The following is a 55,523-nucleotide window of genomic DNA, read 5'->3' as shown; positions in this document are numbered from 1 at the left end:
TCGATCCTCAACGCCTCGCCGGAAGCTGCGGCGATGGGGGGCCTTGCCTTGCTGCGCACCGGCGACCAGGTGCGGATCGATCTGCGCAAGGGAGAGGCGAACGTGCTGATCTCCGACGCCGAGCTCGCCTCTCGGCGTGCCGCGCTCGAGGCGCAGGGCGGCTACGCCTATCCCGCCAACCAGACGCCCTGGCAGGAGCTTTCGCGCCAGACGGTCGGCCAGATGTCGACCGGCGCGGTGATCGAGCCGGCCGTCAAATATCAGCGGATCGGCCAGGTCTTCGGCGTGCCCCGGCACAACCACTGAGGCGGGACCAGGGGGGCGGGGGGCCGAGGCTGTACCGCTGGGCGCCTTGCCTGGGCAGGTCCGTACAAACCTGCCCTCGGGCCGGTGCTGGGCGGGGCGCCTGGCGCGGTGGTCGGCAGGTACGGCGAGCGCCGCATTGGCGGGCGCGGGCGTTCAGGCCGCGCGGTCCGGCGGCGCGCCGAGTATCCGCAACTCGTAGACGGGGGCGTCGCTGCCCTTGGTCTCGAAGCGGAGCACCACCCGGTCTTTGCCGCGGGTCAACGCCTCGGGGATGGAATAGTCGACGGAAACGAAGGCCTTGACCGGCTCCGACTTGCGCCGCTCGTTCGCTATCCGGGTGCCATCGACCGCGATGTCGAAATTCTTGTCGACCTCCTCGCCCCAATAGAGTGCACGCAGCGTCATCGGCCCGGGGCGAACCGCCATCGTCACCTCGAGATAATTGCCGACTCCCCACCAGACCTGCCGGCCGCTGCGGCCTTCGAACGAGATCAAATCGCTTTGGTTGGCGCGGAAGGCGTGATCGCGCTCGGGCTGCATCTCGCCCAGATAGACGACGTCGACGGTGCGCGCCTCGAGCGCCCGTTTCTCGGCCTGGACAGCGGCGAACGCGGTCTCCTGCCGGCGCCATTGCTCCGCGCCGAAGCGCGGGAAGTAGACGGCAGTGCGGCGGTCATATTGGCGGTAGAAGGGGCGGAGCGTCACCGGCGCCGGCACCGCGGCCGCGGCGTGGAAGACGTGCGCATCTCCCGCCGGCGTGATCCGCGCGAGAGCGTCGGCGGCGACGAGGGCCGGCGGCATGCGATCGAACGGCGCCTCGGCGGGGCCGAGATCGGCGGCGAGCACGACCGGCCCGTTGACGAAGGCGACGAGGTTGGGATCGTCCGGCATCGCCTCGGTCCGAAGCGTCATGGGCAGGGCCAGCTCGAGCCGGTCGCCGGTCTTCCAGCGGCGCCGGATCAGCGCATAACCGTTGTCGCGATCGGTGATCGCGCGGCCGTTGAGGGTCACGTGCGGCGCGGCGCACCAGCCGGGAAGGCGCAGCGCGATCCCCAGCGCAGCCTCCGGCGCCCGGGTGACACGCAGGCCGACGCGCTCGGAATCGGGGTATGTGGTGTCGAGCTCGACGGCGAGGCCGCGTTCCGCCCAGGTCGCCATCGAGGGAATGAACAGGTTGACGAACAGGGTGTCGGCGTTCGTCCAGTAGATCGAGTCGCCATGTTTGGCGTGACTTTCCATCCCCGAGCCGACGCAGCACCAGAAACTGTCGTCGACGGTCGACCAGGTTCGCCGCCCGCCGGAGGCGAGCGGCATGAAATAGGCGAACATGCCGGTCTTCGGGTGCTGATGCGCCAGGATGTGGTTGAGGTGGGTGCGCTCGTAATAGTCGAACAGGCCGGCGTCCGGCTGCCAGCCGTAGAGATGGCGGGTGAGCTTCAGCATGTTGTAGCTGTTGCAGGCTTCGCAGGTGCGATCGGTGAGAAAAGGCGAGAGAATTCCCGGCTTGCCGAAATGCTCGCGTTCCGAATTGCCGCCGATCACGTAGCTGTGCCGACCCGTCACGGTCTCGTGAAAGAAGCGGGCCGCCGCCGCGTGGCGCGGATTGCCGCCGAGTTCGTGCAGCCGCGCGAGACCGATGAGCTTAGGGATCTGGGTATTGGCGTGGAGTCCCGGGAGGATGTTGCGTCCCTCGGTCAGCGGATCGAGGATCTTGCGGTCGCGGATCCGTTCGGCGAGGACGAGATAGCGGCGGTTGCCGGTGAGCACGAAAGTCTCGGCATAAGCTTCGTTGAGGCCGCCATATTCGGCTGCGAGAAGCTTCTGTACCTGGTCGTCCGAAAGCCCCTCGATGATCGCCGCGAGATAGTCGGCAAGTCCGGTCAGCACCGGCAGCGCCTCCGGCACCTCCGCATACCGGATCGCGTCGATCAGGCCCGCTTGCACCTTGTGCCAGGTGTAGAGCGGTACCCAGCCGCCGTTGATGTCGAAGCCGCTGGTGCGGATGTCGCCTTTGCGGATTTCCTCGAAGACGATCTTGCCGTCGACGATCTTCCCGTCCCGCTCGACGGTGGTGCCGCCGACATAGCCGTCGCCATGCGCCTGCTGGCAGCGGGCAAGTTCGGCCACGATCGTGCGGACACGGTCGCGCACCCCCTCATCGCCGGTCTGGGCATGGAGCAGCGCGCAGGCGGAGAGGTAATGGCCGAGCGAGTGACCGGCGATGCCGCGCGCTTCCCAGCCGCCATAGACGGCGCCCTGCACCGGCAGCCCGGCCCCGTTGTGGAAATTGTGGAGCAGGCGACCGGGTTCGAGCGTCAGCAGGAAGCGGCGGTTCGCCGCGACTGCATCGGCGTAGCGCGACGGCTTCAGTCGCACCGCCGACAAAGGCAGCGGCAGCGCCTTGACCACGTCGGTGTCCCGCGTGGCGGCCAGGGCGGGACCCGCGAGGGCAAAGGCGCTGGCCGAGGCGAGAAAGGTGCGGCGCGAAAGCAGCAACGCAGACGCCCGGCTCCCGGCGCCGATCATTCGAAGAAAGCTTCGACCGGCTCGCGCCTGCCGAGCATGAAGGCGTCGGCAACGAGGCGGAGCGGGGCGAGATCGACGTCGCTGTTTCTGCCACGGACGAGCTCGGCGAAGCGGGCGTAGAGGTTCGGATATTCGACCTCGATCTCGCCGCCGTCGATCACCGTCTCACCGTTGACCTGCAGCGCAGCGCCGCCCTTGGACAGCAGCACCGGGCCTTCTTTGGTGGCGACGTGGATGTCCCAGCTTTGCGGCCCGGTCTCGCGCCAGTCGAAATCGGCGTCGATCGGGGTTCCGGCGGCGTCTGAAAGGCTGAGGCGGGCCGCGATCGGCGCCACGCGATTCTCCGGAAACGACAACAGAGCGTCGGAGAGGAACAAGGCGCGCGGCAGGATCCGGGTGGCGGCGGACAGCGCGTTGATGCCCGGGTCGAACACGCCCATTCCGGCCGGTTCCCAGATCCACTCCTGCCCCGGATGCCAGCGGCGGACGTCCTCGCGCCACACGATCTTCACGCTCTCGATGTTCCGTTCGGCGAGCAGCGCGCGGGCAGGTTCGATCGCCGGCGCCGCACGGGTGTGCCAGCTTGCGAACAGGCTCACCCCGCGCGCCTTCGCCGCCTCGGCGAGATCGTGCACCTCGCTGACGCTGGCGCCGGGTGGCTTTTCGAGCATGACGTGGAGGCCGGCGTCGATCGCCGCGCGGGCGATGGCGTGGCGGCCCTGCGGCGGCGTGCACAAAGATACGGCGTCGAGCGCAATGCCCGAGCCGATCAGGTCTTCGAGCGTCGCAAAGCTCGGCACCGCATCGGCGGTGGCGCTGCGTGACGCGATCGCGACGAGTTCGAAGTCCTCGCTGCGGGCGATCGCCGGGAGATGCTGGTCGCGCGCGATCTTGCCGAGGCCGACGATCGCCACCCTGATCGTAGACACGGTCAAAGTGCGGTCACCGAGACGGGCGCACTGGCCGCAGAGGCGAGCCGGTTGCGCACCTTCAGCTGGAATGGCGCTGCCTCGATCTCGAACACGTCGCCTTCGCGCGTGGTGACTCCCTCGGAGAAAGAGAGGGTGGCGGTGCCGAAAAAGTGGACGTGGATGTCTCCGGGGCGGCGGAACAGCTCGTACTTGAAATGGTGGTGCTCCAGATTGGCGATGCTGTGCGACATGTTCGCTTCGCCGGAAAGGAACGGCTTCTCCCAGAGCGTCTCGCCGTCGCGCAGGATGCGGCTGGTGCCGCGGATATCGTCGGGGAGGGCGCCGATCAGCAATTCGGCGCCGATCGCCGCCGGGCGCAGCTTGGAATGGGCGAGCCAGAGATAATTCCCGCGTTCGGTGACGTGGTCGGAAAATTCGTTGGCGAGCACGAATCCAAGCCGGCGCGGATTGCCGGCACGATCAATCACGTAGATGCCGGCAATCTCCGGCTCTTCGCTGCCGTCCTCGGCGAAGCCGGGCGACCGCAGGTCCGCGCCCGGGCCGACCAGGCAGGAGCCGTCGCCCTTGTAGAACCATTCCGGCTGGACGCCGGTTGCGCCGGCTTCCGGTTTGCCGCCTTCAACGCCCATCTGGAACATGCGCATCGAATCGGTGACGGTGCCGCCCGCCGCCGCCTTGTGCATCTTGTCGCGTCCCTCGGCCGAGCCGAGATGGGTGAGGCCGGTGCCGGTCAGATGGATGTGGGCGGGATCGTCATGGCCGATCGCGGGCAGCAGCCGGCCCTCGACTTCCGCGGCGGCGAGATCGATCGATTCTCCGGTCAGCCGGTCGGCGACCGCTTTCTCCAGCGATTCGCCCTGGTCGATCGCGGCAAGGGCGAGCGCATAGGTGCTGGCGGCGTGAACGCGCCGGGCGCTGCCGTCGTCGGCGAGCGCCGCAACCATGTTGGTGCCGTCGCCCGCGCGCAGCTGAACCAGTCTCAATCCCATCTTCTATCCTCTCTCGACGCGGGCCCGATCCCGCTGAACCATTCGCTTGGTTTACTCAGACATATCCAGTGGCGGCCGCTCGATCAATCGCCAGCGTCGTTGCCTCTCTGCAACGATCTTCTCAATTGTACGAGTTAATACGATTGTCGCTTGCCTCTCGCGATCGAAGCGGATTATGTCTGAGTTAACGGCTCCTGAAGAGAGCTCCATGGAGAGGGGATAGACATGTCGTTCAAGGCACGGCTTTTCTGGTCCGCATCGTTTCTGATCGTCGGCGGGGCCGCAGCGCCCGCCTTGGCGCAGGACCAGTCTCAGGAAGATGTTCCGGTAGCGCCGTCGGGTGCCGTTACGGCTGCCGATGATCCGGGTACGGCCGCAGACGAGGAGATCATCGTCACCGGCGTTCGCGCCAGCATCATCGAGGGCCTGCAGAACAAGCGCGAGGCGACCCAGATCATCGAGTCGGTGGTCGCCGAGGATATCGGCAAGCTGCCCGACAACAATGTGGTGGACGCCTTGCAGCGCGTGCCCGGTATTCAGGTGACCGGCCGCACCGGCGGCGAAGCCAATGCGATCTCGATTCGCGGTCTGCCCGATATCACCACGACGTGGAACGGCCGCGCCATCTTCACGGCGTCCGGGCGGCAATTCGCACTGCAGGACATCCCCGCGAACCTCGTCAGCCGGATCGACGTCTACAAGACGCGGGCGGCGGAGCAGATCGAGACCGGCATCGCCGGCCAGATCGACGTGTTCACCCGCCGTCCGTTTGACTTCAAGGACCTCGCCTTCTCGGTTGCTGCGCGGGGGATCTGGCACGAGCAGGCGGACAAGTTCAATCCGAACGTCAGCGCATTGATCAGCAAGCGCTGGGAGACCGGGATCGGCGACATCGGCGCACTGGTCAACGTCAGCTACGCGCGCACGAAATATCGCGATCAGAGCATCACCGCAGGTGCAATGGTGCCGTTCGCCACCGCCGACAATCCCCCGCCCGGCTTCACGCCGCTGCAGCGTTTCTTCGACTTTTACGAGCCGGGACTCGACCGGGGCCTTCCCTATGCGCAGGGCTCCACGATCAACGTCAACGGCACGCCTTACCCCTATCTGCTCTCCCGCGACGCTCTGTTCGCCAGCGATTTCCGCGGCGACCGTGAGCGGCCGGCAGTCAACGTCGCCCTGCAATGGGCGCCCAACAGCAGCTCCGAATATACGTTCGAATTTTTCTGGGACGGCTTCCGCAACACGACCTTCAACAACCTTCACTTCACCTTTGCGGACTGGTGGGGAAATCTCGGGCCGAACCCCGCCTCCACCTACGAGCTGTTCGAGGGAACCAACATCATCAAGTCCCGCACGGTCGGCGCCCCATTCGGCTTCAACAGCGGCGATTTCACCAAGCAGAGCACGGACAGCTACGTCTATGCGCTCGCCGGCAAATGGGATCTCTCCGACCAGTTCAAGCTCAACGCCGACATCTCCTACCAGACGAGCCGGTTCAAATCGCAATTCCTCGCGATGCGGACGACGCGGGTGCCCGGCTCGGTGTCGGTGGATTTCAATTCTGGCGGCGGGCTGCCCGCCTGGGAGTTCAACGACAATAGCGAGTTGCTCGATCCGGCAAGCTGGACGGTCGGCGAATTCTACGACACCGCCAATCTCAACAAGGGCGATGCCTTCACGATCACCGCCGATGCCGATTATGATTTCAGCGCCGGCCCGTTCAAGCGCTTCAGCTTCGGCCTGCGCTACGACGACCGGGGCGCCAGTGAGGCGGCACGGAACCAGGACGCGCCGGCGCTCAATCAGAGCTTCTCTACCCTGGATCCCGGCCTGTACTGGACCAACAAGGGCTTCTTCGATGGCCGCTCCAACGTTCCGGACAGCTGGCTGGTCGCGAACGGCTATTATCTTATCGGCCACGCCGACGAGGTCCGACAACTCTACCGGAACAGCGTCGATCCCGGCATTCAGCTGAGCGATCAGCTCGCGCTTCGGGAGAATTTCGACGTCAACGAGCGGACCCTGGCGGCCTATGCGCAGCTCGATCTCGAACAGGAAGTGTTCGGACGCCCGCTCAAAGTCCAGGGCGGCGTCCGGTACGTCTACGTCGATACCGACATGGACTTCACCGATGCGCTGACGCTGACATCCAGCTCCGCCTCGAGCTCGCTGAGCGAAGTTCTGCCGAGCGTCACCCTGCGCTACGACATCATGGACAACCTCCGCTTCCGGTTCAATTTCGGCGAGACCCTGCGGCGGCCGAACTTTACCGATCTCAATCCCTATTTTACGCTGACTGGCGATCTCACCAATGTCGGCTACGGCACCGGCGGCGGCGGCAATCCCAATCTCGGACCGACCAAGGCGCGCAATTTCGATCTTGCGCTCGAATGGTATTTTACCCGCGACAGTGCGATTTACGCCACGTTGTTCCGCCGCGAGATCGATGGCCTGGTCGTGCCGCTGCGGCGTCAGATCACCGTCCCCAATTCCGGGCAGAATACCGATCGCTTCGTCGTCACCCAGCCGGTCAATGCGTCGGACGGCGTGCTGAAGGGCCTGGAACTCGGTTTCGTCTTCTTCCCGGAGCTTCCCGGCCTGCTTCAGGGGCTCGGCGCGCAGGGCAGCTTCACCTGGCTCAAGTCGAAGCAGAACATTCCGCAGACCAACACCGCCGGAGAAATCATCGGTCAGGAAGAATCCGATTTCTTCGGAGTCTCCGATTTCTCCTACAACATCACCGGCGCCTACGAGCGCGGCCCGGTTGGGCTTCGCCTGTCCTGGGTATGGCGCAAGAATTTCCTCAACAACAACGAGGCGCGCCTGTTCGCCAACCCGATCGGGATCTGGCGGAGGCCGGAAAAGAGCCTCGATTTCCAGTTCACCTACAGCCTCAACGATCGGCTCGCCGTGACCCTGGACGCCACCAACCTCACCGACGAACTGAGCCAGTCCTATTACCGCTTCGCCGACGCGGGCGGCCCCGAGACGCACAATTTCGGCTCGACTATCCTCAGCCGGACGGTCGCGCTCGGCGTGCGCTACTCCTTCCCGTAAGCGGGACGTGCGGAGAGGCGAAGGGCAGGGGGTGGTTTCGGCCGCTCCTTGCTCTGCCTGGCGGCGCTGCTCGGGACCGGCTGCGCCGGATCCTCGGGTCGCCCGGCGGTCGCCGTGCAAGGCGACATCGTGCCGGTTCACGATCCTGCGATCATCCGGGTCGGCCGCACCTATCATCTCTTCGCAACCGGCCAGCAGTCGCAGAAAACCGGACTGTTGCCGTGGCGAACCTCGGACGATCTGGTCCACTGGCGCTACCGCGGCCCGGCCTTCACGTCGCTGCCCGGTTGGGCTTCGGCCATGGTGTCCGGCACGCGCGGCCTTTGGGCCCCGGACGTCGAGCGTTCGCCGAGAAGATCCACACCCCTGAAACACCGTTCGGGCTGAGCTTGTCGAAGCCCTTCCTTGTTCTTGCTCGGGAAGCGAAGGGGTGGGCTTCGACAGGCTCAGCCCGAACCGTGTGAGCTAAGCTTGGGCGGACCCAATCCAATCGGATCACGCGGCGCGGGAGCGTCGTCCCGCTTTGCCCTTGGGCGCCATGGTGGTGTCGAGCAGCGCCATGTCGACGAGGTCGGCCATCGCCTTGCGGGCGGCCTCCGGATTGGCGGCGGCGATCCCTTCATAGACTCGGCGGTGGTCGGGGATCGGATCGCGCTGCAGCGGCTGCCGGCGCTGTTTGAAGATCGTCGTCCAGGCCACCGCAGCGGCGACGCTGCTGGTGAGGCTTACCAGGAACGGATTGGCTGTCGCTTCGAGCAGAGCGGAGTGGAAGTCCTGGTCGGCAAGCCGTCCCTCTTCGGAGGCGAGCGTGTGCTCCGCCATCCGCTCCAGCGCGTCGCGCATCCGCTCCACCTGATCGTCGCTGCGCCGCCTGGCGGCAAGTTCGGCGGCGGCCGGCTCGACCACCTTGCGCAGCTCGAACAGGCTTTCCAGCAGATCCTCATCGGGCTCGTATTTGAAGATCCAGGAAAGAACGTCGGGATCGAGCAGATGCCACTTGTCGCGCGGGCTGATCCGGGTACCGATCTTCGGCCGCACTTCGACGAGCCCCTTGGCGGCGAGAATGCGGACCGCTTCCCGATAGGCAGTCCGCGACACGTTGAGCCGGTCGCTGGCCTCGATCTCGCCGTCGAGCAGGTCGCCGGGCTTGTACCGGCCGGAGACGATCAGGATGCCGAGATCGCGCGCGACCATGCCATGGAGGCGCAGCGACTTGCGTCGCGCGCGGGCATCCGGCCCTTCCGATCTCCCGCTCACTGCCATGATCCTTTTCTAGCCTCCTCCGCGCGCAACACAATATTGCAGCCCTGCCGATACGCACCGCGTTGACGATGGCGTGTGGTCGATATACTCAGACAATTGGAGCCGCGCTAGAGCGGCCGAGGAGAGAGACGTACCTTATGGCGATGGCCCCGACCAGCACACCGATCGGCAATTCGAAGCCGGGCAGCGGTGAAACCTATCGCGCAGCCCTTACCCTGCTCGCCAGCCTGTTCTTCATGTGGGGCTTCATCACCGTCATCAACAACACGCTGCTGCCCCATCTGCGCAGCGTGTTCGACCTGAACTACACCCAGACGACGTTGATCGAATCGGTCTGGTTCATCGCCTATTTCGTCGCAGCAATCCCCTCGGCGAAGCTGATCGAGCGGATCGGCTACAAGAAGTCCCTCGTCATCGGACTGTCCGTGATGGCGGTCGGCGCGTTGGGCATGACGCTCGCGGCGAGTATTCCATCCTACGGCGTGACGCTGGCGATGCTGTTCGTGATCGCGGCCGGCATTACCCTGCTCCAGGTCGCCGCCAACCCCTATGTCGCCGTGGTCGGTTCGCCGGAGACCGCGTCATCGCGCCTCAATCTGGTCCAGGCGATGAACTCGGCGGGGACGATGCTGGCGCCGTCGTTCGGCGCCTATCTGATCCTGGGGCGTTCGGTCAGCGGCACTTCGCGCGAAGGCGCGGTGCTGACCGAGGCGGAGCGCCTTGCCGACGCCCAGTCGGTGATCCTCCCCTATGTTCTCGTCGCGGTGACGCTGGTCGTCCTTGCGGTCGTGATCGCGCGCTTCAAGCTGCCCGACATGGGCGCGCAGAGCCGCAGGGTCGCCGCCGAAGAGCGCAAGCATCACTCGCTCTGGCGCCACCGCAATCTCGTCTTCGGCGTGCCGGCGATCTTCATCTACCTGATCGCCGAGATCGGCGTCGCCAACCTGTTCGTCAACTTCGTCTCGCAGCGCGACATCGCCAACATCACCCACGAGCAAGCCGGCCACTACCTCACCTTCTTGTGGGGCGGGATGATGGTCGGCCGCTTCCTGGGATCCGCGATCATGCAGAAGATCCCGGCGGAAAAGGTGCTCGCGGCCTTCTCCATCGGCGCCTTCGTGGTGATGCTGATCGCAACCTTTGCCCACGGCCATGTCGCGATGTGGGCGCTGATCAGCGTCGGTCTGTTCCACTCGATCATGTTCCCAACCATTTTCACCCTCGGCATCCGCGGCCTCGGGCCGCTGACCGAGGAAGGGTCGGGGCTGCTGATCATGGCGATCGCCGGCGGCGCGCTGGTGATCGTGCAGGGCTGGCTCGCCGATCGCTACGGTCTGCAGATGTCGTTCCTGCTCACCGCCGTCTGCGAGCTCTACGTGTTGTTCTACGCTCTGTGGGGCGCGAAGCCGACCAATGCGGTCGAGGACGCTCGTCCGCAGGAGATCTGATCCCCGGCGGGAGAGCGCCGGCAACGACCACAGGAGAGGAAGACATGATCCCGAACCTGCTCAGCCGGCGCCGCTTCGTCGCCGGAGCCGCCACCCTTGCGCTTGCGTCCCGTGCCACGGCCCATCCGGACGCGAGCGGGGACAGCGGCGGCACCCAGCGGCCGATCAACCCTCTGGTCCGCCAGCGGGCCGACGCCCGCATCTTCAAGCATGGCGACGGCCTTTACTACATGACCGCTTCGGTGCCCGAATATGATCGGCTCGCGATCCGCCGGGCACCGACCCTGGCCGGCCTCGCCACCGCCGAGGAGCGGGTGGTCTGGCGACGGCCCGGATCGGGCAAGCTCGGCGGCTACATCTGGGCGCCGGAGCTGCACGATATCGACGGCCGCTGGTACATCTACTTCGCCGCCGGCGATTCCGCCGATCCGTTCCGCATCCGCACCTATGTGCTGCGCAACACCGGCCGCGACGCCTTCGCCGGTCCGTGGGAGCTGATGGGCCAGTTCCAGACTCCGTGGGACACGTTCACGCTGGACTCGACGCTCTACGTGCATCGCGGCCGGCGCTATGCCTGCTGGGCGCAGAAGGAGCCGGGGATCGACACCAACAGCAACCTCTATCTGGCGCCGCTGGCTACACCCACCACCCTCGCCGCGCCGCCGACGCGGCTCACGGTGCCGACGCTTCCCTGGGAAATACGGGGGTTCAAGGTCGCCGAAGGACCGGCGTTGATCGAGCATGGCGGCCGCTTGTTCCTCAGCTATTCGGCAAGCGCGACCGATGCGTGCTACTGCCTGGGCCTCCTCACCGCCGATGCCGATTCCGACATCATGCGGGCGGACGCATGGACCAAGTCGCCTGAACCCGTCTTCGTCACGTCCGACGTGACCAGGGTCTACGGGCCCGGACACAACAGCTTCACCGTCGACGAGCAAGGCCGCGACATACTCGTCTATCACGGCCGCGATTACGAGAAGATCGAAGGCGATCCGCTGTTCGATCCCAACCGACATACCCGTATCCAGCGCCTCTATTTCCGGGAGGACGGCACCCCGGACTTCGGCATTCCGGTCGGCAACGGCGAAGTCCCCGACCGCTTCGCGCCAGCCGACGCGCCCGGCCGCTTCGTGCGGCATGAACGGGATGTTCTCGTGGTCGGGAACGGCCCCTTGCCCAGCACCCAGTTCCGCCAGGTTCGGGGGCTTGCCGGAGCGGGCACCGTCTCGCTCGAGGCGGTCGATGCGCCGGGACGCTATGTTCGCGCCTTGCCGAACGGCGATGTCGTGCTGGCGAGCAGGGAAGGGGGCGCCGCGGCCGCGCGGGCGAGCAGTTTCGAGGGGAGGCCGGGAATGGCGGATCCCCGCGGCATCTCGTTCGCGCTCCCCGGGACCGACGGACACCATCTTCAGCATGTCGGTGGGAGTCTCCGGGCGGCCCCGGTGCGCGGCACCGGCGCGCGTTCGGCAGCGACGTTCCTGATCAGCTGAGCAGGCCCGCCAAGGTCTGAAAAGAAGCGGACAAAGTGGAGCAAAATCCCGCCGCCAGAGCGGGCCGGTCGCACTCATCCCCGCGACGCAAACCCTGAACCTTGAGGGGCCGGCACCCATTGCCGGCCCCTTCTTTTTCCCGCCGCATGCGGGACAGGAGGCCGCATGACGCCGAAACCATTGATCGAACGCGCGTTCGAACTCGCCATCGAGGGCGGATGCGGCGACATCCACGCGCTTCGCCGGCGCCTGGTCGACGAAGGCTATTCGAAGCTGTCGATCGCACAGCATCTCGGCGGCCGTCATACCCGGAGGCAAGTTGCGGACCGGATCGCCGCAGCCCGAGCGGTGCCGGCGCAACAATCGTCGTCGGATGGGATCGGGACGTCGTGAGCCGCGCCGACGGTTGAGAGCCGGACACCTGCGCCCATTCACGAACCGGTTACGGAAGTTACCGTTGCTTTAACCAATCCTCAACCTTGGCCGCCTTATGCGAGGATCGGCTTTCGGGAGTGGGTTGAGACATGGGGCATTCGGTCGACGTTGCGATCATCGGGGCCGGGCCGGCAGGGCTCACCGCCGCCTATCAGCTGACGAAGAAGGGCTATTCGGTCGTCGTGATCGAAAAGGACCCGGTCTATGTCGGCGGGATCAGTCGCACCGTCGAGCATCGGGGCTTCCGCTTCGACATTGGCGGCCATCGCTTCTTCTCCAAGTCGAAGGAAGTGGTCGACCTCTGGAACGAGATCCTGCCCGACGATTTCATCGTCCGGCCGCGGATGAGCCGCATCTATTATGAAGGCCGCTTCTATTCCTATCCGCTGCGTGCGTTCGAGGCGCTGTGGAACCTGGGCATCTGGCGCTCGACCCTGTGCATGGCCTCGTTCGCCAGGTCGAAGCTGTTTCCCAACAAGCAGGTGAACTCGTTCGAGGATTGGACGGTCAATCAGTTCGGCCGCAAATTGTTCTCGATCTTCTTCAAGACCTATACCGAGAAGGTGTGGGGGATGGCCTGCAGCGACATCTCGGCCGACTGGGCCTCGCAGCGGATCAAGGGGCTGAGCCTCGGCGGCGCCGTGCTCGACGGCCTGAAGCGCTCGCTCGGGCTCAACCGCCGGCCCAATGATGGCATGGAGACCAAGACCCTGCTCGAAAGCTTCCGCTATCCCAGGAAGGGCCCGGGCATGATGTGGGAAGCGGCGCGCGACTTCGTCGTCGCCGGCGGAAACCGGGTGCTGATGGGGCACCATCTCCAGCAGCTCTCGCAGGATGGCGCCACCGGCCGCTGGCGGGTCGCGGCGAGCGATGCGGACGGCGAGACGGTGATCCTCGATGCCGCCCACGTCATCTCCTCGGCGCCGATGCGCGAGCTCGCCACCCGCATCCACCCTTTGCCCGAGAGCCTGCCGGCGGCCGCCGACCTCAAATATCGCGATTTCCTGACCGTCGCGTTGATGATCCGCTCCGAAGACCTGTTTCCCGACAACTGGATCTACATCCACGACAGCAAGGTGAAGGTCGGCCGCATCCAGAATTTCCGCAGCTGGTCGCCCGAAATGGTGCCGGATCCCGAGCTCGCCTGCGTCGGCCTCGAATATTTCTGTTTCGAGGGCGATGGCCTGTGGAGCATGGACGATGCCGATCTCGTCGAACTCGCCAGGCAGGAGATGGGCGTGCTCGGCCTGTGTGATCCGGCCGCGATCGAAGGCGGACAGGTGGTGCGGCAGGAAAAGGCCTATCCCGTCTATGACGACGTCTACAAGGACAATGTCGAGGCGATGCGCAGCGAATTGGAGCGTCTGTACCCGACCCTGCACCTCGTCGGCCGCAACGGCATGCACCGCTACAACAATCAGGACCATGCGATGATGACGGCCATGCTCACCGTCCGCAACATCGAGGCGGGCGCGCGCGTCTACGACGTTTGGGCGGTCAACGAGGATGCCGAATATCACGAATCCGGCCACGAAGGCGAAGCCGACGGCCGCAACGCCGCACTCGCCTCCGAGCGGCTGGTGCCGCGGCGATTGGCCGCCTGAGACGGCAATGATCCCACCCGTCTACCTGCGCTATGTCGCCGTAAGCGTCGGCGCGCTTGGCTTCGACATGTCCCTGTTTCTTGCCGGCCTCGCCGTCGGCATCGCAGCGCTGCCCGCCTCGGTCGCCGGCTACAGCGCGGGCATTGCCGTGCATTGGCTCGCCTCCAGCCGCCTCGTCTTCGGCGATCGCCTTGCCGGCCACGGTGCCGGGCGCCGGCGGCAGCAGGCCTTGTTCGTGGTCTCCGCGGTCGCCGGTCTCGCCGTTACCGCAGCGATCGTCGGGGCAGGGCAATATGCGGGTGTGCCGCCGCTGGCATCGAAGCTGGCGGGGATCGCCGCTGGGTTCCAGCTGACCTATGCGCTGCGCAGGAAGATGGTGTTCGCGTAAGCGCGGAAGTGTTCCGGCGGTTTGCCGCGGGCGCCTTGCCGGGGCACCAGTCCTCAACGCGTCCGTTCGATCCCTTCTTCCGAGACCAACGCGACCAGCAGGAAAAGGGTGGCGGCGAGGATCGTCAGCGCGCCGAGTTCGCTGACCAGCGGCAACACCAGATTGGCGACGTCGGTGCCGTTGGCGATCAGCTGGCGCGCCGCGACCAGCAAGGCGCCGGCGGCGAGCAATTCGACGATAATCGCCTCTCGGCGCGCCTGTTTGGCGAGGCGATCGGCGATCTCGATGTCGATCGTCCGGTTTACCCGCTGTACGAAGATCTCGTCGGGACCGCGCTCGGGAAAAGCGAGCATCCGCGCAAGATCGCCGCTGGTGTCGGTTGACGTCATGGCGTGTCTCCATTGCCGAGCAGCGCCAGCAACTGCGCGGTGCCGCGTGCGACCCTGCTCTTCAGCGAGCCCAAGGGGAAGCCGAGAATTTCGGCGGCTTCGTGGTGGCTGTGGCCGAGCAGGTGACAGAGCAGCACCGCGGCCCGGTCTTCCGGCCTCAGCCGCGCGAGCGCATCGGCGACGATCGCCTCCTGCTCCGTGTCGACCGGTGCGGCGCGTTCCGGAGCGGGATCGGCGCTGCCGAGTGGACGGCGCTTGCGTGCGCGGGCGTTCATCAGAAAGGTCTTCCAAGCGATGCCGAGCAGCCAGGCGCGATAGCGCCCGCCGCCGCCATAGGTCTCCGCCCTGCTCCAGGCGCGCAGGAATGTCTCCTGCGCGAGATCGTCGGCATCGCCCGACGCGAGCCGCATCAGGAAGCCGCGGACGACCCGCTCGTGGCGACGCACCAGAGCGCTGAACGCCGTCCGGTCTCCACCGCCCGCGGCGGCGGCGAGGGCGTCGTCGCCGGCTTCGTCCAGCTCAGCCTCCCGGCCTCTTCAGCAGCGAGCGCCAGAAGATCACGAGGCCGATGAAGGCGGGGAACACGGCCGCGGCCGCCGCGCTCTTGATCTCGGCGGCGCTGCCCTGGACGAGACCGGCAACGAGGATCGCCGCTGCGATGGCGAAGAGCACGAGGCCGGTCGTCTGGGTGCGGCGGCGCGGCCGATGCTTCAACTGTTCGAGCAGTTCCGGAACGATCGGCGAATTCGCCCGGATCGCCTCCTGCAAGGTCTGGTGCAGATGCGCATCCTGCCGCAGCCGCAACAGGTGGAAGACGGCGATGAAGAAGCCGCAGGCCACGAATGCCAGCAGAAGTTCCCGATCCATCACCTCATCTCCCCTTGCCGCGGCGCCTTGCGGTCTCCCTTCGATGTGCAGGAAGGCCGCGGCGAGCGGAAGCGGAAACTAAGCGCCCTGGGATTGAGCCTCGTAAACTGCACGCGGCTAGCGCCGGTGAACCACGCGCCACACCACCTGCTGCCGCAGCAGGCTGTGTGCGACGATCGTCTCGACCAAATCGGCATGGCTGAGCCCGGCGACGCGGGCGGCGCGGGAAATCGTCTTGCGCGACCACAGATTGCAGGAAAGATTGACTTCCATGAAGCGAATGTCGCCGGTGGCCGGATCGTAGCGATATTCGAAGCGGCCATAATCGAACGGCCACAATTCCGCGGTGAGAAGACGGGTCTGCGCTTCGAGACGGGCGATCAGATCGGCATCCTCGATCGTTTCAAGAGGATCGTCGGCAACGCTGACCAGGCCTCTTTTCTCTTCGTAGGAGCGCAGCTGTCCCGCATCCCTCGGGCTATATGCGGTGGCGGGCAGAAGCCAGGGTCCGCGGCCGCCGATCACCGGAACCGCGATGTCGATCAGCGGCGCATAGGGCTCGAAGATGACATCGTGACCGGCGGCGAGGAGGGCTTCGGCATGCGCCTGCGCCGCGTCCCACGCATCGAAGATCCCGACCCCCCAGGAAGCTGAACTCGCATTGGGCTTCACCACCAGCCGCTGCCAGGCGAAGGCGGGCGGCGCCACCGAGCCCTGGCCGCGACGGATCGTCTGCCATGGCGTGACCGGCACGCCAAGCTGCGTGGCGACGATCTTCATCAGATGTTTGTCGTCGGAAAGGCCGCGCAGGATCGGGGCCGCACCCAGGGCGGGGAGACCATGGCGCGCGAGCAGTAGCGGCCCCAGCATCTCGCTGTTGACGAAGCCGGCCCGGTTGAGCAGCGGCACGACGAAATCCGCCTCCGGCCGGTGGTAGACGGCGTCGAAGCCGGTAGCCGGCGTGACATCGAGGCCGATCGCCCGAAGCGTGTTCAGCATTTCGTCGTGATAGACCGCATGGGTGCCGTCGACGCCGTCGGGCACCCCGCCCGAAAGCGCGTGCTTGGCGAGGAAGAGGATGCGCAACCGCGCTTTGTCTTCTTCGAGAATGCCGAGCGGTCCCTGCTTCTGTTCGAGATGCTTCACCAGCGTCACTCCTGTCCGTCATGGAGTGGATGCCGGAACGGGCCCATTTGGATGAGCGCCGTCCAAATTCTTTCCGAAGAGCGGCAAATCGACGGGTGGCGGGAGCGCATTGATCGGTGCGGCTGGTTGCGGCACGCATGCCCAGCACAGACACCACGCGGCCAGGAAGGGGGAGGGGTGAGACGATGAGCGGCGATGCCGTGCGGCGCCTGGGCGAAGGCTACGAGCCGCATGTCGACGAGGTCGACGGCGGGTTGATCTACGGACTCCCGGTCGACTCCGGCTTCTTCAGCGCCGCCTTCGAATTCCCGATCACGGCGTCGGATCTGGAGCGGCTCCTCGAGGACCCCTATCGCCGCGCGTTGCTGGAGGTGGTTGCCCACACCATCCTGCAAAGATCGATGATCCGCGGCAATCCGGCCGTCACCGAGGCGGAGTTCACACAAATCACTGCGCGAATTCTGCATTCCAGGCCTGACGATCTGGCGGCCTATGTCGCTTCGGTAGAGCGGGATCATAATATCAACATCGAACACTTCGTCTCGGAGGCGATCCGCCGCCGGGCTGCGCAGACCGATCGCCGGATGCCGTGAACCCTTGCCGCTTTCGTCGGTTGGGACCAGCGATCACTCTCAGGAGAGCGCGCATGCAGGATGAAGGCGAACACCGCGAGACCGCGGCCCCGAACCCCGAGGACGACCGCAGCCGGCCGCAGCAAGGCGGAGAAGGTGGCACGACACGCTTCGGCATGGAGGATGGCGACAATAGCGACGTCCCTGCCACCGGCGACGGCACGCGCGAGGACGGTGCAAGAGGCGGCTAGGAGATTGCGCGCGCCGCGGCCGAACTGAACCCCGGTATCGTGGAAGCGGTTCATTGCGCGGCAAGCTGTCCGGGGGCAGCACACGCAGCATGAAAGCTGTCCCTCTCCTCCTCGTTCCGCTCGGTCTACTCGCCGGTTGCGCGGGCGGCGCCCCACCGCATGGCATCGAAGGTCCGGTGGCGCTCGGGCAGCTCGCTTATGCCGGGGGCCCGCGGGTACGACCCGATCGCCTGATCGAGGACAGTCGGTGCCCGGCCGACACCCAATGCATATGGGCCGGCCGCGTCGTGCTCCGCGCGACGGTATTCGGCGGCAACTGGCGCAAGCAGGTCGATCTGACGCTGGGCACGCCGGTCCAGGTCGCCGATGGGTCGCTTACCCTGGTCGCAGTCTCGCCCGAGCGGAAAGCAGGCGCGCCGACTTCCCCGCACGCTTTACGCTTCACTTTCGCCTTTCAGGGCGGCCTCTGACGCGGATCCGGGGCGTCGCCTGGCGCACCGACGATCGTCGGGGAGGGGCTTTCTCACTCGACATTTGCGGCTAAGCTGCTTCCGACGAGAACGCGGCAGAGATTCGCGCGGGCAGGAGAGACGCGATGGGATTGACGCGCCGTGACGTGATCGTGGCCCTGGCGGCTGTCGCCGGCACCTGCGCCGCCGGCGCCTATGCCGAAGGTAAACCGGCGATCCTGGGGCCGGCCGTGTGGGATTGGGAGCGGCTTGCGCCCGAGAAGACCGAGGTCAGCGCGATCCGCAATCTCGTCCGCCAGCCCACCGCAACCCTCGACGAACTCGAAATCCACGTCACTACGTTGAACCCTGGCCTCAGCTCGCACGCCCCGCACACCCATCCCAACGAAGAATTGGTGATCGTGCGCGAAGGCAATGTCGAAGTGCTCTCGGCCGGAAGCTGGAGGCGGATCGGGCCCGGTTCGGTCGTCTTCAACGCCGCCAACGCACCGCATGCCCTGCGCAACGTCGGCAGCGTTCCGGCGACCTATCATGTCGTCAACTGGAAGAGCGCGGCGACGCCGCGAAGCTGAACAGGAGAAAGAGATGGATCCGTTCGATCGCCGCGCGATGGTGATGGGCGCCGGCCTCGCCGGATTGGCGGGGCTCGCCGGAAGCGCGTTCGCGCAATCGGCGGCGCAGGGCAATGCAGTCTCCGAATCGCAGGCGCCCGCCGGTCCCGAACCGGAGGCGAAGCATCGGATCCGGTTCGGGGTGATCGGCCTCGATCACGCCCACATCTACGGCATGACTGACGCCATGATCCGCGGCGGCGGCACGCCGACCGCCTTTTATGCAGCCGATCCCGCGCAGATCGCGACCTTTCGCAAGCGCTACGGCAACGGCGTGCGGCTGGCACGCAGCGAGGCGGAAATTCTCGACGACAAGAGCATCCAGCTGATCGTCGGCGCCCCCATTCCCGATTTGCGCGCGCCGCTCGGCATCCGGGCGATGCGTGCCGGCAAGGATTATCTCGGCGACAAGCCCGCGATCACGTCGCTCGCCCAGCTCGCCGACGTTCGCCGGGCGGTGAAGGAGACCGGCCGCAAGTTCGCGATCATGTATTCGGAGCGCCTCGAAGTGCGCGCGGCGGTGCATGCCGGGCAGCTCGTCGAGGAGGGCCGGATCGGCAAGGTGGTGCAGACGGTGAACCTCGCGCCCCACCGGGTGAATGCGCCAAGCCGTCCCGACTGGTTCTTCGACAAGACACGCTATGGCGGCATCCTGACCGACATCGGCAGCCATCAGGCCGAGCAGTTCCTGTTCTACACGCGGTCGACCAACGCCCATGTGGTCGCGGCGCAGACCGGCAATCTGCACTGGCCGGACAGGCCGGGCTTCGAGGATTTCGGCGACATGATGGTCACCGGCAATGGCGGCACCGGTTACATCAGGGTCGACTGGTACACGCCCGACGGGCTGCCGACCTGGGGGGACGGCCGGCTGTTTCTGCTCGGCACCGACGGCTATATCGAGCTCAGGAAATATATCGACGTCGCCGGACGCCCAGGCGGCAACCACCTGATCGTCGCGGACAGGAAGGGTGTCGAATATATCGACTGCTCCAATGTGCGGCTGCCGTTCGGCCCGCAATTCGTCACCGATATCGTCACGCGCAGCAGCCTTGCCCAGGATCAGGCGCAGGCCTTGCTCGCCGCCGAACTGGTGCTCACCGCGCAGAAGAATGCGACGCGGCCGGTCACGGCCTGAGAGGAGGAAGGATGCAGCTTTCCAGACGCACTGCGATCAAGGGCCTGGCCGCGGTCGGCGCGCCGATGATCGTGCCTGCCAGCGTATTCGGTGCGAATGCCCCCTCGAACCGTGTCGCCATCGGCGCGATCGGCGTCGGCCGGATCAGCCGCGGCCACGACATCAAGGAGGTGATGAAGCATGGCGACGCCCAGATCGTCGCGGTGTGCGACGTCGACACCAGGCGGCTCGCCGCGGGTCGTGATTTGGTCGATGCCGGCTATGCGGAGAAGAGCGGCAAGAGCTATTCGGGCACCAGGATCCACGCCGACTATCGCGAACTGCTCGCCGCCAAGGACATCGATGCGGTCCTGATCTCGACTCCGGATCACCAGCATGCACCGCTGGCGATCCAGGCGGTGCGCGCCGGCAAGGACGTGTATCTGCAGAAGCCGGCGTCGCTGACCATCGCCGAAGGCCGGGCGATGGCCGATGCGGTCGCGGCGACCGGCCGCAAGCTCCAGATCGGCTCCCAGCAGCGTGGCCAGCAGCCGTGGCCGCAATTCCACCGTGCGGCGGAGCTGGTCCGCAACGGCCGGATCGGCGCACTCAAGCATGTCGAGATCGGCTTGCCCGGCGATCCCGCCGGCCCCGAGGCGCCGCCAATGCCGATTCCGGCCAATCTCGATTATGATGCCTGGCTCGGTACGACGCCCGAAGTCTATTACACCGAGATCCGGGTCCATCCGCAGAACAGCCTTGAGGATCGGCCGGGCTGGCTGCGTTGCGAGCAGTTCGGCGCCGGAATGATCACCGGCTGGGGCTCGCACCATGTCGACATCGCCCATTGGGGCATGGACATGGAGCGCAGCGGCCCGGTGGAAATCTGGGGCAGAGCCGAGTTTCCCAAGAGCGGCCTGTGGGACGTGCACGGCCCGTTCGAGACCCACGCCCGTTATGCCAACGGGATGACCATGACGATCTCCGGCGCGCTCCCCAACGGGGTGAAGTTCGTTGGCGACAAGGGGTGGATCTTCGTCACCCGGAGCGGATCGGTGACGGCGAGCGATCCGGGCGGGCCGCAGATCATGCCGCTGCAGGCGAGCGATCCGAAGATCCTGGCCAGCGTGATCGGGCCGGACGAAGTGCATCTGCTGAAAGCGCCTGAGCAGCATCGCAACTGGCTTGATGCGATCAGGACCGGAGCGCCGCTGAGCGCCCCGGCCGAGATCGGCCACCGGGCCTGCTCGACCTGCCTGCTCCACCACATTGCGATGAAGACGAGGAGGCGGCTGCGCTGGGATCCCCTGGCCGAGCGTTTCCTCGGCGACGATGCCGCGAACGCGCTCCTGAGCCGGCCGCAACGGGCAAGGTATGCGCTTTGACGATGCGGCGCGAGGACGCTGGACATCGGCAGCAATCCGCAGCGGCGAAACGGCTGGTTCGCTCTCGTCCGTCTCGCCGCGCTTTGCGAGCGGGTCCGTATACACGATAGGCGCGGCAGCGCCGCTCGCGAAACTCGGTCGCGCCTGAGGAGAGAAGGATGAGCGATCAGCCTGGGCTCCTGCGCGGCGAATGCTTCTGCCGCGGCATCGCCTATGAGGTGCCGGACATTTTCGAATATGCCTTGAACTGCCATTGTTCCGGCTGCCGCCGTGCGACCGGCGCGGCGTTCAAGCCTTTTGCCGGCATCGCCGCCGGCCACCTGCGCGTCGTTCACGGCCAGGATCGGGTGATGCGCTATGGCGACGAATTGGCGCATGATGCCCATTGCGGCCGCTGCGGCTCGTTGCTCTACTCGCTGGTGCGCGACGGCACCTATGTCCACGTGACTCTCGGCACTTTGATCGATCCGCCCGCGATGGTGCCGACCGGGCACATCTTCGTCGGCTCCAAGGCGCCCTGGCACAGGATCTGCGACGGCCTGCCCGAATATGCGGAGTTTCCGTCGCCATGAGGCAGGGGAGGGCTGCAGATGGACCAACGCACCTTCGCTCGACAGCATGCCGGAGGTTTGGCATTCTTGCCTCATGATCCCGCTCTTCCGGCTTGCAAATGCGATCCGGCATGATCGTCGCGTCGACGCCTGGTTCGCGGACGGTGACGACGATCTGCGGCGCCTGGTGCGGCCCTGGTTCGAGCGGATCCGCGGCTGCGGAACCGACGTCCGTGAGCTGCTCCACGATGGCCGTCCCACCGCTTGCGTCGACGATGCCGCATTCGCGTATGTCGATGCCTTTGCGGTCCATGCCAGCGTCGGCTTCTTTCACGGCGCGGCGCTCGCGGACCCGGCCGGGTTGCTGGAGGGAAGCGGTAAGCGCATGCGGCACGTCAAGCTCCGCTACGGCGGCTCCGTAGAAGACGCGTCCCTGCAGCGGTTGATCGAGAGCGCCTATGACGACATCCGGCAGCGGCTGACGGGTCACGAGGAGGAAAGGGCCTGAGCGATGTACATTTGCGGCCTCGTCATTCCGGTACCCGCCGATCGGATGGACTCCTACCGGGCGTGGGCGGAGAACGGCGCGCGCTTCTTCAAGGATTATGGCTGTCTCGAAATCGTGGAGTCGTGGGAAGACTTCGTGCCCGAAGGAAAGCAGACCGATTTCCGGCGCGCGGTCGCGGCCGAACCCGGCGAGAAGATCGTGTTCAGCTGGCAGATCTGGCCGGACAAGACCTTCTTCGAAGCCGCCGAAGCGCGGATGCATCAGGATCCGCGCATGGAATCGGCGGAAGCGCCGCCATTCGATGCCAAGCGCCTGATCCTCGGCTGCTTCGCGCCCATCGTCGTCATGGGACGGGTTTGATCCGGCGCGCCTTTCCGGATCTGGCAAGGGAAGAGGGATAGGGAGCTTCGGCGTCTCGCCGACGAGAGGGGAACGGCCGCGGTCGATGTCACGCCAGGACGTGGTGCGGTGCCTCGACAAGCGCGGCGCCCGTGGCCGCGTCGAAACGCCGGCGGGCGGCCCAGCATGGGTCCCAGCTCGGCTCCGGCCCGAAGCGGGCGGCGAGGAAATCGACCAGTGCGCGCACCCGGGCCGTGGTCGCGCGTCCCGGCGGCATCATCGCGTAGAGCCCGCTTTCCTGCAGCGGATAGTCGATCAGGAGCGGGAGCAGGGTGCCGCTGTCGAGTCCCGGCGCCGCAATGAAGGTCGGCAGCAGGCACAGCCCCAAGCCCGCTTCGGCAGCGCTGCGCAGCATCTCGCCATTGTCGGCGCGCATCCGCGGGTGGACGCGGATCGTCTCCCAACGGTCGCCGATCCGGAACCGCCACTGCTCGTTGCCGTAGACGAGAATGTCGTGGCCGGTGAGCTCGCGCGGATGGCCCGGAATTCCCATGCGCTCGACATAAGCCGGGCTGCCGACCAGGCCGCGGCGCACCGGCGCGATCTTGCGGGCGATCAGCGCGGAATCCTCGAGTCGCCCGATCCGCACGGCGACGTCGAACCCGCCGGCGATCAGATCGACGTTGCGGTCGTCGAGCGAGATGTCGAGCTCGACACGGGGATTGGCCGCGGCGAATTCGGCAAGCGCAGGTGCCAGATAGGAGATTCCGAACGACAGGGGCGCCGACAGGCGGATCGGTCCCGCAACTTGGGTGACCGCCTCCGCCACCACTTCCTGCGCCGCTTCCAGTTCGGCGAGCACGTTCGACGCGCGCTCGAAATAGGCCTGGCCGGCATCGGTCGCCTGGGCGCCCGCGGCGCTCCGGGTCAGCAGCCGCGCGCCCAATTGCTGTTCGAGCCGGGCGACGCGCCGGCTGACGATCGATTTGGACATGCCCATGCGCTCGGCGGCACGGGCGAAGGCGCCGGTTTCGACCACACGAACGAAGGCGAGGACATCGAGCAGGTCGACCGAGGAGCGTTCCAGCATATGCAACACCATGATGCGTTTCGTAGGGCTACTCGCAACGCCGCTAGGCGCATACATCGCCTCGTGCAAGGTTACAGGAGGCATCAATGACCAAGGTTCTCGTTCTCGACAGCGCCGCCACCGGCGAAGCGTCCGTCTCGCGCAAGCTGACCCGCGAGCTGGTTGAGAGCCTCGGCGCCCGTGAAGGCGCGCTCACCATCGTCCACCGCGATATCGGCGCCGATCCGGTGCCGCATCTGACTGCCGAAACCGTGACCGCGATCCGCGGCGGACCGGCGGAGAGCGACGCTGCCCAGGCGGCGCTGGCTTTGTCCGATCAGCTGGTCGCCGAGCTGCGCGAGGCCGATCTGATCGTGATTGGCGCTCCGATGTACAATTTCGGCATTCCTTCCACCCTCAAGGCCTGGTTCGATCACGTGCTGCGGGCCCGGATCACCTTCCAATATAGCGAAGCGGGTCCCGAAGGCCTGCTCAAGGGCAAGCGCGCGATCGTCGTCGAGAGCCGGGCTGGTTTCTACAGCGAGGGACCGGCCGCGGCGATGGACAGCCAGGAGCCGCACCTGCGCAATCTGCTCGGTTTCATGGGCATCACCGACGTAACCTTCGTTCGCGCCGAGAAGCTCGCCTTCGGGCCGGAGGCTGCCGAGGCCGCGCTTGCCGACGCCACGGAGCAGCTCCGCGCCCTTGCGCTCGCCGCCTGATCACGGCGCCCGATCCGGGCCTCGAAAGATGGGGGTCGCGGCGGCTGATGCTGTCGCGGCCCCAGCGGCGTTCGCATTTTCCGTGGAATTCTAGGCATTAACCCTCTTCTTGTGGCACTCGCCGAACGATCGGGCGTTGCCCACCTCATGCCGCATTTCTACTTTCATTTCGAAAATCAGGGCGTCCAGGTGAAGGACGAACATGGCCTGCAACTTCCGGATGCGGAGGCGGCCTGGTATCAGGCGGTGCGCAGCGCGCGCGATCTGATCCGTGCCGAACGGACGATCGGCTGCGGCTGGAGCGGCCAATGGGTGCAGATCGAGGATGAGGGTGGGGTGCCGGTCGATCGCATCCCGCTCGAGGAGATCGCGCGCTACGCCGGCGGTGTCTGATCCTTGAGGGGCGCTTCTGCAGGGGAGCGTGTCTGCAGGGCCAAACGGATCAGTTCCGGCGGAAGATGCCCCTGACGACCTTGCGGGGCTCCGGGCGCACGATCAGTTCCAGGTCGCGCTCGTGCATCTGGCTCTCGAACTCGCACCCCGCCAGATTTTCCCTACGCCAGACCACGCGGCTGCGCTTCGCCTCGAAGCCGGGCAGCTTCAGCCACACTTCCGAACCTTCGTGGACGTCGTCGCCGACCTCGGCCTTGAAGCCGCCGGTGGAGATGTCGAGCAGCACGACTGGCGCCGTCCTGACGCCCTGCTCGCGCAGGGCCGCCGCGATGTTCACGATCCGCCGGACCGCCTTGCGGCCGTCGCCGGTCGGAAGCTGGGACAGTTCTGCGTTGATGAACAAGGTAAAATCCTCCGGGTCGCGCTTGCTCTCGCGCTAGGCCCGGACCGCTGAATTTTTGGTTAGGACGCGCCACCGTATCGGCCCAATCGCCCTCGGCAGGTGTGGGCCGGCGCCGTCAGGCGCCGGCCCCCCTCGATACGCGACTCGAGGGACCGCCGAGGCGGCCCGTTCCGTTTCGGATGGGGGCGGTTAAGGAAGTTCTGACGAACATGGTTAGCGCGCGCTTAACCGCGTTCTCGGCCGGTATCGGATCTGGCCCGGCTGCTGCGACGCTGCTGCGACAAGGCGGAGCCGGCTTTTAGGCGGCTCCGCCCCTCAGTCGCGTATCTGGGGAAATCCTATCCGCACGAGGTTACCGAAGGGTTGACGACGGCTCAGCTGCCGGGGCGCAGCCGCGGCGTCGTGCCCAGCGTCCTGGCGATGAGCGAATCCAGTTCGGCCAGCGTGAACGGCTTTTCGAGCACGGACGCCGCGACCCCGGCCGACTCCCGCAGCGCGCGCAAGGCGCCGTGGCCGGTGGAGAAGATTACCGGCAGCGCGGCGTCGATCGCGGCGATCTGGCGTGCAACCTCGGCACCGTCCATGCCCGGCATGACGTAGTCCAGGATGACGAGCTGCGGCGGTGCTTCGCGGATCAGCGCCAGCGCCTGTTCGCCGGTCTCCGCCGCGCGTACTCGGTAACCGAGCTCGGCAAGTGCTTGGCCGATCGTCGCCCGAACGGCGGCTTCGTCGTCGACGACCAGGATCATGAATTGCCCGCCGCAGACGCCCGATGGCTATTCCGCCGCTTCAAACAGGGCTCCGGCGGCGGGGCTCGTCAGCAGTCGATCGAACGCGTCCCGGTAATTGCCATATTCGGCGACGCTGCGCCGCCGACAGGTTGCGGGAGCGGGGCTCTTGCGTTCCGGAACCGGGATGCTCGGCAGCGAGCGCGGCCGCGCCGTCGGACGGTCGACCACCATCTGGTGAAACCATTCGCCGGCATAGGCGCCGTCGAACCGATGCACGCGCGGACCGACGATCCGCCCGAGCGGCGCGCCGTCCATTCCAAAAATCGTCGTCTCGAAGACGAAGCCCCGCGCTTCGCCGTCGGTGCTGTAGACGTACATCGTCATGAAGCTGCCCCTCGCTCTCACTCCCCGGAAAACATCCCGGCCTTGGCGATGAGCAGCCTGTCCCGCCTGTACCGAAAATGAACATGCCTGATTTCAGTGGCTTGCTGCGGGCATTCGGCGATGGCCCGTGCGGTGCCGCGGGTGGGCGGAGCCGTTGCGTGGAGGAACGTGAGGCCGGCGCCGGTTCAGGTGGTGAGCACGGCGTAGAATGTGGTGAAGCCGAACAGGATGATTCCGAACGCCAGAATCATCATGCCGAAGATCAGCAGCGCGTAATGAACAGGGTCCTCGTCGTCATTGGCGGCCTTCGGTTTCGCCGCGGCCCCGCCGATCCAGCGTCGGACGAGGCGCTGTCGGAACGCCATGTGAAAGCCGATCACGGCAAAGGCGATGGCGACGAGATCGACGGCGACGACGTGGACGGACATGGCGAACCTCCTTCCGTCCGGATCAAGGTTCGAGGAACGCCCTGGTTCCTCGGACCGTCGCTTTGCGCCGCTCAGTCCCCCTTCGCCGCCGGGGCCGTCGGCGCCGCCGGCTTCTCGAGGGTCGGGAACTTGATCCCGAGCTGATCGAGATAGGTGGGGTAGCGCGCCGGATCGTAATAATAGCGGCTGAGCTCGGGCTTGTAGCGGGCCATGATCTCGCGGTTGATCTCGATCGGCGGCCGGTCGGCGGCGGAGAGCATCGGCTCGTATTTCTGGTCCTTGGTCTGGACGTTGGTAAAATAGTCCTTGGCCGCCTGCCGCAGCTTGGGTTTGGTGAGCAGATCGAGGATCGTCATCGCGACCACCTTCGATCCGGCGACCACGCCCTTGTGGGCGATCGGAGTCGCCATCGCGATCGCATTCGACCAATTGTGGCCGGGCAGTTCGGGGATGTTCGAGGGGTAGCCGATCGTGATCGTCGGCACGACCCAGCTGACGTCGCCGATATCGTCCGATCCGCCGCTCTTGGGCTCCGCCAAGGGCGGCTCGAACTTGTCGAGTTCCTTGGCCAGACCTTCCTGCTTGTCGGCGCCGACGCTCTTCTGCACCGCCTTGGCGAACGCCTGCTCGTCGTCGCTCCAGGTGGGCAGGCCGACCGCCTTGATATTGGCATAAGCGGCTTCGGCCATCGGCTTGTTGAAGTGGCGCGGCGCTGCGGTGCCGAGGATCCGGCGGGTGACGACGGTGTCGGTCATCGCGGCGGCGGCGTCGGCGATCTTGTTGCCCAAGGCGAAGTTCCGGGCGATGCCCTTGAAGTCCTGCTCGCGAAAATAATACCAGACGGAGGCGCGGGAGGGAACGACGTTGGGCTGATCGCCGCCGTCCGTGATCACATAATGCGATCTTTGCTCGGGGCGAAGATGTTCGCGGCGCATGTTCCAGCCCATGTTCATCAGCTCGACGGCGTCCAGCGCCGATTTGCCGCGCCACGGCGCGCCTGCGGAGTGGGCGGATTCGCCGGCGAAGCTGTATTCCACCGAGACCAGGCCGGTACCGGAAGGCGTGCCCCAGGCGGTGCCGAGATTGTTGCTGACGTGGGTGAAGATGACGTCGTCGACGTCCTTGAACACGCCGTCGCGTACCATGAAGGCCTTGCCGCTGACCAGTTCCTCGGCGACCCCGGGCCACAGCATCAACGTGCCGGCGATATTCTCGCGCTCCATCAGCTCCTTGACCGCGAGCGCCGCGACCACGTTCACCGCCTGGCCGCTATTGTGGCCCTCGCCATGGCCGGGCGCACCTTCGACCATCGGCTCGCGCCAGGGAATGCCCGGCTTCTGCGACGCCTTCGGGATGCCGTCTATGTCGCTGCCGAGCGCGATCACCGGCCCGCCGCTGCCGTGGCTCCAGCGCGCCACCCAGCCGGTCGGCAGCCCGGAGGTGCCGCGCTCGACGGTGAAGCCGTTCTTCTCCAGGAGATCGGTCAGGTAGCGGGAGGTTTCGACTTCCTGGAAGCCGAGCTCGCTGAAGCTGAAGATCGAATCGTTGATCTCCTGCGCAAGTTTGGCCCGCGCCTCGACCCCGGCGACCGCCCGGCCCTTGAGCCCGCCGATCGGCGCTGCAGCGACGGGCGCGGCGGCGGCGAGGGCCGTGCCGAGCAGGAGCGAAATCATCTTCATCGGAACATCCCCAGCTTGCGGCCGGATCTTCCCGGTCCGGGGACGAGGGTGGAGGCGGGCAGGGTGCGCCGTCAATGGCCTACTGCCCTCACCCTCCCACCGCTTCGCGGCGGGCCCCTCCCTCTCCCCGAAACGGGAGAGGGGACGAGTCGCCCCTGAAAACCCCTCTCCCGTTTCGGGGAGAGGGAGGGGCCCGCCCGGCGCAAGCCGGGTGGGAGGGTGAGGGCTCGGGTGCCCGCCCGGCGCAAGCCGGGTGGGAGGGTGAGGGCTCGGGTGCCCGCCCGGCGCAAGCCGGGTGGGAGGGTGAGGGCTCGGGTGCCCGCCCGGCGCAAGCCGGTGGGAGGGTGAGGGCAGGGAGTGCCCGCCCGGCGCAAGCCGGGTCGGAGGGGCGCGCAGCCGGCCGTCAGACCGGCGCTTCGCTCCCATCCGAATTCTTGATCGCTTTGCGATGGTGCCAGGTGAAGATCGCGAACGCGCCGCGATGCGGCCGCCAGGCTTCCGAGAGCGTCCGCAGGCTCTTTTCGCTGGGGCGTTCCGGCAGGCCGAGGATGAGGCCGGCCTCGATCTGCACGGCAAGGTCGCCCGCCGGCCAGATGTCGCTGCGCCCCTCCGCGAACAGCAGATAGACTTCGGCGGTCCAGCGGCCGATGCCGTTCACCCGCACCAGGTGCGCGATCGCCTCTTCGTCGTCGCTCGGCAGATTGTCGAAATCGAGCCGGCCGGAGACGACCTCCTCGGCAAGGCTGCGGGCATAGGCCATCTTCTGGCGCGACAGGCCGGCGCCGCGCAGATCCTCGTCGCTGGCGGCGAGCAGCCGGGTTGGGGCAGGCGGGTCGCCGACCACCGCGATCAGCTTGGCCCACATCGATGCCGCCGCCTTGACCGAGACCTGCTGGCCGACGATCGCGCGGAGCAGGGTGTGATAGCCGCGCTCGCTGATCCGCGGCTCGGGATAGCCGGTTCTTGCCAGCGCCGCCGCGATCCTCGGATCGCGTGCCGCCAAAGCGTCCAGCGACGCCTGCAGCGCCTCGGCTTCGATCCCCATGTCCTGCTCCCGCCTTGCCAACCGGCCAGCCGCCTAGCATAGCCGCGGACCCGACACTTCCCGCTTTTCGATCGAAGGACAGCAGAAAAGACATGGCGCAGCTTACCATCGTCGGACGCGACGGCACCGAGAAGACGATCGAGGGCAAGAACGGCTGGAGCGTGATGGAGAATATTCGCGACGCCGGCTTCGACGAGCTGCTGGCGCTGTGCGGCGGCTGCTGCAGCTGCGCGACCTGCCACGTCCATGTCGATGCGGAATGGACCGATCGGCTGCCCAAGATGAGCGGCGACGAGGACGATCTTCTCGACAGTTCCGGCGAGCGCGATGCCAGCAGCCGCCTGTCCTGCCAGATCGAGTTCGGCCCCGCGCTCGACGGTCTGCGCGTGACCATCGCCGCGGAAGACTGAGACTCGTCCCGCAAATCCTGAGCGCGTGACCTGCCGGGAGCGCGCGCGGCCGCCGGCGTGTTCGCGGCTCCTCAGAGCTGAAGCAGCGCCTCCGGGCGGTTCGTGTCGAGCGGTCCGATCGTCCATTCGAGGGTTCGGCCGGTGCCCTGGCGGCTCGGCCCCTCGCGCGTATTGTTGGTCAGGATCTCGCCGTCGGTGGTGAGCGTGAAGGTGCCTTCCGGCTTCTTCAGCCCCGCTTCGGCGGCGCCGCTCTGGCCCTGCATCGCCGCGCCGAGCGCCTTGAGCCCACCGTCCGCCGACTGCACGAAGGCGGGCGCGACGATCTTGACGCGATTGCCGGTGAGCCGGCCGACCTTCACGAACGGGATCACCATGTCGACCTCGGGGAAGACCGGGAAGACGAAGTCGTGGTCCAGGCGGCCGCTCAGCTCATATTGGACGTCGAACACGCCGTTGCCCTTGTGACGGACGCTCTTCCAACCGGCATTGCCCTGCAGGCGGCGCGCAAACTCCTCCATCGTCTTGGGATCGGACGGGTCCATGCCGCCGAACATCTGCTTGGCGATTTCGCCTTCCTGCTTCTTCTTGGCGAGCCGTTCGGCGCGCCCGTCCTCATATTCCTTGCGCTTCTCGGCAAGCTCCTCGGCAGTGCATTCGCGTGCCTCGTCCCCGGCCGCGTCGGAAGCATCGTCACCGCCCGCGCCGGTGCAGATCTGGTCCTCGGGCTTGAACGGCTCCTCCTCGGCCGCCGCGGCGGCGGCCGCCGATCCCGGCGAGACGAAAATCATCTCGCCGGCATAACGGTAGCTGAAGCTGCCGTCGCGGCGCACGTCGAGCGCGGCATCGAAGCGGCCCGGCGTCAGCAGGCATGCGGCGGCGAGCAGGGCGAGCGCCCCGGCCGCGGCGATCCGAAACAGCATCATGTCATTCCCCCTGGCGTGTCGCGGCGACTATGCCGCCGCAGCGCCGAGGGATGCAAGCGGCGCCGTCAGGCGGTGCGGGCGGCGTAGAGCGCAATTGCGGCAGCGTTGGACACGTTGAGGCTCTCGATCTTGTCGCTGATCGGCAGTTTGGCCAGCGCATCGCAGTGGAGCTGGGTGTTGTGGCGCATGCCTTCGCCCTCGGCGCCGAGCACCAGCGCGACACGCGGCGGCCCGAGCGCGTCCTTGAGGTTGGTCTCGGCCTCCCCGGTGAGGCCGATCCGCCAGAATCCCGCCTCCGCCATCTCGTCGAGTGCGCGGGCGAGGTTCACCACCCGCACCCACGGCACCGTCTCCAGCGCGCCGCTCGCCGCCTTGGCGAGCGCACCGGATTCCGGCGGCGCATGACGATCCTGGGTGACGATGCCGAGCGCATCGAACGCGGCTGCGGTGCGCAGGATGGCGCCGACATTGTGCGGATCGGTGACCTGATCGAGCACGATCAGCGGCCGGCCGTCCTCCGCCTGATCGAGCAATTCGGCGAGCAATATCTCCTCGAGCCGCTCGACTTCGGCGACGATCCCCTGGTGCGGCGCATCCTTGGGCACGAGACGGCCGAGATCGGCGGCGTCGGCATAGGTGACCGGAATCGCCGGATCGAAGTCGAACTCGCCGGCGGCCTCGCGGGTCACCGAGATCCGGACGATCCGGCGCTCGGAGTTGGCGAGCGCGGCGGCGACGGCGTGGCGCCCCCAGAAGCGGGGACGGTTTTCGGGCTTGCTCTGCTGACGGGCTTTACGGCGCATGCCCTCCCATGGCGAGCCGCGCCGGGGCTGGCAAGAGGCAGGCGGGGCGTGGGGAGGGTGCGAGCTTGGAACCCCCGCCAGCGCGGCACGCACATCGGATTTCGATGCCGAGCGCTACCATGTTCTAGCGGGGGAGAAACCGTTCCGCATATCGGTAAGCGCGTCCCCAGGCTCGACGGTAGAGCGGTCCTGCGACGTCCGGCCGATTGCGATCGTACGTGCTGAAGGCGCTCTCCTCGCGCGCCGCGATCATCTGGATGCGGCTCCAGCCGCGGGAGGTGGTCGTCATCCAGTCAAGCCGCGTCGCGGGGAAACCGCACCACTTCAGAACCTTCCTGAGAACATTCGGTCCCGAGGGCAGCCATGCAAGTCCATCGACTCCCGACATACTCTCTTCCGAACTCTCGTGAACGACTTGAAGAGTGTCCCCCCTCCCGCGTCGTGCAACGGTGTTCACGATGATCAGCTGTCGGGTATGATCGGCGGCGATCTTCAGCCCCTGGATCGGGTCGGGAAGGTGGTAGAAGATCCCACTGAAGAGAGTGACGTCGAACGTGCCGAGCCCGCGAGCCGGTAGATCGTTGAGCTGCATCCTCTCGATCCTGATGTTTCGATGAGGTCCGAATTGGGCCAGGAACTGCCCTTGTCGTACCCAGATGTCTCTGGCGTCGAAGCCGAAACATTCTCCGGCGCCGAGCCGGGCGGCAGCGAGTGCATGCCCACCGCCGTTGCACGCGCAGTCAAGGAAGGAGCGGCCGTCGAAGTCGCCGTCGAAGAGGTTTTCGCTCAGCCGTCTGATCTGGTCGTCGGGCCGGTACATCCCGGGCGTGCGGCCATCTGTCCTGTCGGCCAATGACGATATGTCGGTGGTCCTCAGACCCGGCCGAACTTCTACGTCGTGGTGCCATGGCCCCAGCCGCGCGATCTGCTCACGAAGTTCCAGTTCCGTCATCCTGTCCCCCATTGATGGCCGCGCGTGCTCGAGGTGCTTCGCCGGAGCGTACTTCTTTTGGAGCGGCAAGTCTGTTGGTCGCCCGGGCACGCAGACGATCACCTCGCAGCAGGGGCAGCGTCTTGGCTCGCATCCGGTCGGCCGGCGGGCAGGCGGTGCGCCGCGAACATCGCGATGCTTTCGGCGGTGCCCGGATCGCGATTGGCGAGCACGATCACCGTCACGCCGCTGTTCAGGAAGTGGTGCAGCGAGCCGCTCATTCCCGGCGCGCCGCCGCCATGGCCGATGAACCGTCCCGCGCCGGGCAGCGTTCCGCCGAAGTCGAAGGAGGCGAACTGCCCGTCCGCCATCACGCCGCCGTCGATCAGCTTCTGCAGCGTCTCGCCGCGCAGCAGCCGGTGGGACGTCAGCCCCCCGACGAACCGATGGAAGTCGCCGACCGTGGCATAGCCGCCGCCGGCCGCGGTACCGCCCAGCGGAAGCGTGTCGGCGGCGCTCTTCAGCCGCGCGCCCGAACCCATATAGCTGACGGCGCGGCGCGGCAGAACGTCGCTCTCCGGCCGGTTTCCAGTCGAACCCATTCCGATCGGCGTGAAGATGTTACGCTGGATATACTCGTCGTAGCCGAGGCCGGACACCTGCTCCACGATCCGCCCAAGCAGAATGAAGCCGTAATTGCTGTACATCTGGCGGCTTCCGGGTGCGAATTCGGCAGCACGGTCGCCGTACAGCGCGACATAGTCCTTCGTGCTGCGCAGCGACGCCTTGTTGCGGTCGAAGTCGGGTCCGAAAATGTCGCCCGTGCCCCCGGTATGGCTGAGCAGGTGGGCGACGGTCACCTTGGTTGCGATGTCCTGGTTTGGGTAGTCCGTGAGATAGCGTCCGATCGGCGCATCGAGATCGATCTTGCCCTTCTCGGCCAATTGCATGATCGCGACCGCGGTAAACATCTTGCCCATCGATCCGAACCGGAACTGGGTGTCGAGCCTGTTCGGCTTGCGGGACGCTCGATCGGCGAGGCCATAGGCCTTTTCGAACAGCACGCGCCCGCCGTGCGCCAGCAATATGGCGCCCGAAAACTGATCCTTCGCCGCGCGGCCCGCCGCGCGCGCTTCGACAGCCTTGACCAGCGCCGGCAGCGGGAGCGCGGCCGGCCGCTCGGCGCCTGGCGGTCCCGCGTCTTCGTGGGATCCGCCCATGAATTCGATTCTGTCGGCGGCGGTCGCGGCCGGTTTGAACCGCCAGGAGCCGTAGGAGTCGAAATTGGGGTCGAACACCCACAGCTCCACGGCGTCGGCCGTCGCGGATTTGACCCCGCAATATTCCATTCCGCGCAGGAATTCGCGCAGCTGCAGCCACTGCTCCGACCCACCGAGCAACACCGGTCCCCGTTCTTCCACGAAACGGAGATAGGCGGCATCATCGGCCCTGTTGATCCGATCGACCCAATCCGTGGCGAGACGCACCACCGCCGCCGTCGAAGGCAGTTGCGGTCCATCCGCCGACGCCGCCGTCGCGCAAGCGCCGGCGGCCGGTGTCGGCGCGACCGCAGCCAGGACGAGAGCCGACGTGAGCAGCGCAACCTTGTTCATCATGCACCCCTCTTCACGGCGTTGGTTCAACGCCGGGCACGCAAGTACGAACAGGACGGTCCGGACATTCCCGGTTTCCATCCTTCCTTCCGAAGCTGGACGAACGGCGGCTTCGGCGCAAGCGGCCAGAGGCTGGATAGCCGCTCAAATGATTGGGCCAGGACTGAGGGCAGTCCATCACCGGCGCGCGCTCTGGCCAAGCGCGCCGAAGACGACAGCCGGCACACCGACGACGATTGCCGCGTTGGCTTCGAACTTGCGCTCACGCGCTCCTATCCAGCTCAAGCCCGGCCGCGGCCTTGTCCTCCTACTGCTCCGGAGGCGCCGGGATCGGCGGCAACGCCGCAACGATCTTGCCGTCTTCGTCGAGCACGATCGGCATCATCCGACTTCCGTTGGCGAACTGGAGTAGGAACTCGCCGCCGCCCATCATCGGGCGGCGGAACCGGACCGACCGCAACGCGCCCAGCGGCATGAGCTCTGCGTTCAGCCGAGGCAGGTCCCGGCGGGTCTGATCGGCGAATTTCGGCGTCATGATGGAATAATCCGGCGCTCCGCTCATATAGCCGGCAATCAGCTGTCGCATCGCGGTTTCGTATCCGGGGAGCGCGGTCGTCCTGGGTGCGAACACGCGTTCGACGGACGCCGCTGCGATCTCCTTGGCGGGTCTTGTTCCTGCCCTCCGTAGCGCCACCTCCAGCCCGTCGCTTGCGGCCACCGATACGTCGGGCTGCACGCCGCGCCCTTCCCAATTCGCCTTGGTGATCGGGTTCTCGGATCGCCCGAACGGTATCGTGGCGATCACGCCGTGACCCAGATCGACGGGGCCGGTCGGATTGGCACCGCCACCGGTCACCTCACCGATGATCGTTGCTCGTTTCAGCGCCTGGACCGTGTAGGCAAAATCTTCTCCGCCCGAGAAGGTATCCTTGCTCGTGAGCACGTAGACGGGAATATCGGCAAAGCTGACCGGGGTCGGCGTGCTGCTGAACGTCTGCCGAGTGAATTCCTGCGTCTTCGGCGTGCGTGAAATGATGGTGCTGAGGGGCACGCTCTGCTTGACGAGGTAGCTTACAAGATAGGCGACGCCTTCGGGGGAACCGCCGCCGTTGCGGCGGACATCAATGATGAGCCCGCGGCTGCCTTGCAAAGCCGACATGGCCCGGTCCGCGACAGGCTTGAACGCCTGAGGCGGTGGGAACCCGACGATTTCGATGTAGCCGATATTCCCTGCGAGTTTGTCTGCGCGGGTGATACCTTCCTCATCGGCGGGCATCGCGACCCGGCGCGGCGGCGGTCCGCCGCCGGGCGAGAGGATGTTCAGATGCTTGTCTTTGGCGATCGCGCGGACATCCGCGTCCAGCCTTTGCACGAAGGCGGTCCGATCCGCCAGGCCGTCATACGCGCCGGCCTTCAGCGCGGCACTGATCCGGGCTGCTGCTCGCTCTCCAACGTCGGGAAAGATATAGCGGTCGCGTAGCGCTTGGCTGAGGCTTGCGACAACGTCCTGGCGCGCCGAGGCATCCAATGTTCCCGTTGGACGGGTCTCGCGCGCAGGTGCGGATGGCGGTTGCGCCGCCATCGCCGATGTCGATGGCGCGGCCGAAATTGCGGCGATGCCCCCGAGCGCCGTGGTCATGACGAGAGCGGGCAAGCAGACATGGCTGAAAACCTTCATGATATTCTACCTTCTTGCGAGAGGGTACGACGCCGAACGCAAATCTGGTTTGCATCGGCCGAGCGTCGCATCTTTTGTCTTGATCCGGTGTGAGCTTTCGGAGCCTTGGAAACGGCGATGCGATGGCTGATCCTGGGCGTTTGCTGCCGGTTGGAGAACCTCCTTGCCTCCCTCCCGCAACGACCCGGAGCCGGTTGACCGTGGCGATCCCGCGGACGCGGCAGCGCCGGCAGCCGAGATTTGGCTCGACTTCCGGCAACTGCCCGAAGCGCGTGGAGGCCGGAGACTCGCGGTTCCCCATCGACGGAACGGGCCGGGCGCAGGCCCTCCTTCGTCCCGCAAGGCAGCCTCCGGTCAGAAGCCGGGGATTTTGGCGTCGGGGGGTGCGAGAATGCCGCCGGCCATCCTGCCTTCGGCGTCGAGCGCGGCCGACATCAGCACCGCGCCATTGGCAAACACCAGATCGTAGGCGTCGTCGCCCCGCGGGCCGCGGCCGCGGAAGGTGACCGACCTGAGCGCGCCCAGCGATTTGAACATGGGATGGGTCATGGGCAGATCCCGCCGGACGATCTCTGCGAATTGCGGAGAGAGCTTGCCATAGTCGGGAGCGCCGCTCGCCAGGCCGGCGACGAGGCGCCGCAGCGCGGATTCGGTGCCGGCAGCCGGCACGGCGCTGGATGCGGCGGGCGGGGGCGTCGGGACCGTTGCCGACGGGCTCGCCCGGCCTTCGATAGCGCCGGCTGACTGAACCCACATCATCAAGGCTGCTGCAGCAATAAAGCTCATTAGCATCGCTCCCGAGACCATGAAGAACAGGCGCCGCCGCGTGCTCCGCCCGGTCTCGTTTTGCGGGGCGGCAACGGCGCCGCCTCCATCCGGCCTCACATCGCTCGGCGAAAGGTCCGACGAGCCGGGTCCCAGCCGACCGGACCGCTCTATCGCCTCCACGAGCTTCGCAGCTTCGAGGGATGAGGACAGTCCGAGCTTGGCGCGGGCCATCTTCAACCTTTTCTCGACGGCGTGCGAAGAGATGCCAAGATCGAGCGCCATCTGCTTCGCAGTCTGATGGTCCAGACAGCGTCTGAGGCAATCCCGCTCGGCCGCGGTCAGGCGTAGGATCGCCGCCCGCTGGCGCTCGTCTATCGTGTCCATCTTCATGTTCGCCAACCTACCGCATTCGGCGGCAGTACCAACACCCGCTGTCTGGTACCCCGCTGGTACCCCTCTGGTACCCCGTTTCTCGGCCCCAGCCGTGCGCGTCGAAGTTGGCAACACAGGCGAAGGATCGGGCCAGGGCGGACCAGCCATGGTCTTCAGCTTGGAGCGTCCGGGGCTACGTTGATGGGCTCGCGTTTCAGCTCGACTTCTCTGTCCTGGCCGCAGGTAGGCCTTGTGGAATCCCGCTTCGTCGATGAGCTTCGCAAGGTCGAATTCCCAGGCGCTGGTGAAAGTGCTCTGGCGGCTGTCGGCAGGCGACCGAGCTAAGGCGGACACGCCGAACGCTTACCTATGGCGCCGTGGACCTGCCGAGATCCCCTGCGGCGTCGAACCATTGCGCTATAGCTTGGACGACGTCAGCTTCTTCATAGGGGCGCTCGCTTGCCCAGGCGACAAAGCCATCGGCGCGAACCAGGAGGATGTGTAGGGCTGACGGATGGTTCGAGTTGCACCGTGAATAGGTCACTTGGTCGCGGTACCGATCGGCAAGCGTCCGCAAACGATCGCTCTCACGAAAGTCGAGCAGAAGCGCACGCCCTCGTGATAAATGTTCGTTCAGGCGCGTACCGTCGTCGATCTCATAATTGGGGGCGCTGAGTCCGACGAGTGGATGGTCGCTGCCCAGGTCATAGCGCAGCGACACGCCCCAAACGCGCTCGGCGAAATAGGTTGCGCCCTCCCTTGTGGCAATCAGGTCGCCGACGATCGCGCGAAGTGCTTGCGCGCTTCGGCTGGGTCGCATGAGCGCGACCTGCGCGCGCGACCAGTCGAGTATCTGCTCGGCGACTGGCCGACGCTCGAGCTGATAGCTGTCGATGAGTTCAGCGGCGGCGTCGCCGCGGATCGTCGCAGCGAGCTTCCAGCCCAGGTTCATCGCGTCGCCAAGACCGAGGTTGAGGCCTTGGCCACCCAGCGGAGAGTGGATGTGTGCGGCATCACCAGCGAGCAGCACCCGCCCTCGCCGATATTCGGTCGCGAGATAGGCTCGATCGGTCCAGGTAGTGACTTGGCCGATCGAATTCAGTTCGACGTTCTTACCGGAAACGCGGCGCAGCACCGTCTGGAGATGATCCCGGGTGATTGGTTTGCCGCGGTGATGTGCCCCGCCGTCGAACTCCACCATTCTGATCATGTGGGGCAGGTCGAAGATGTAAGTGCCGGCCGATGTATCGTGGTGACCGGGTTCCAGCATCGATGGATCGGCCACTTCGACCTCGGCGAAGTAGCCGGTGAACTCGGGCTCCGAGCCGGTGAAACCGAAGCCCGCCGCCTTGCGCACTGCGCTGCGGCCGCCATCGCAGCCGACGAGCCAGCTTGCCCGAAACGTCTCTCCGCTGGCGCGCACGGTCACATCGCTGTTCGTTGCACCAACGTGCGAAACGCTTAGGCCGTACCTGATCGTGACCCCCAGTTGCAGCGCGCGGTCCGTCAGAACGGCCCCGATGCTCTCCAGATCGGCGGCCATCGGGCTGGCCGAGTCTTGCAGGCGGTAAGACCAGCGCTCCTGGTTGATCTGGTCGAGGAAGAATTTGATCCCGGCAAAATGCCCGCCAGGCCTTCGCTCCTCTTTCATCCAGGGCGCAGCGGCCGCGATCTCGCGGGCCGATATCCGTGCTTTCAGCGGCTCCAACAGGTTACGCCTGTCGAAGCTTTCGATCGTCGCGAGGGAGAGACCGCGCAAACCAAGGGGCGCGCGCTTGAGCGGCGTGGAAGGATATATCGCCTGTTCGAGGATCAACACCGAGCATCCGGCCAACCGCAGCTCGCAAGCCAGGAACAGACCGACCGGACCAGCGCCGGCAATCAGGACATCGTGGTGATCGGGGGTGAATTCGTTCATGGTTCGGCTCCGCTGTCGACGTTCGACCGGAGCGTTTCTCGAAGCTGAGACCCACATGGACGAACGCGGGGACGCACAAGGCGTCCTTTCGTTCGTCGCGGGGATCTCGTGCACGAAGCCAAAGACCAGAGCTCCCGTTACCGGGAGGACTTGGGCTTACCAAACCAAGTCTGCCTTTTCCGACACGCCGCTTATAGCGCCCGCTGATCGGGATGCCAAACCGATCGTGAAGCTGAGTGGGTCGGACCGCGTCGTAGCGCTCGATCTGGAGCACGCCGCCGGCGAACGTCAGGCACCGCGCGGAGCCCGACATTCGTGAGACCGCCCGGCGATTCGGGGGGGAATGACAGGGCAGGGTGGTTTCGCGACATTCGTGAGGAGCTCACTTCTGTTTGGGAACCTGCGCGAGGAGCGTCGTCATCGATTGCTCAACCTCTTGCTCGTTCGTCTCCCAGCTGCGCGGCCGAACCTGTCGGGGCTTAGTGTCGCTGGAGGGTACCTCGCTGAGCGGGGATGGTGGACGGCGACAGACATCGAAGCGGCAAGCTCCCGGAGATCGAAAGCAGACAGATAATCCGACGGAACACGGCTGCACCTGAGTCTTGGAACGCGCCGCGCGTGCGGCATGCGAGCAAGCGGCACAGGCTGGTCAGACATTCAAAGAATTGGACGAGTTGATCACCAAGCTTTCAAACGATCCCAGGACCGAACGTCTGGCGTCCGACTAGGGTCGCTAGGCGCTGTAAGAGGCGGAACGCTTCCGATCACGCGCGAACATCTGCCTGGCGCGCGAAACCGGACGTTCACCGCCGCGGTCCCCGATCGCACCGGCACCAGCTGAATGGGGTGGATGCGAGGCATCGAAGGTTTGCAGGTGGCCTCGAGATTGCCGCTCAAAAGATACATGGTGCCGGGGGCAGTCAGACGCGGCTGCAAACATTCTCTTAATGCATTGCATCTAGTAGCCGCTGTAGAAGCGCAGGGGGCTAATATGACCGGCTTTGGACGCAAGGGTTCACCTACAGGCAGCGAGCGCTCGTCGAAACCGCAATTCGGGGCAGCGCATTCGCCTAGCGACAACGATCAGGAACTGTCGCCACAAGCGCGAGCATTCCTGGCCGCAGAACGCAGTCGCAAGCTTGCAGAGCAGTCCTCGGTCCTATCCTCGGCCTTCCAAACGGCAGCCTTGCTCCAGCCCACCTTCACCAAACCGCCCAAGAGCCTCGCTTTGGCCTATGTCCTGTGGTGGTTCGGAGGCACCTTTGCGGCGCATCGCATGTATCTGGGTGCCTTCCGTTCGGCTACGACAATGGCGGGCTTTTTCTGGGGCGGTCTGGCGCTTGGCTCGGTCATGTCGAAGAAGAGTTCGCTGTGGGTCGGCGGCGTTGCCGTCCCGCCCTTGTGGGCAGCAATGATCCTGGCGTGGATGGCGTGGTGGTTTCTCGACGCTTTCCTGATCCCGGGCGTTCGACGCCGTCAAGCGCAGGTCGGCTCTGTTCAACCGCTGTCGAGGGTTTTCGTCTAACATCTGATGTACTACGTCGATCGGTGAGACGCCCGGCTCACTTGTGAGGGTGCTCCGCTTTCCAACTTCTGGGCCCCAGACGGGAGGTTCGACTTCGGGTCGGTTCGCGCTGTAGGCGTCCGGCGCGGCCCTAGGCCAGACCGACTTCGCCTGGCGCGTGTAACCGGACCTTGCGCGCCGCGCCGGTCGATCGCGCCGGGAACAGCCGGGAAGGGTGGAAAGTGGACGTTAGCTGCGCCATCGTCGGTGAATGAGAACTTGGGGGAATTGGACACTAGCCGCCGTTTTCTTCGCGGCCCTCGCCTGCTGTTCAGGCGGCGATTGCCCGCTCCGGTCGGGATGGCAGCTCGCAACGTCGTTGAGGCCATCGCCTGTTCCTTACGCGCCGAAGCTGGTGTTCTACGCGCAGGAAATGTCCGACGGTCAATGGCTCTGGCGCGACAAGCGCGTCGGCTATGGCGTGCTTCTACGAGACGTGGCCGTGGTCAGGCGTCTGAACCCACAGCCCTTGTTTCTCTTTAACTTCGCAGCTGGTCACGGATGCAGCGACTTGGACCGGATGAGGCGCGAGATTGCTCTCGCCGCCCAATGTTCAGGGGATGGAATTCCGTGCCTCCAAGGGACTCTGGCTGAGTTGAAGGCTCACACCTAAGGTCCGCTCTGGGTCGCAGGCGGCTGTAGGAGCGCGGGCAAGCGCGACAAGGCACGAACGTCGGCCTGTCGCGCGCAACCGGACGTTCGCCGCCGCGGCCTGAGATCGCGCCGGCAACAGCTGAATCGGGTGGAAGTCCGACATTCGTCGGATTAGCCTTCCGGCATGAGAGTGACGAAAGACGGCGACGCATAGGCCCGGGCGACCGTCTCGGTCTGGCACACGCCGGCGCCGAATGTCAGCCTGCGAGCGCGAGATCGGACATTGGCTGCCGAGTGGAGTAATGGCGCCGGCAACAGCCGGGGAAGGCGGATAAGCGACATTGCTGAACCCGACACACCGGGGCATCATTGCCCCGATGAGCGACACTTTTCATAGAGCCTCAGAGGCCGCTCAGCGAGCGCACGACTTGTTGGCCCAACGCGCGACGCTGGACTCATACGACTGGCTGCTGGTAGCGACGCTGTTGGTCGAAGCGGACGAGGCTCTTGAGAGGGCAAAGCAGTCAAATCCAGCTGTGGAGTTGCCGCTTCTGGATGAGGTCGTCGAGGAGCTTCGGGACGCCACCGAAAACTTTACGAAGCCCGACATTGTTATTTGCGGCAACGCTGGTGCGTGTTGATCTGGCACTCCACCCAACGCCGCCGATGCCTGTTTCCCAGTGCGAGGCGCTCGGCATCAAGAACTTTACATTGCACACACGGAAAGTTGTCGAATCTTGCCTATCCTATTTAAGAGGCGGTGCATTCAAGAGGTGATATGAAGCTTGATCCAGCCCCGAGTTCCGACCGTGCAATCCGAAGTGCGGGTTTGTGCTTGCTGATGATCGTCTGCGCAGCTCTTCTTGCTTCCTGTGCGCTTATCTATCGAACACATGCTCTCCGGTACCGATTGGCTGTCGAGGTTGATACGCCGGCGGGACTTCGTTCAGGCTCGAGCGTGATCGAGGTCCGGGTCATCGAAGCGCCCATCTGGGACTTCGGGCGGCGTGTTACGTTTGACATGAGCGGTGAAGCCGTCGCCGTGGACCTGGCGGACGGGAAAACTCTGTTCGCGTTGACGGCGAAGCCTATGGATGGAGACTATGCGGTTCATGTTCCGCTCAAGGCTTTTCTCGAGGAGTTGAATAGGCCGACGAGAGAAGCGGGCGGGGGTTCGCCGGACTATAAAGCCTGGATCGATCGCCTTCAGCGTCAACGCGCTTCAGCTGTGCTGGGCCCCTCCGACTACCCTCTGATGGTCGTGTTCGCCGATCCGGCAAAGCCGTCATCGGTTCGTCAACTCGATGCCAGCGACCTTGGGGCGTATTTCGGCGACGGCGTCAAGCTCCGAAGAATTACGATCCAAATAGTCGAAGATCCGGTGACGAGATCCATTTCGACCCGCCTGCCATGGCTGAGCAAGTATAGGCGCAACCACTGGAAGGTCGATGGCAAGCCTTATGAGCCAACGAGGTTTAACGATTTAAAGGGGGCCGTTGGCCCCGGTAATTTCAGTACGGAAATATAAACATGAAAGACGATCTGTTTCTGGCCATACTAGCGATGGATTCCTATAACCGCGGCTACGATAAATCCGTTACGGGAATAGTCGCGGAAGGTATGCAACAGGCTATGTCCGAGATGGGTCGCAGCCGGCCTTCTGCCCCGATCTGGCCTTGTGCCGGCGCGAAGGTCAGCCTGCCGCGCGGGAGCGGACATTGGCCGCCGCGTCCATTGCCGGCGGGGACAGCTCATTCGAGTGGAAGACGGACGAAAAGAGGCTCAGTTTCCGTAGTCTCGAAGTTCACCGCCAATTCGCGCCTGGACGCGACGCAGCGCCTCTACGACCACCTCCTTCGCATCGAAATTCCAGTGCCGCCCCGAATAGTCGGCTTGGATCAGAAATGGTCCCAACTGTTCATCCGGCTCATCTTCCTCTCCGACGTAGAGCCACCCGATCGCGTTCTTTCCGTCAGGATCGAAGACCACCTTCGTTGAAAAAGCCGCTTGATCGGGAAACTCGGCACAAAGCCCATGGAGCGCCAATTCTTCGCTCGCAATACCTTCGAGAAACACGGATCGCATGATGAGCGAGTAGCACATCATTGCGAACCTAGCACCCCCCTCGCGGCGCATCCTACGTCTGTAACGGGTCGAAGCACGTCCTAGATCCCCACACGACGCACGCCGACGGCGAACGGCAGGGTGCCGCGCGGAAGCGGACCTTCGTCAGGTCGCCAGGTGATCGCGCCGGGAACAGCGAAATCGGGTCGATTCGAGACATTCGGCTGCAGGTCCGATCAAAACCGAAGTGGACTTGCATCGTGAGTCGCGCCGCGGCGGCGGACCACCGTCATCGCTCTGAATAGCTAATGGCTGCCGATCGATCAGTATAGTTTTCGATGACGATCACTCTAGCTGTGTTCGCGCGCCCCGGCACGCGTCCTTCAAAAACATCGGCCTTGGCGCCATCCTTGTCTCCGCCGGTGAGCCGCTTCAGGCCATTTTTGACGACCGTATCCCGCACGACTCCGGAGATTTGCTCATAGCCGGCACCAGCGTAGTTGAGGATGCAACGTCTATCGGCGGTTTCGTACCGGACGTTCAAAATGCTGCGGCTGTTCTCAATCGCATCGAACTGAAGCGAGCCTTCGCCGCTTCCGATAGAAGTTTGAAATCCAAGTTTAGCTAATTCGGGCTCAGCGGGAGCGCTCCCATGCTGAACGAGCTGCGGACACAGAAACAGCACCCCGTTCACTGTGACGTGAACTGGAGACTTCGGGGCCACCTGCCCAGAGGCCACTCCGCCGCATCCGACCAAAGCCGCTAACAGCATCAGCCGTGCGCCAAGAAAATTACTCAAGATACGACCCCCAACTCGCAGAAGACCCACTGCACTCCCGTATGCCTTAACGGCCGCACGGCTGCAACGGGTCGGACCGGGTCGACCGTCCCGATCTGATCGCGCGTCGGCGCGATCGTCTGCCTGCCTCGTGAAACCGGACGTAGCCGTGACCGGCGTCGGTGCGCTACCCGAACAGCCGGGCAGGGTGGAAACGCGACGTTGACCGAGTGGATCAAGCGAGTAGCTTCGCTCCATGACCTTCCCATTACGCGCATCGGCCGAGCCTCCCGCAATCTCCTTCGGAAACGACTTGGCGATCCGGCCTGCACAATCCGGTGGTTGGGAGATCTGCGGCGGAGGCCAGTGCTCGGGCCTGAATGATGCGGAATACTGGAGGGCGGTCGGTCTATTGGAGAACCGCCTCGATGACGTTCGCGGGGCTTTTAGAGAGGCTGGCGGTGAACCCTTTCCGCTATGGAAGGTAGTTCGGGCGGCTCTGTCGCTATCGGCTTATTGGGCCGAGCTCGCGCTCCAGTGGGTTCCAGGCTTGGATGAGGCCGACCAACGAGAATTGGAACCTCACCTGGGCAAGGTCGCTGCCGCGCCTTGGGCGAACCAGCGCCTTCGGCACCTCGCGCGACGAGTAGCGCGGGAGCCTTCGGGGTCATGACAGCAACGTCCGGGATGGGTCGTTTCCGGCTGTAGCGAACTTCGTCACCATGCCGCGTCCGAAAGTCTGCAAAGGATCCAATAACAGACACCGCCCCGGCAGCTCGGAACGGCGAGCGCCGGGGAGGTGCGGGGCTCCGCACCAGCGCCCTCCTTGCGGCCGCACCGCCATCCGGATTAGGGTGCCGGCTACCGCTCCTAGCTCAGCCGGATAGAGCATCAGGCTTCGAACCTGAGGGTCGGGGGTTCGAATCCCTCGGAGCGGGCCATTGTCCCGCGGGTTCCGATCGTGGTCCACCGCAGGTCCTGAGCGGCGCCGCTTTGCAGGTCAGGAGCGGACCTTCGTCTCGCTGACGCTTCGATGTCGGCTTTGTGGGAGCTTAGCTGCCATTCGTTTGGTCGGGCGCAGGAGGTCCGCCGTGGCGGGAGCTAACATCCCGGCGAACGAAGGACTGCACTCTTGAGTTCAGCGCATTTGAAGATTGACCCGGGCTGCCGTTCCTGTTATGTTCCGCCGCTTGCTTTCCGCGTGCGAACTCGTTGAGCCATCGCCGGGGGCGGGCAATTCCTCTGCCGCGGGCATGCCCTTCCTTGAAGGCACAGGATCGGACAAGAACAGAATACCGACCGGCGGCCGGCTTGCGATTTGGCGCGCTAAGGGCGCACGTTCCATATCGCCGCCGGTCCGCCGCCGGGTGCGACGGGATCGGAGACACCGCTCAGTGCAGGTTCGCCGAGCCGCACGATGCCGTTTGAAAATCAACCGTAATATCGGTCAATACGGTCGTCGCAGGCCTGCTGCAGAACGCCCAAGAGGATGGAATTGTGTCGCGAACTCTTCCAACGCGAAGTGGGCCTGAGCATCACGCCGGACAGGCGCGCGGCGGGCTGGTCTTCCGGCATGTGGCGAAGCGGCGCGACCCCGGCGCAACTTCGTGCAAGCGCCGCTAGCAAACGAAGTCGCGCGGGTCTGCTCGTCTCTCCATCCGCGCGTGGCGGCGGTGTCTCGCCGCCGCCCGGGAAGTTCGGGCCGAAACGGACGGGTCCGTCCCGGCCGCCGCGGCACCCATGGACGCCGCGTGCGTTTCTTTGGTAAAGGCAGGGCAGGCGAGGAGCACGCGATGAACAACGCAGTGGACCAGATCGTCACCGGATTGGCCTTGCTGGTCATGCCCTTCATCGGCCTGTCCGCCGCCGCGCATGAGGCGGAGGACGGATCGAGCGGCGAATCCGCGCTGATCGCGATCGCCTCCGTGATCATCATGATCCAGCTCGCCCGCCATTTCTGGCACGTCCACCGCAGCCGTCGCATCCACCGCGCGCGCTGACCCACCGACCTGGTGGCGGACGCACCGGTGCTTCTCGGCCCACCATAGCTCGGTCATCTCCAGGTCCGGCGGTCAGCTCCGACCTGAGATCGGGAAGCAGGCTGTGAACCGGAGCGCTAGAACTGGAAATTGGCCCCGAAGGTGAGGGTCCGGCCGATCCGCGTCTCGAACAGGGTGTCGGTACGGGCGCTGTCGATGAACAGGCTGTTGCGCTCGTCGGTCAGATTCTGCGCTTCCAGGATCAGCTTGAAGTTCTTGGTCAGATTGTAGGAGGCCGAGGCGTCGACGAAGGTGTTGCCGCGATTGCCCTGATAATCGTTGCCGTTCGCACCGATGATGCCGCGAATATACGGGCCGCGATAGCTTGCCGTGGCGCGGATGCTGAAGCGATCATCCTCGTAGAACAGGGTGCCGCTGGCCGCGTCCTTGGACAGGCCGACGAGATCGGCATTGTAGGTGCCGCCGGACTGCAGGATGTAGTCGATCTTCGAGGTGACGTGGGTGTAATTGGCGAGGATCCCGAAGTTCGACAGCAAGCCGGGGAGAAAATCGAGCTGAACCTGGGCGTTGACCTCGACGCCCTTGAGCGGGCCGCCGGGCGTGTTGAGCGGCTGCCGGATGGTGAAGATGTCCGTGGGCACCGAGTTGGTGCCGTTCAGCAATTCGTCGGGCAAGCCGAGCTGGTTGAACGGGATCTGGTTCGATGCGGTCTGGATGAACGATTTGATGTCCTTGTGGAAATAGGCGACCGACAGCAGGGATCCGGGTCGGAAATACCATTCCAGTGAGGCGTCGAAGGTCGTGGCGCGGATCGGATCCAGGAACGGATTGTTGGCGGTGCCGTTGCGGGTGGTCGCCGTGATCGACGCCGAACTGGGCGTCAGCGGGCCATATTCGGGACGTGACATGACGTCGGCGAACGACAGTCGCCCGAGCAGGCTCGGCGTGAACTCGAACACCAGGTTCATCGACGGCAGCCAATCCTCGTACGAGCGGTTCACCTCGTTGGCGACGGCGGTCACGCCGGTCGGACTGGTCGCCAGCGCGCGGGACAGGTAGCCGACCGAACGCTGATCGGTGTGGACGTAGCGAACGCCGAGATCGCCGCGCACCGGGATCGGCAGGAAATCGCGCGTGTCGAAATTGACCATCACGTAAGCGCTCTTCACGCGCTCGCGGATCTGCGAGGTGCCGCTGCCGCAATCGGCGGTGGTGCAGAAGTCGAAACTGTCGGGGAATCCGAACGTCTCGCGCCATTTGTCGGCATCCACCGAGGCCCAGCTCGCCGGCGCGCCCATGCCGAACAATTTGTCCACCCCTTCGATCTGACGGGTGATGCTGGCGAGCGTCGTTCCCGCCGGCAGCATCTGGGTGAGGTTCTGGCCGAGATAGAGCGCCGCGGTCCGGGCGCGGCTGTCGCCCTCGCGCCACTGGCCGCCGACCTTGATCGAAAAGCCGTCGGCGACCTCATAGGTGCCGTTGAGCTCGAACGTCTTGTTGTCGATGACGTTGCGCGACGGCTTGCCCTGGGTGCTGAAGCCGCCGAGCACGGTGCCGTCGGCGAGCGCAGGCGCATAGGCGAAATTGGTCGGATCGGAGACGTCGAAGCCGAAGCCGATCGTCGGAACGGTCTTGCCGTCACGATAATCGATCACGAAACTGTCGGTGTCGATCGCGTCGATGAAGGTCTGCAATCGCTCCTTGCCGTCCCACAGCGATCGCGACACGCCGAACATGCCGTCGATCACGAACGCATCGCTGAACCGGTGCTTGAAGTTCAGATTGACCTGCTTGAAGGTCGAGACGAAATGGTCCTCGAGCCCCTCGGAGCGAACGTCGACGCCGTCGAACAGTCCGTAGACCAAAGATCCGTTCTGGTCGAATTCGATGTCGCGCACCGACACCATCGGCTGGCCGTTATTGTTGACGTTGCGGCCGAAGGACAGGCCGGCGATGTAATTGTCTCGGCGGGTGACGTCGTAGCGGGAGAACAGGCCGTCGATCGAGATGTCGGTGTCGTCGCTCGGCTGCCATTGCAGGGTCAGCGATGCGGCGTAGCGCTTGTTGTCCTGCTCCGAGTTCACGAAACGCGGGATGCGCGGGAAGAAGGCGCCGCTGCCCGGCGTGTTGGGCGCCGCGGCGCTGCGCAGCGCCATGATCGTGTTGTAGGCGGCGACGCTGCCGGTGCGCGGATTGTTCGTGCTGCACATTGTCGCGGTGGCACCCTTGGCCGCCTGTGCGACGGGCGAGGGGCTAATCGGCGTGACTCCGATCGGCGTGCAGAAGGGCTGGGCGGCCGCGCCCGTGCCGAGCTGGTTGCCGCCCAGCGTGGAGGATAGGACGTCCACCGCCGAATAGCCGACTTCGCGGATGTTGCGGCTGGTATAAGCGAGCGAGCCGAGGATCCCGAACGATCCGAATTGCTTGGAGACGAGCAGCGACGCGCGCGGATCGACCTTCTTGCTGAGCTCGTTGTAGACCCCGCGCGCGGTCGCGCTCAGCACCAGATCCTGCTTGTAGTCGAACGGCTTGGGCGCGCGCAGATCGACGGTGGCGCCGAGCGAGCCTTCCTCGACATCCGCCGAAGTCGTCTTGCGCACGGTCAGCGACGAGAAGATCTCGGACGGGAAGACGTTGAAATCGAAGCTGCGCCCGGAATTGCCGGCACCGTAAATGTCGGACGAGCCGGTCTGCGACGTGCCTTCCATGCCGTTGATGCGGATGCGGGTGAAACCGGCGCCGAGACCGCGCACCGAGATGTTTCGGCCTTCGCCGCCATCGCCGCGCGCCAGCGAGACGCCCGGAATGCGCTGCATCGACTCGGCAAGGTTGCTGTCGGGGAATTTGCCGATGTCTTCGGCGACGATCGTGTCGATCGCCGCGGTTTCGCTCCGCTTCAGGTTGAGCGCGCTGTTGAGCGACGCGCGAAAGCCGGTGACGATGATGCCTTCCTCGTCCGGCGTGCTCGGTGCCGGCGCATCGGTCGCGACCGGGTCTGCCGCGACCGGTCCGGCGCCTTCCTGCGCCCAGCCCGGGCTCGCCATCCCCGCGATCAGCGCAGCCGCCGATGCACCGAGCCAGGCATTTCTCGCCGGACGTATCTTGAGCCCCTTGTTCATCACCCATCCTCTCCTGCTCGCACGGCCGCTGGACGGCTCTTGGCGTGTCTCACTTCTTAGTATTATGTCCCACATTATGCATGAAGCGATCGCGTCGCCAAGCAAAAATCACACATTATTCATACAAATGTTCGTTGCTGAAGCAGACTGATTTTGTTTCGGCGCAAAGGATCGAGGTTGCGATTGGCCGCGTAACGATCTTTCTCGGCGGCGCATTGCGCCCGCCCGTTGCGCTGCTGCGACGATGACGGGCAAGCCGGCTTGCCGGGCCAGGGTTGATTGGATCACATGATCACGGTGAGCAGGGAGACGATATGGAAGCGCAGCAACTGCACCGCGGTCGGCTGATCGACCATGTCCATCTCGTCGTCGCCGACCTCGCTGCCAGCCGTCGCTTCTACGAGGCGGTTCTCGGCGCGATCGGAATTCCATTGGGCGGCAGCGCCGAGGATTATTTCTGGGCCGACGAATTCTTCGTATCGACCCCGGCGAGCGCGGCGGCGCAGGGGCAGTTGACCGGGCGGCACCACCTTGCTTTCCAGGCGGAGAGCCGGAGCGTGGTCGAGGACTTTCACGCCGCAGGGCTCGCCGCGGGCGGCCGCGACAATGGCGCGCCGGGCGAGCGCCCTTATCATCCCGGTTATTACGCCGCCTTCCTGCTCGATCCGGACGGCAACAATATCGAGGCCGTCTACCATGGCGAAGCCACACGCAGCGCGCCATCGGTGACGATCGACTTCTGAGCGCGGCTTCCGCGCAGCCTTGCGAACCGTGTAGGGCTCGCGCCACCAGCAAGGGAGGAATTGGTGACGCACCGGGACGAGGCACGCAAGACAGGAAGGTTCGTCGATCTAAGCCATGAGATCGAGCACGGCATGATCACCTACAAGGGGCTGCCGGCACCCCTGATCTGCGATCATCTCGCTCGCGCGCAGTCGCGCGGCCTGTATGCCGAGGGGACCGAATTCCAGATCGGGCGGATCGACATGGTGTCCAATACCGGCACCTATCTCGACACACCGTTCCACCGCTATGCGGACGGGATCGATCTCGCCGGCCTTACGCTCGACAGCATCGCCGATCTGCCCGGCATCGTCGTCACCGCCGGCGACGGCAAGGCGATCGGACCGTCGGCGTTCGACGGTTCGGACGTGCGCGGGCGTGCGGTGCTGGTCCACACCGGCTGGGATCGGCATTGGCGGACCGACGCCTATTTCGAGGGTCATCCGTTCCTCACCGAGGCGGCGGCGATCCGGCTGCGCGATGCAGGGGCGGCGCTGGTCGGCATCGATTCGCACAATATCGACGACACTTCCGGGAACGGCCGCCCGGTCCATACGGTGCTGCTCGCCGCCGGCATTCCGATCGTCGAGCACATGACCGGGCTCGGTAATCTGCCGCCGTCTGGGTTCCGGTTCTCGGCGGTTCCGCCGAAGATCCGAGGAATGGGCACCTTTCCGGTGCGCGCGCACGCCCGCATCTTCGGCGAATAGGATCCGGCATGGCGGCGCCCCGCTTCACCGCCCAGCGGCTGAACTGGACCGATCAGCGCCTGGGCGTCATTCCGTGTCCCGCCGCGCCGATGGTATTGCGGTCGAGCTATGGCTCGGGTCTCGCCCGCCGCCCGGGAGATCCGGACGGAGTCGTCTGGGCCGTCGGCGATCGCGGGCCGAACCTCAAGGTGAAGACTTTGGTCGAGCGTTACGGCCTCGACCATCTCCGGCCGCTGATGGGGACGGCGGGGGCCAAGGTGATGCCGCGGGTCGATCTCGGCCCGGCGATCGCGCAATTGCGGATCGCCGGCGATGCGGTCGAAATCCTGTCCACGCTGCGTCTCACCGATGCCCAGGGGACACCGATTTCGGGCCTGCCTATGCCCGGCGGCGATCACGCCATTTCCGAACCCGCTTTCGATCTTGACGGGCGGGTGATCGCGCCGGATCCGTCCGGCCTCGACAGCGAGGGCATCGTCGCGCTTGCCGACGGCAGTTTCGTCGTCGGCGACGAATTCGGACCTTCGCTGGTCCGCATCGCCGCCGAGGGGCAGGTCCTCGCCCGGTTCGTGCCCGAGACCGTGACGCTGACCGGTGCCCGCTACCCGGTGCATCGGACGCTGCCGGCCATCGCCGCCCGCCGGCAGATCAACCGCGGCTTCGAGGCGATCGCCGCCTCGGCGGACGGCGAACGGCTCTTCCTCGCCTTTCAGAGTCCGCTCGCGCATCCGGATCCGGAGGCCCATGCCGCGGCGCGCCACGTTCGCCTGTGGCGACTGGACGGCACCGACATGAGGGTCGCCGCACAATATCTCTATCCGCTGGATCCGCCGGAAAGCTTCTCCCGCGACGCGGCGGTCGAGGCGATCACCCGCAGCGACATCAAGGTGAGCGAACTCGTCTGGCTGGGGGAGGACCGGCTGCTGGTGCTGGAGCGAGCCTCGCGAACGTCGAAGCTGTTTCGGGTCGACCTCGATCCCGCGCGTGCGCTCGGCGCCGAGCATCTCGATCTCGCCACCCGGCCGACGGTCGAGCAGCTGAGCGCTCAGGATGTGTCGCTGCCGACGCTCGCCAAGACCCTGCTGCTCAGCACCGACGATCTGCCACAAGTCGGCGCGGATCTGGAGGGCATGGCGGTTCTGTCGCCGTACGAATTGCTGCTGGTCAGCGACAATGACTTCGGGGTCGAGGGCGCCGAGACCGGATTCTGGAAGATCGTCTTCGAGGAACCCGTCCTGGGCTAAGCGCCCCGGCTGCATCGCGGCGATGCGCTTCTCGGCGCAGGCCTAGCCTCTCCCCTGGCGAGACGATGACCTGTACGCCGCCGCGCATGACCGAATCAGCCGACCGACCCGATCCTCCCCTGCTCGAGCTCGACGAGATCAGCGTGATGCGCGGCGATCGCCTCGTGCTCGATCGCTTCAGCCTGCGCATCGGGCAGGGGCAGCACACAGCGATCCTCGGCCCCAACGGTTCGGGCAAGTCCACTCTGCTCGGCCTGCTCACCCGTGAATTCTACCCGCAGAGCGGACATCAGGTCCGGATCCTCGGGCGGGCGCGGTGGAGCGTCGCCGATCTGAAGCAGGTGATCGGCATCGTTTCGCCGTCGCTCCACGCGGATCTCGCGGCGCGGGAGCCGGGGCGGGGGCCTCTGACCGCCTTCGACGCGGTGGCTTCCGCCTTCTTCGGTGCGAGCGGGGTCTGGCGGCACCATGTCCTCACCGAAAGCATGCGGCACCGGACCGAGGCGGCGCTCGCCCGCACCGGCATCGATGCGCTCGCCGGGCGCGACATGGCGACCCTCTCGACCGGGGAAGCGCGGCGGGTGCTGATCGCCCGCGCGCTCGTCCACGAACCCCGTGCCCTGTTCCTGGACGAGCCCTGCGGCGGTCTCGATCCGGGCGCACGGCGTCAGTTTCTCGAGACGTTGCGCGGCCTCGCCCGCGGCGGCACGACGTTGATCATGGTCACCCATCATGTCGAGGAGATCCTGCCCGAGATCGATCATGTCGTGACGATCAAGCACGGCCGAGTCACCGGCGACGATGCAAAGGCGCGGCTGCTGGATCCCGCGCTGCTGAGCCGATTGTTCGACGCCGGCATTTCGGTCGAATGCAGCGGCGGCTGGTACGCGGCCCGCGTCGGGTGAGCGGGATCAGAAGTCGGCGCCGTTGACCTTCTGGACAGTCAAACCGTCGAGATCGATCGACGGCACGCATCGCAAGTTGATCGCCCGGGTTTCGGCGCCGTCCGGCGCGGTACCTTCCGAGAAGGGCTGAACGCCGCACTCGGTGCAGAAACGATGGCGCAGCCGATGGGTGTTGAACGTGTAGGTCTTGAGCAGCGCCTCGCCCTGGGTCACGGCGAAGCGCGCTGCGGGGACGAAGCTCAGCAGGAAGCCCTTGCGGCGGCAGTGGGAGCAATTGCAGCTCATCGCCTCCGCCGGTGGATCTCCCGCCACCTCGAACGCCACCGCACCGCAGTGGCAACTTCCCGCATAGGACATCGACGCTCTCCCTGGATTTCGGAACAGGCTACTGGGGAGGGCGGGGGCATTCCAGTGCCGGCGACCGCGCTACTGCGTCCGTTGAGCGCGCGCAGGGCAGGAAAGCGGCTGCGTCTGCGGAAGCTGGAGCGGGTGAAGGGAATCGAACCCTCGTCGTAAGCTTGGAAGGCTTCTGCTCTACCATTGAGCTACACCCGCTCATCGCTCGCTTCGTGCGCCTGGTGGACAGGGCTGGATTCGAACCAGCGTACGTCCATGACGGGCAGATTTACAGTCTGCTGCCTTTAACCACTCGGCCACCTGTCCAGGTGCGCCCGAAGCGAGCGGGGGGCTCAATGGCCGACACGCAGGCGCCTGTCAACGCGTCGATTGCGTCGCCCGTGCTTTGCCGCATTGGGGCATCATCGATCCCGTCGCTTGAGGGCGTACAGAGGAGAGGCACGCCAGCTCTGATCGAGCTCGCGCAGCCACGGCCCGAGCACGCCTGGGCGCCCGCCCTCAATCTCGGCGGCGAGAGCAGGGATGTCGCAATAGGGATCGTAGACGCAATAAAGCTTGATGTGGCGCTCGATGTCCGGGAGCAGATCGGCTGCGGCGATCGCCTCGGCGGCGGGCGTTCCGGGCCCTTTGGCGCGCAGGATCCCGTCGAGGCGGGCGCGCAAAACCCGGATCCGTTCCGCGGGCGGCGGAATGCGGCCGGTTTGCGCGATCTCCGATCCGAAGGCGCTGCCCACCGCAGCAGCGAGACCGGGAGGGCCGTCGCGAAGCACGGCCGGGCCTCCACCCGGTTCGACCGAGCGCATCAGCGCCTCGGCAAGCCGAAGCCCGTTCGGACCGGCTTCGACGAAGAAGGGGAAGCTCGGCGTGTCGGCGAAGGCACCGGAGACGTAAGCCGAGGACGCGTCGGAGAGGATGAGCAGCGGGCGCGGATGATCGGGGATCGTCGTGAACCCGATCGGATCACCGTCGCCTTGCACAAGCCGCCAGGCAGGTGGCGGCGAGACGGGCCTGGCGCCCATCGTGCCGGGATAGACCAAATGGGTGATGCAGCAATGCGCGCCGCCGCTCCAGAACCAGGCGTGAAGATCGTCGAGGTCGTCGCCGTCGAGATCCCGCGGCGGAAACAGCCCCCAGGCCTGTGCGCCGGGATCTCGCTCCCGATGCACCGTCCGGCGCCCGTTCGCAAACAGCAGGGCCGCATCGTCGGGAGTCCCGGCCGCCCGGACGACGAGGCCGTTCCATCGCGTCTCGCGAAGGTCGGCATACTGGGCTTCCGAAGCGGCGATGCGAGGGGCCGGCGCGGGGCTGCAGGCGCCGATCGCCAGGATGGGGGCAAGCAGGAGGGGGAGGAGGAGGCGCATCACCGCGTAACGCTTGGACGACCATGCGGGTGTCGCGACACGTTAGCGGACAGAAGACGACCGGCCTCCGGGGCGCCGCGGCGCCCCGATCGTCAACCCTTGACCTTGTCGGGGATCAGCCAGGTCATCAGCTCGCCGAACGGGATCGCCTGGTTGAAGGCGATGCCGGCAAGTCCGTCGCCGGACCAGCGTACCGCGCCCTGGAGCGGCCGGAACCGTTCCATCGTGATCACCACCTGAGCCCCCGCCGGCAGCGGCTCGTCGGTCTCGACCTTGACCCCGCCCTGAGAGATATCGTGGGTGTTGACCCCGTACAGGCGGGCGCCGCAGCGAATTGTGGCGAGGCGATCGACTTCGACCCGCGGCATGCGCGGAGTCCAGCCATTGTCTAGCAATGCCTGGCTGGACAGCATTTCGGCGACATCGATCGGCGTATCGAACTGGATGCCGATGTTGGAGCCTTCCGCCCAGCGCACGACGCCCTCGATCGGCTTGTTGCCCTTGAGTTCGATCGCAACGTGCTCGCCATGGGCGTGACGCGAATAAACGTGGGCCATCAGACCGCCCGCGGAGATGTTGCGGATCAGACAGAGCTCACGGCCGCGCGACCCGATCAGGCCGCCGACGCGTAGAATCGTCATGTGACGGCGGCCGGTACGACGCTCCGACGGCTCGGGCGTTTCCGAGCTGAAGGAGTAGGTCGTCTCCTCATGCTCTTCGTGTGACAGCATCGAACCTCTTTCCACCATCGAGTAACGACTCCGGCACCCTTCCCGTCAGGATGCCGGTCTACCCGGTGTTTGGTTTAAGGTTTCTTACGGATACCCGCTGGTAATCCACGAAGCCGCGGTTCCGGCGCCGGTTCTGGAAAGTGCGACCGAGACTGCGTATGATCGGAACCGCAGGCTCGTCGATTCACCGTCTGCTTACGCTTTGCCGTTACAGATGGCAGCCATGGACGTGGACACCAACGCCGATCCCGGCTCCGATGCCGACGCGAGGCCCGCCTCGGCGGTCGGCCCGATGGTCGGAGTCTCCGGCCTTGTCGGCCTGATCCTTTGGGTGCTGGTGGCGCGGACCTTCGACTATTCCGGGCCCAATGCGTCGCTTTGCGCGATGCTGGCCTG

General features: G+C 65.7%; 57 protein-coding genes and 3 tRNA genes (2 of these 60 running past the window's edge). 30 read left to right on the top strand and 30 right to left on the bottom strand.

The window, feature by feature from the left end:
- Positions 1–306, top strand: the 3' end of a protein-coding gene (locus ETR14_RS02040) for an IlvD/Edd family dehydratase (RefSeq protein ID WP_129383130.1). Its footprint begins 1,500 nt before the window's first position; only the last 306 of its 1,806 coding nucleotides appear in the window; its start codon lies off the left edge, out of view; its stop codon occupies positions 304–306.
- A 153-nt stretch (positions 307–459) separates the two neighbouring features.
- Here the strand turns inward: ETR14_RS02040 and ETR14_RS02035 are convergent, their stop codons facing one another.
- From ETR14_RS02035 to araD1, 3 genes are read right to left on the bottom strand one after another with little or no spacing between them, the layout of a single operon-like run.
- Positions 460–2,802 carry a glycoside hydrolase family 127 protein gene (locus tag ETR14_RS02035; RefSeq protein WP_243455722.1) on the bottom strand — a complete coding sequence of 781 codons (2,343 nt, stop codon included), beginning with the start codon at positions 2,800–2,802 and terminating at the stop codon, positions 460–462.
- 26 nt (positions 2,803–2,828) lie between these two features.
- Positions 2,829–3,761: a Gfo/Idh/MocA family protein gene (locus ETR14_RS02030; protein WP_129383128.1), complete on the bottom strand. Its 933-nt coding sequence runs from the start codon at positions 3,759–3,761 to the stop codon at positions 2,829–2,831.
- Positions 3,762–3,763: 2 nt separating this feature from the next.
- On the bottom strand, positions 3,764–4,753 hold the full coding sequence (araD1, locus tag ETR14_RS02025) for an AraD1 family protein (RefSeq protein ID WP_129383127.1): 990 nt from the start codon (positions 4,751–4,753) through the stop codon (positions 3,764–3,766).
- A gap of 225 nt (positions 4,754–4,978) precedes the next feature.
- Here araD1 and ETR14_RS02020 point away from each other — a divergent pair, with 225 nt between their 5' ends.
- Positions 4,979–7,813, top strand: coding sequence for a TonB-dependent receptor (locus ETR14_RS02020; RefSeq protein WP_129383126.1), 2,835 nt, complete (start codon positions 4,979–4,981; stop codon positions 7,811–7,813).
- A 129-nt stretch (positions 7,814–7,942) separates the two neighbouring features.
- On the top strand, positions 7,943–8,200 hold the full coding sequence (locus ETR14_RS02015) for a family 43 glycosylhydrolase (protein WP_165356272.1): 258 nt from the start codon (positions 7,943–7,945) through the stop codon (positions 8,198–8,200).
- Positions 8,201–8,308: 108 nt separating this feature from the next.
- Here ETR14_RS02015 and ETR14_RS02010 read toward each other — a convergent pair whose 3' ends face one another.
- On the bottom strand, positions 8,309–9,076 hold the full coding sequence (locus ETR14_RS02010; RefSeq protein ID WP_129383124.1) for a FadR/GntR family transcriptional regulator: 768 nt from the start codon (positions 9,074–9,076) through the stop codon (positions 8,309–8,311).
- A gap of 137 nt (positions 9,077–9,213) precedes the next feature.
- On the opposite strand from ETR14_RS02010, the gene ETR14_RS02005 reads away from it, so the two are divergent.
- From ETR14_RS02005 to ETR14_RS01985, 5 genes are all read left to right on the top strand, one after another.
- On the top strand, positions 9,214–10,524 hold the full coding sequence (locus ETR14_RS02005) for a sugar MFS transporter (protein ID WP_129383123.1): 1,311 nt from the start codon (positions 9,214–9,216) through the stop codon (positions 10,522–10,524).
- Between the two features lie 44 nt (positions 10,525–10,568).
- Positions 10,569–12,014, top strand: a complete 1,446-nt coding sequence (locus ETR14_RS02000) for a family 43 glycosylhydrolase (protein WP_129383122.1) — start codon at positions 10,569–10,571, stop codon at positions 12,012–12,014.
- Positions 12,015–12,179: 165 nt separating this feature from the next.
- Positions 12,180–12,407 (top strand): hypothetical protein, encoded by a 228-nt coding sequence (locus ETR14_RS01995; RefSeq protein WP_129383121.1) that lies wholly within the window; start codon positions 12,180–12,182, stop codon positions 12,405–12,407.
- 131 nt (positions 12,408–12,538) lie between these two features.
- Positions 12,539–14,053: an NAD(P)/FAD-dependent oxidoreductase gene (locus tag ETR14_RS01990; RefSeq protein WP_129383120.1), complete on the top strand. Its 1,515-nt coding sequence runs from the start codon at positions 12,539–12,541 to the stop codon at positions 14,051–14,053.
- Positions 14,054–14,060: 7 nt separating this feature from the next.
- Positions 14,061–14,441: a GtrA family protein gene (locus ETR14_RS01985; protein ID WP_129383119.1), complete on the top strand. Its 381-nt coding sequence runs from the start codon at positions 14,061–14,063 to the stop codon at positions 14,439–14,441.
- Positions 14,442–14,494: 53 nt separating this feature from the next.
- On the opposite strand, the gene ETR14_RS01980 is transcribed toward ETR14_RS01985, so the two are convergent.
- From ETR14_RS01980 to ETR14_RS01965, 4 genes are all read right to left on the bottom strand, one after another.
- Positions 14,495–14,830, bottom strand: a complete 336-nt coding sequence (locus ETR14_RS01980) for a hypothetical protein (protein ID WP_129383118.1) — start codon at positions 14,828–14,830, stop codon at positions 14,495–14,497.
- Positions 14,827–15,276, bottom strand: coding sequence for an RNA polymerase sigma factor (locus ETR14_RS01975; protein ID WP_206185943.1), 450 nt, complete (start codon positions 15,274–15,276; stop codon positions 14,827–14,829). Before ETR14_RS01975 ends, ETR14_RS01980 begins: the two co-directional genes overlap by 4 nt.
- Before the next feature lie 73 nt (positions 15,277–15,349).
- Positions 15,350–15,697, bottom strand: coding sequence for a hypothetical protein (locus tag ETR14_RS01970; protein WP_129383116.1), 348 nt, complete (start codon positions 15,695–15,697; stop codon positions 15,350–15,352).
- Positions 15,698–15,814: 117 nt separating this feature from the next.
- Positions 15,815–16,843 (bottom strand): phosphoribosylglycinamide synthetase, encoded by a 1,029-nt coding sequence (locus ETR14_RS01965; RefSeq protein WP_243455721.1) that lies wholly within the window; start codon positions 16,841–16,843, stop codon positions 15,815–15,817.
- 185 nt (positions 16,844–17,028) lie between these two features.
- Between ETR14_RS01965 and ETR14_RS01960 the strand changes: the two genes are divergently transcribed.
- The 9 genes from ETR14_RS01960 to ETR14_RS01925 all read left to right on the top strand — a co-directional run bounded on the left by ETR14_RS01960 (position 17,029) and on the right by ETR14_RS01925 (position 22,668).
- Positions 17,029–17,436: a hypothetical protein gene (locus ETR14_RS01960; RefSeq protein WP_206185942.1), complete on the top strand. Its 408-nt coding sequence runs from the start codon at positions 17,029–17,031 to the stop codon at positions 17,434–17,436.
- A gap of 53 nt (positions 17,437–17,489) precedes the next feature.
- Positions 17,490–17,666 carry a hypothetical protein gene (locus ETR14_RS28085; RefSeq protein WP_165356271.1) on the top strand — a complete coding sequence of 59 codons (177 nt, stop codon included), beginning with the start codon at positions 17,490–17,492 and terminating at the stop codon, positions 17,664–17,666.
- Positions 17,667–17,755: 89 nt separating this feature from the next.
- The gene (locus ETR14_RS01955; RefSeq protein WP_129383115.1) at positions 17,756–18,136 is read left to right on the top strand and encodes a hypothetical protein; all 381 of its coding nucleotides are present in this window, start codon (positions 17,756–17,758) and stop codon (positions 18,134–18,136) included.
- Between the two features lie 125 nt (positions 18,137–18,261).
- A complete protein-coding gene (locus ETR14_RS01950) occupies positions 18,262–18,708 on the top strand; it encodes a cupin domain-containing protein (RefSeq protein WP_129383114.1) in 447 nt (148 codons plus the stop codon).
- Positions 18,709–18,721: 13 nt separating this feature from the next.
- Positions 18,722–19,885: a Gfo/Idh/MocA family protein gene (locus ETR14_RS01945; RefSeq protein WP_129383113.1), complete on the top strand. Its 1,164-nt coding sequence runs from the start codon at positions 18,722–18,724 to the stop codon at positions 19,883–19,885.
- A gap of 11 nt (positions 19,886–19,896) precedes the next feature.
- Entirely contained in the window at positions 19,897–21,249 is a 1,353-nt protein-coding gene (locus ETR14_RS01940) for a Gfo/Idh/MocA family protein (protein WP_129383112.1), read from the top strand.
- 158 nt (positions 21,250–21,407) lie between these two features.
- On the top strand, positions 21,408–21,821 hold the full coding sequence (locus ETR14_RS01935) for a GFA family protein (RefSeq protein WP_129383111.1): 414 nt from the start codon (positions 21,408–21,410) through the stop codon (positions 21,819–21,821).
- Positions 21,822–21,894: 73 nt separating this feature from the next.
- Entirely contained in the window at positions 21,895–22,308 is a 414-nt protein-coding gene (locus ETR14_RS01930; RefSeq protein WP_129383110.1) for a DUF1801 domain-containing protein, read from the top strand.
- 3 nt (positions 22,309–22,311) lie between these two features.
- Complete coding sequence (locus ETR14_RS01925; protein WP_129383109.1) at positions 22,312–22,668, top strand: DUF1428 domain-containing protein; 357 nt, start codon at positions 22,312–22,314, stop codon at positions 22,666–22,668.
- Positions 22,669–22,756: 88 nt separating this feature from the next.
- On the opposite strand, the gene ETR14_RS01920 is transcribed toward ETR14_RS01925, so the two are convergent.
- Positions 22,757–23,749, bottom strand: a complete 993-nt coding sequence (locus tag ETR14_RS01920; protein ID WP_206185941.1) for a LysR family transcriptional regulator — start codon at positions 23,747–23,749, stop codon at positions 22,757–22,759.
- Positions 23,750–23,823: 74 nt separating this feature from the next.
- On the opposite strand from ETR14_RS01920, the gene ETR14_RS01915 reads away from it, so the two are divergent.
- Both ETR14_RS01915 and ETR14_RS01910 read left to right on the top strand, forming a co-directional pair.
- A complete protein-coding gene (locus ETR14_RS01915) occupies positions 23,824–24,438 on the top strand; it encodes an FMN-dependent NADH-azoreductase (protein ID WP_129383108.1) in 615 nt (204 codons plus the stop codon).
- 147 nt (positions 24,439–24,585) lie between these two features.
- Positions 24,586–24,831, top strand: a complete 246-nt coding sequence (locus ETR14_RS01910; protein ID WP_129383107.1) for a hypothetical protein — start codon at positions 24,586–24,588, stop codon at positions 24,829–24,831.
- A gap of 49 nt (positions 24,832–24,880) precedes the next feature.
- Here the strand turns inward: ETR14_RS01910 and ETR14_RS01905 are convergent, their stop codons facing one another.
- The 6 genes from ETR14_RS01905 to ETR14_RS01880 form a co-directional block, all read right to left on the bottom strand.
- The gene (locus ETR14_RS01905) at positions 24,881–25,234 is read right to left on the bottom strand and encodes a PilZ domain-containing protein (protein ID WP_129383106.1); all 354 of its coding nucleotides are present in this window, start codon (positions 25,232–25,234) and stop codon (positions 24,881–24,883) included.
- A gap of 374 nt (positions 25,235–25,608) precedes the next feature.
- Entirely contained in the window at positions 25,609–25,983 is a 375-nt protein-coding gene (locus ETR14_RS01900; RefSeq protein WP_129383105.1) for a response regulator, read from the bottom strand.
- 27 nt (positions 25,984–26,010) lie between these two features.
- Entirely contained in the window at positions 26,011–26,349 is a 339-nt protein-coding gene (locus tag ETR14_RS01895) for a hypothetical protein (protein ID WP_129383104.1), read from the bottom strand.
- A gap of 185 nt (positions 26,350–26,534) precedes the next feature.
- Positions 26,535–26,777 carry a hypothetical protein gene (locus tag ETR14_RS01890; protein ID WP_129383103.1) on the bottom strand — a complete coding sequence of 81 codons (243 nt, stop codon included), beginning with the start codon at positions 26,775–26,777 and terminating at the stop codon, positions 26,535–26,537.
- Between the two features lie 71 nt (positions 26,778–26,848).
- Positions 26,849–28,456 carry an amidohydrolase gene (locus ETR14_RS01885; RefSeq protein WP_129383102.1) on the bottom strand — a complete coding sequence of 536 codons (1,608 nt, stop codon included), beginning with the start codon at positions 28,454–28,456 and terminating at the stop codon, positions 26,849–26,851.
- A 403-nt stretch (positions 28,457–28,859) separates the two neighbouring features.
- Entirely contained in the window at positions 28,860–29,501 is a 642-nt protein-coding gene (locus ETR14_RS01880) for a DNA-3-methyladenine glycosylase (protein WP_129383101.1), read from the bottom strand.
- Positions 29,502–29,593: 92 nt separating this feature from the next.
- On the opposite strand from ETR14_RS01880, the gene ETR14_RS01875 reads away from it, so the two are divergent.
- The gene (locus tag ETR14_RS01875) at positions 29,594–29,911 is read left to right on the top strand and encodes a 2Fe-2S iron-sulfur cluster-binding protein (RefSeq protein WP_129383100.1); all 318 of its coding nucleotides are present in this window, start codon (positions 29,594–29,596) and stop codon (positions 29,909–29,911) included.
- Between the two features lie 71 nt (positions 29,912–29,982).
- Here ETR14_RS01875 and ETR14_RS01870 read toward each other — a convergent pair whose 3' ends face one another.
- The 7 genes from ETR14_RS01870 to ETR14_RS01840 form a co-directional block, all read right to left on the bottom strand.
- Complete coding sequence (locus tag ETR14_RS01870) at positions 29,983–30,834, bottom strand: hypothetical protein (RefSeq protein WP_129383099.1); 852 nt, start codon at positions 30,832–30,834, stop codon at positions 29,983–29,985.
- 65 nt (positions 30,835–30,899) lie between these two features.
- Positions 30,900–31,637: a 23S rRNA (guanosine(2251)-2'-O)-methyltransferase RlmB gene (gene rlmB, locus ETR14_RS01865; protein WP_129383098.1), complete on the bottom strand. Its 738-nt coding sequence runs from the start codon at positions 31,635–31,637 to the stop codon at positions 30,900–30,902.
- 124 nt (positions 31,638–31,761) lie between these two features.
- Positions 31,762–32,691 carry a DUF1698 domain-containing protein gene (locus ETR14_RS01860; RefSeq protein WP_129383097.1) on the bottom strand — a complete coding sequence of 310 codons (930 nt, stop codon included), beginning with the start codon at positions 32,689–32,691 and terminating at the stop codon, positions 31,762–31,764.
- Positions 32,688–34,184 (bottom strand): serine hydrolase, encoded by a 1,497-nt coding sequence (locus ETR14_RS01855; protein ID WP_165356270.1) that lies wholly within the window; start codon positions 34,182–34,184, stop codon positions 32,688–32,690. The genes ETR14_RS01860 and ETR14_RS01855 overlap by 4 nt, the downstream gene beginning before the upstream one ends.
- Positions 34,185–34,488: 304 nt before the next feature.
- Positions 34,489–35,859: a S41 family peptidase gene (locus ETR14_RS01850; RefSeq protein ID WP_129383095.1), complete on the bottom strand. Its 1,371-nt coding sequence runs from the start codon at positions 35,857–35,859 to the stop codon at positions 34,489–34,491.
- A 354-nt stretch (positions 35,860–36,213) separates the two neighbouring features.
- The gene (locus ETR14_RS28700; RefSeq protein ID WP_206185940.1) at positions 36,214–36,909 is read right to left on the bottom strand and encodes a hypothetical protein; all 696 of its coding nucleotides are present in this window, start codon (positions 36,907–36,909) and stop codon (positions 36,214–36,216) included.
- Positions 36,910–37,366: 457 nt separating this feature from the next.
- Complete coding sequence (locus ETR14_RS01840; RefSeq protein ID WP_129383094.1) at positions 37,367–38,917, bottom strand: FAD-dependent monooxygenase; 1,551 nt, start codon at positions 38,915–38,917, stop codon at positions 37,367–37,369.
- A 991-nt stretch (positions 38,918–39,908) separates the two neighbouring features.
- On the opposite strand from ETR14_RS01840, the gene ETR14_RS01835 reads away from it, so the two are divergent.
- The 3 genes from ETR14_RS01835 to ETR14_RS01825 all read left to right on the top strand — a co-directional run bounded on the left by ETR14_RS01835 (position 39,909) and on the right by ETR14_RS01825 (position 42,603).
- Entirely contained in the window at positions 39,909–40,442 is a 534-nt protein-coding gene (locus tag ETR14_RS01835) for a TM2 domain-containing protein (RefSeq protein ID WP_165356269.1), read from the top strand.
- A gap of 1,010 nt (positions 40,443–41,452) precedes the next feature.
- Positions 41,453–41,716: a hypothetical protein gene (locus ETR14_RS01830; RefSeq protein ID WP_129383092.1), complete on the top strand. Its 264-nt coding sequence runs from the start codon at positions 41,453–41,455 to the stop codon at positions 41,714–41,716.
- Positions 41,717–42,033: 317 nt separating this feature from the next.
- Complete coding sequence (locus ETR14_RS01825) at positions 42,034–42,603, top strand: hypothetical protein (protein ID WP_129383091.1); 570 nt, start codon at positions 42,034–42,036, stop codon at positions 42,601–42,603.
- Between the two features lie 254 nt (positions 42,604–42,857).
- On the opposite strand, the gene ETR14_RS01820 is transcribed toward ETR14_RS01825, so the two are convergent.
- Positions 42,858–43,151 (bottom strand): hypothetical protein, encoded by a 294-nt coding sequence (locus ETR14_RS01820; protein WP_129383090.1) that lies wholly within the window; start codon positions 43,149–43,151, stop codon positions 42,858–42,860.
- Positions 43,152–43,428: 277 nt separating this feature from the next.
- Complete coding sequence (locus tag ETR14_RS01815) at positions 43,429–43,938, bottom strand: hypothetical protein (RefSeq protein WP_129383089.1); 510 nt, start codon at positions 43,936–43,938, stop codon at positions 43,429–43,431.
- A gap of 843 nt (positions 43,939–44,781) precedes the next feature.
- On the opposite strand from ETR14_RS01815, the gene ETR14_RS01810 reads away from it, so the two are divergent.
- Both ETR14_RS01810 and ETR14_RS01805 read left to right on the top strand, forming a co-directional pair.
- Positions 44,782–44,858, top strand: a tRNA-Arg gene (locus tag ETR14_RS01810).
- An 852-nt stretch (positions 44,859–45,710) separates the two neighbouring features.
- Positions 45,711–45,917, top strand: a complete 207-nt coding sequence (locus ETR14_RS01805; RefSeq protein ID WP_129383088.1) for a hypothetical protein — start codon at positions 45,711–45,713, stop codon at positions 45,915–45,917.
- 116 nt (positions 45,918–46,033) lie between these two features.
- On the opposite strand, the gene ETR14_RS01800 is transcribed toward ETR14_RS01805, so the two are convergent.
- On the bottom strand, positions 46,034–49,036 hold the full coding sequence (locus ETR14_RS01800; RefSeq protein ID WP_129383087.1) for a TonB-dependent receptor: 3,003 nt from the start codon (positions 49,034–49,036) through the stop codon (positions 46,034–46,036).
- A 314-nt stretch (positions 49,037–49,350) separates the two neighbouring features.
- Here ETR14_RS01800 and ETR14_RS01795 point away from each other — a divergent pair, with 314 nt between their 5' ends.
- The 4 genes from ETR14_RS01795 to ETR14_RS01780 all read left to right on the top strand — a co-directional run bounded on the left by ETR14_RS01795 (position 49,351) and on the right by ETR14_RS01780 (position 52,678).
- Positions 49,351–49,779 carry a VOC family protein gene (locus ETR14_RS01795; RefSeq protein WP_129383086.1) on the top strand — a complete coding sequence of 143 codons (429 nt, stop codon included), beginning with the start codon at positions 49,351–49,353 and terminating at the stop codon, positions 49,777–49,779.
- A gap of 63 nt (positions 49,780–49,842) precedes the next feature.
- Positions 49,843–50,529, top strand: coding sequence for a cyclase family protein (locus tag ETR14_RS01790; RefSeq protein ID WP_243455720.1), 687 nt, complete (start codon positions 49,843–49,845; stop codon positions 50,527–50,529).
- A gap of 8 nt (positions 50,530–50,537) precedes the next feature.
- On the top strand, positions 50,538–51,773 hold the full coding sequence (locus ETR14_RS01785) for an esterase-like activity of phytase family protein (protein ID WP_129383085.1): 1,236 nt from the start codon (positions 50,538–50,540) through the stop codon (positions 51,771–51,773).
- Positions 51,774–51,859: 86 nt separating this feature from the next.
- A complete protein-coding gene (locus tag ETR14_RS01780) occupies positions 51,860–52,678 on the top strand; it encodes an ABC transporter ATP-binding protein (RefSeq protein ID WP_129383084.1) in 819 nt (272 codons plus the stop codon).
- A gap of 6 nt (positions 52,679–52,684) precedes the next feature.
- Here the strand turns inward: ETR14_RS01780 and ETR14_RS01775 are convergent, their stop codons facing one another.
- The 5 genes from ETR14_RS01775 to ETR14_RS01755 form a co-directional block, all read right to left on the bottom strand.
- Complete coding sequence (locus ETR14_RS01775) at positions 52,685–53,035, bottom strand: GFA family protein (protein ID WP_129383083.1); 351 nt, start codon at positions 53,033–53,035, stop codon at positions 52,685–52,687.
- A gap of 124 nt (positions 53,036–53,159) precedes the next feature.
- Positions 53,160–53,233 (bottom strand) — tRNA-Gly (locus ETR14_RS01770).
- Between the two features lie 21 nt (positions 53,234–53,254).
- Positions 53,255–53,341, bottom strand: a tRNA-Tyr gene (locus ETR14_RS01765).
- Positions 53,342–53,436: 95 nt separating this feature from the next.
- Positions 53,437–54,399, bottom strand: a complete 963-nt coding sequence (locus ETR14_RS01760; protein ID WP_165356268.1) for a hypothetical protein — start codon at positions 54,397–54,399, stop codon at positions 53,437–53,439.
- Between the two features lie 89 nt (positions 54,400–54,488).
- Positions 54,489–55,127 (bottom strand): PilZ domain-containing protein, encoded by a 639-nt coding sequence (locus ETR14_RS01755; RefSeq protein WP_165356267.1) that lies wholly within the window; start codon positions 55,125–55,127, stop codon positions 54,489–54,491.
- A gap of 214 nt (positions 55,128–55,341) precedes the next feature.
- Between ETR14_RS01755 and ETR14_RS01750 the strand changes: the two genes are divergently transcribed.
- Positions 55,342–55,523 carry the beginning of an isoprenylcysteine carboxylmethyltransferase family protein gene (locus tag ETR14_RS01750; protein WP_243455719.1) on the top strand. It continues 1,156 nt past the right edge of the window, so the window shows 182 of its 1,338 coding nt (coding positions 1–182); it begins with the start codon at positions 55,342–55,344; its stop codon lies off the right edge, out of view.

It is taken from the genome of Sphingosinicella sp. BN140058 (genome assembly GCF_004135585.1).
Lineage (GTDB): Bacteria > Pseudomonadota > Alphaproteobacteria > Sphingomonadales > Sphingomonadaceae > Allosphingosinicella.
The sequence above is the reverse complement of the archived record's forward strand: the minus strand, read 5'-3'. Positions and strand labels throughout refer to the sequence as shown.

Coding starts and splice junctions, on each gene's coding strand:
- araD1 (WP_129383127.1), bottom strand. CDS start 4,753: ATGGGATTGAGACTGGTTCAGCTGCGCGCGGGCGACGGCACCAACATG.
- ETR14_RS02020 (WP_129383126.1), top strand. CDS start 4,979: ATGTCGTTCAAGGCACGGCTTTTCTGGTCCGCATCGTTTCTGATCGTC.
- ETR14_RS02010 (WP_129383124.1), bottom strand. CDS start 9,076: ATGGCAGTGAGCGGGAGATCGGAAGGGCCGGATGCCCGCGCGCGACGC.
- ETR14_RS02005 (WP_129383123.1), top strand. CDS start 9,214: ATGGCGATGGCCCCGACCAGCACACCGATCGGCAATTCGAAGCCGGGC.
- ETR14_RS02000 (WP_129383122.1), top strand. CDS start 10,569: ATGATCCCGAACCTGCTCAGCCGGCGCCGCTTCGTCGCCGGAGCCGCC.
- ETR14_RS01995 (WP_129383121.1), top strand. CDS start 12,180: ATGACGCCGAAACCATTGATCGAACGCGCGTTCGAACTCGCCATCGAG.
- ETR14_RS01990 (WP_129383120.1), top strand. CDS start 12,539: ATGGGGCATTCGGTCGACGTTGCGATCATCGGGGCCGGGCCGGCAGGG.
- ETR14_RS01985 (WP_129383119.1), top strand. CDS start 14,061: ATGATCCCACCCGTCTACCTGCGCTATGTCGCCGTAAGCGTCGGCGCG.
- ETR14_RS01980 (WP_129383118.1), bottom strand. CDS start 14,830: ATGACGTCAACCGACACCAGCGGCGATCTTGCGCGGATGCTCGCTTTT.
- ETR14_RS01970 (WP_129383116.1), bottom strand. CDS start 15,697: ATGGATCGGGAACTTCTGCTGGCATTCGTGGCCTGCGGCTTCTTCATC.
- ETR14_RS01960 (WP_206185942.1), top strand. CDS start 17,029: ATGAGCGGCGATGCCGTGCGGCGCCTGGGCGAAGGCTACGAGCCGCAT.
- ETR14_RS28085 (WP_165356271.1), top strand. CDS start 17,490: ATGCAGGATGAAGGCGAACACCGCGAGACCGCGGCCCCGAACCCCGAG.
- ETR14_RS01955 (WP_129383115.1), top strand. CDS start 17,756: ATGAAAGCTGTCCCTCTCCTCCTCGTTCCGCTCGGTCTACTCGCCGGT.
- ETR14_RS01950 (WP_129383114.1), top strand. CDS start 18,262: ATGGGATTGACGCGCCGTGACGTGATCGTGGCCCTGGCGGCTGTCGCC.
- ETR14_RS01945 (WP_129383113.1), top strand. CDS start 18,722: ATGGATCCGTTCGATCGCCGCGCGATGGTGATGGGCGCCGGCCTCGCC.
- ETR14_RS01940 (WP_129383112.1), top strand. CDS start 19,897: ATGCAGCTTTCCAGACGCACTGCGATCAAGGGCCTGGCCGCGGTCGGC.
- ETR14_RS01935 (WP_129383111.1), top strand. CDS start 21,408: ATGAGCGATCAGCCTGGGCTCCTGCGCGGCGAATGCTTCTGCCGCGGC.
- ETR14_RS01930 (WP_129383110.1), top strand. CDS start 21,895: ATGATCCCGCTCTTCCGGCTTGCAAATGCGATCCGGCATGATCGTCGC.
- ETR14_RS01925 (WP_129383109.1), top strand. CDS start 22,312: ATGTACATTTGCGGCCTCGTCATTCCGGTACCCGCCGATCGGATGGAC.
- ETR14_RS01920 (WP_206185941.1), bottom strand. CDS start 23,749: ATGGTGTTGCATATGCTGGAACGCTCCTCGGTCGACCTGCTCGATGTC.
- ETR14_RS01915 (WP_129383108.1), top strand. CDS start 23,824: ATGACCAAGGTTCTCGTTCTCGACAGCGCCGCCACCGGCGAAGCGTCC.
- ETR14_RS01910 (WP_129383107.1), top strand. CDS start 24,586: ATGCCGCATTTCTACTTTCATTTCGAAAATCAGGGCGTCCAGGTGAAG.
- ETR14_RS01900 (WP_129383105.1), bottom strand. CDS start 25,983: ATGATCCTGGTCGTCGACGACGAAGCCGCCGTTCGGGCGACGATCGGC.
- ETR14_RS01895 (WP_129383104.1), bottom strand. CDS start 26,349: ATGACGATGTACGTCTACAGCACCGACGGCGAAGCGCGGGGCTTCGTC.
- ETR14_RS01890 (WP_129383103.1), bottom strand. CDS start 26,777: ATGTCCGTCCACGTCGTCGCCGTCGATCTCGTCGCCATCGCCTTTGCC.
- ETR14_RS01885 (WP_129383102.1), bottom strand. CDS start 28,456: ATGAAGATGATTTCGCTCCTGCTCGGCACGGCCCTCGCCGCCGCCGCG.
- ETR14_RS01880 (WP_129383101.1), bottom strand. CDS start 29,501: ATGGGGATCGAAGCCGAGGCGCTGCAGGCGTCGCTGGACGCTTTGGCG.
- ETR14_RS01875 (WP_129383100.1), top strand. CDS start 29,594: ATGGCGCAGCTTACCATCGTCGGACGCGACGGCACCGAGAAGACGATC.
- ETR14_RS01870 (WP_129383099.1), bottom strand. CDS start 30,834: ATGATGCTGTTTCGGATCGCCGCGGCCGGGGCGCTCGCCCTGCTCGCC.
- rlmB (WP_129383098.1), bottom strand. CDS start 31,637: ATGCGCCGTAAAGCCCGTCAGCAGAGCAAGCCCGAAAACCGTCCCCGC.
- ETR14_RS01855 (WP_165356270.1), bottom strand. CDS start 34,184: ATGATGAACAAGGTTGCGCTGCTCACGTCGGCTCTCGTCCTGGCTGCG.
- ETR14_RS01850 (WP_129383095.1), bottom strand. CDS start 35,859: ATGAAGGTTTTCAGCCATGTCTGCTTGCCCGCTCTCGTCATGACCACG.
- ETR14_RS28700 (WP_206185940.1), bottom strand. CDS start 36,909: ATGGCGCTCGATCTTGGCATCTCTTCGCACGCCGTCGAGAAAAGGTTG.
- ETR14_RS01840 (WP_129383094.1), bottom strand. CDS start 38,917: ATGAACGAATTCACCCCCGATCACCACGATGTCCTGATTGCCGGCGCT.
- ETR14_RS01835 (WP_165356269.1), top strand. CDS start 39,909: ATGACCGGCTTTGGACGCAAGGGTTCACCTACAGGCAGCGAGCGCTCG.
- ETR14_RS01830 (WP_129383092.1), top strand. CDS start 41,453: ATGAGCGACACTTTTCATAGAGCCTCAGAGGCCGCTCAGCGAGCGCAC.
- ETR14_RS01805 (WP_129383088.1), top strand. CDS start 45,711: ATGAACAACGCAGTGGACCAGATCGTCACCGGATTGGCCTTGCTGGTC.
- ETR14_RS01800 (WP_129383087.1), bottom strand. CDS start 49,036: ATGAACAAGGGGCTCAAGATACGTCCGGCGAGAAATGCCTGGCTCGGT.
- ETR14_RS01795 (WP_129383086.1), top strand. CDS start 49,351: ATGGAAGCGCAGCAACTGCACCGCGGTCGGCTGATCGACCATGTCCAT.
- ETR14_RS01785 (WP_129383085.1), top strand. CDS start 50,538: ATGGCGGCGCCCCGCTTCACCGCCCAGCGGCTGAACTGGACCGATCAG.
- ETR14_RS01780 (WP_129383084.1), top strand. CDS start 51,860: ATGACCGAATCAGCCGACCGACCCGATCCTCCCCTGCTCGAGCTCGAC.
- ETR14_RS01775 (WP_129383083.1), bottom strand. CDS start 53,035: ATGTCCTATGCGGGAAGTTGCCACTGCGGTGCGGTGGCGTTCGAGGTG.
- ETR14_RS01755 (WP_165356267.1), bottom strand. CDS start 55,127: ATGCTGTCACACGAAGAGCATGAGGAGACGACCTACTCCTTCAGCTCG.